Annotated in this window: 54 protein-coding genes and 1 pseudogene (2 of these 55 running past the window's edge); 38 read left to right on the top strand and 17 right to left on the bottom strand. The window is 39.0% G+C overall.

Annotation, left to right across the window (positions count from 1 at the left end; translation table 11 throughout):
- The 3 genes from lepB to AC1Z3K_RS07635 all read left to right on the top strand — a co-directional run.
- A protein-coding gene (gene lepB, locus AC1Z3K_RS07645) for a signal peptidase I (RefSeq protein ID WP_461732377.1) crosses the window boundary here: on the top strand, window positions 1-35 show its 3' portion. 619 nt of this gene lie to the left of the window's left edge; 35 of the gene's 654 nt are visible here — the last part of the coding sequence; the start codon falls outside the window, past its left edge; its stop codon occupies window positions 33-35.
- Window positions 36-123: 88 nt separating this feature from the next.
- Window positions 124-2,814: a YfhO family protein gene (locus AC1Z3K_RS07640; RefSeq protein ID WP_461732376.1), complete on the top strand. Its 2,691-nt coding sequence runs from the start codon at window positions 124-126 to the stop codon at window positions 2,812-2,814.
- Window positions 2,801-3,532: a hypothetical protein gene (locus tag AC1Z3K_RS07635; protein WP_461732375.1), complete on the top strand. Its 732-nt coding sequence runs from the start codon at window positions 2,801-2,803 to the stop codon at window positions 3,530-3,532. The genes AC1Z3K_RS07640 and AC1Z3K_RS07635 overlap by 14 nt, the downstream gene beginning before the upstream one ends.
- Window positions 3,533-3,860: 328 nt before the next feature.
- Here the strand turns inward: AC1Z3K_RS07635 and AC1Z3K_RS07630 are convergent, their stop codons facing one another.
- Window positions 3,861-4,724 carry an RluA family pseudouridine synthase gene (locus AC1Z3K_RS07630; RefSeq protein ID WP_461732374.1) on the bottom strand — a complete coding sequence of 288 codons (864 nt, stop codon included), beginning with the start codon at window positions 4,722-4,724 and terminating at the stop codon, window positions 3,861-3,863.
- A 2,801-nt stretch (window positions 4,725-7,525) separates the two neighbouring features.
- On the opposite strand from AC1Z3K_RS07630, the gene AC1Z3K_RS07625 reads away from it, so the two are divergent.
- Window positions 7,526-8,026 (top strand): hypothetical protein, encoded by a 501-nt coding sequence (locus AC1Z3K_RS07625; RefSeq protein WP_461732373.1) that lies wholly within the window; start codon window positions 7,526-7,528, stop codon window positions 8,024-8,026.
- Between the two features lie 137 nt (window positions 8,027-8,163).
- Window positions 8,164-8,706, top strand: a pseudogene (locus AC1Z3K_RS07620) (peptidoglycan amidohydrolase family protein); the annotation flags it as partial.
- A 206-nt stretch (window positions 8,707-8,912) separates the two neighbouring features.
- On the opposite strand, the gene AC1Z3K_RS07615 reads toward AC1Z3K_RS07620, so the two are convergent.
- From AC1Z3K_RS07615 to AC1Z3K_RS07595, 5 genes are all read right to left on the bottom strand, one after another.
- On the bottom strand, window positions 8,913-9,299 hold the full coding sequence (locus AC1Z3K_RS07615; RefSeq protein WP_426084895.1) for a type II toxin-antitoxin system HicB family antitoxin: 387 nt from the start codon (window positions 9,297-9,299) through the stop codon (window positions 8,913-8,915).
- Window positions 9,300-9,353: 54 nt separating this feature from the next.
- Entirely contained in the window at window positions 9,354-9,542 is a 189-nt protein-coding gene (locus AC1Z3K_RS07610; protein WP_426084896.1) for a type II toxin-antitoxin system HicA family toxin, read from the bottom strand.
- Window positions 9,543-9,861: 319 nt separating this feature from the next.
- Complete coding sequence (locus tag AC1Z3K_RS07605; RefSeq protein ID WP_426084897.1) at window positions 9,862-10,173, bottom strand: hypothetical protein; 312 nt, start codon at window positions 10,171-10,173, stop codon at window positions 9,862-9,864.
- A 35-nt stretch (window positions 10,174-10,208) separates the two neighbouring features.
- The gene (locus tag AC1Z3K_RS07600; RefSeq protein ID WP_461732372.1) at window positions 10,209-10,499 is read right to left on the bottom strand and encodes a hypothetical protein; all 291 of its coding nucleotides are present in this window, start codon (window positions 10,497-10,499) and stop codon (window positions 10,209-10,211) included.
- The gene (locus AC1Z3K_RS07595; RefSeq protein WP_461732371.1) at window positions 10,492-10,842 is read right to left on the bottom strand and encodes a hypothetical protein; all 351 of its coding nucleotides are present in this window, start codon (window positions 10,840-10,842) and stop codon (window positions 10,492-10,494) included. The genes AC1Z3K_RS07600 and AC1Z3K_RS07595 overlap by 8 nt, the downstream gene beginning before the upstream one ends.
- Before the next feature lie 367 nt (window positions 10,843-11,209).
- Between AC1Z3K_RS07595 and AC1Z3K_RS07590 the strand changes: the two genes are divergently transcribed.
- The 10 genes from AC1Z3K_RS07590 (at window position 11,210) to AC1Z3K_RS07545 (ending at window position 23,570) form a co-directional block, all read left to right on the top strand.
- A complete protein-coding gene (locus AC1Z3K_RS07590; protein ID WP_426084900.1) occupies window positions 11,210-13,360 on the top strand; it encodes a PBP1A family penicillin-binding protein in 2,151 nt (716 codons plus the stop codon).
- Between the two features lie 65 nt (window positions 13,361-13,425).
- The gene (locus AC1Z3K_RS07585; RefSeq protein WP_426084901.1) at window positions 13,426-13,767 is read left to right on the top strand and encodes a YlbF/YmcA family competence regulator; all 342 of its coding nucleotides are present in this window, start codon (window positions 13,426-13,428) and stop codon (window positions 13,765-13,767) included.
- A gap of 215 nt (window positions 13,768-13,982) precedes the next feature.
- Complete coding sequence (locus AC1Z3K_RS07580) at window positions 13,983-15,206, top strand: metallophosphoesterase family protein (RefSeq protein ID WP_461732370.1); 1,224 nt, start codon at window positions 13,983-13,985, stop codon at window positions 15,204-15,206.
- Entirely contained in the window at window positions 15,203-17,917 is a 2,715-nt protein-coding gene (locus AC1Z3K_RS07575; RefSeq protein ID WP_461732369.1) for an ATP-binding protein, read from the top strand. The genes AC1Z3K_RS07580 and AC1Z3K_RS07575 overlap by 4 nt, the downstream gene beginning before the upstream one ends.
- The gene (locus tag AC1Z3K_RS07570) at window positions 17,914-18,858 is read left to right on the top strand and encodes a 3'-5' exoribonuclease YhaM family protein (protein ID WP_426084904.1); all 945 of its coding nucleotides are present in this window, start codon (window positions 17,914-17,916) and stop codon (window positions 18,856-18,858) included. The genes AC1Z3K_RS07575 and AC1Z3K_RS07570 overlap by 4 nt, the downstream gene beginning before the upstream one ends.
- Window positions 18,859-18,870: 12 nt before the next feature.
- Window positions 18,871-19,338, top strand: a complete 468-nt coding sequence (locus AC1Z3K_RS07565) for an ASCH domain-containing protein (protein ID WP_426084905.1) — start codon at window positions 18,871-18,873, stop codon at window positions 19,336-19,338.
- Window positions 19,339-19,691: 353 nt separating this feature from the next.
- Entirely contained in the window at window positions 19,692-21,200 is a 1,509-nt protein-coding gene (locus AC1Z3K_RS07560) for an adhesive domain-containing protein (protein WP_461732368.1), read from the top strand.
- A gap of 12 nt (window positions 21,201-21,212) precedes the next feature.
- Window positions 21,213-21,566 (top strand): hypothetical protein, encoded by a 354-nt coding sequence (locus AC1Z3K_RS07555; RefSeq protein ID WP_461732367.1) that lies wholly within the window; start codon window positions 21,213-21,215, stop codon window positions 21,564-21,566.
- 13 nt (window positions 21,567-21,579) lie between these two features.
- Window positions 21,580-22,203 (top strand): WxL domain-containing protein, encoded by a 624-nt coding sequence (locus AC1Z3K_RS07550; protein WP_426084908.1) that lies wholly within the window; start codon window positions 21,580-21,582, stop codon window positions 22,201-22,203.
- A 266-nt stretch (window positions 22,204-22,469) separates the two neighbouring features.
- Complete coding sequence (locus AC1Z3K_RS07545) at window positions 22,470-23,570, top strand: WxLIP family cell surface protein (protein ID WP_461732366.1); 1,101 nt, start codon at window positions 22,470-22,472, stop codon at window positions 23,568-23,570.
- Window positions 23,571-23,624: 54 nt separating this feature from the next.
- Here the strand turns inward: AC1Z3K_RS07545 and AC1Z3K_RS07540 are convergent, their stop codons facing one another.
- The 3 genes from AC1Z3K_RS07540 to AC1Z3K_RS07530 all read right to left on the bottom strand — a co-directional run bounded on the left by AC1Z3K_RS07540 (window position 23,625) and on the right by AC1Z3K_RS07530 (window position 25,943).
- The gene (locus tag AC1Z3K_RS07540) at window positions 23,625-24,647 is read right to left on the bottom strand and encodes a peptidylprolyl isomerase (RefSeq protein ID WP_426084458.1); all 1,023 of its coding nucleotides are present in this window, start codon (window positions 24,645-24,647) and stop codon (window positions 23,625-23,627) included.
- A 508-nt stretch (window positions 24,648-25,155) separates the two neighbouring features.
- Entirely contained in the window at window positions 25,156-25,515 is a 360-nt protein-coding gene (locus AC1Z3K_RS07535) for a YtxH domain-containing protein (RefSeq protein WP_426084459.1), read from the bottom strand.
- Window positions 25,512-25,943, bottom strand: a complete 432-nt coding sequence (locus AC1Z3K_RS07530) for an HIT family protein (RefSeq protein ID WP_426084521.1) — start codon at window positions 25,941-25,943, stop codon at window positions 25,512-25,514. The genes AC1Z3K_RS07535 and AC1Z3K_RS07530 overlap by 4 nt, the downstream gene beginning before the upstream one ends.
- Before the next feature lie 193 nt (window positions 25,944-26,136).
- Here AC1Z3K_RS07530 and pdxR point away from each other — a divergent pair, with 193 nt between their 5' ends.
- From pdxR to AC1Z3K_RS07485, 9 genes are all read left to right on the top strand, one after another.
- On the top strand, window positions 26,137-27,525 hold the full coding sequence (gene pdxR, locus AC1Z3K_RS07525; RefSeq protein WP_461732365.1) for a MocR-like pyridoxine biosynthesis transcription factor PdxR: 1,389 nt from the start codon (window positions 26,137-26,139) through the stop codon (window positions 27,523-27,525).
- 92 nt (window positions 27,526-27,617) lie between these two features.
- The gene (locus AC1Z3K_RS07520) at window positions 27,618-28,037 is read left to right on the top strand and encodes a GNAT family N-acetyltransferase (protein WP_426084461.1); all 420 of its coding nucleotides are present in this window, start codon (window positions 27,618-27,620) and stop codon (window positions 28,035-28,037) included.
- A gap of 166 nt (window positions 28,038-28,203) precedes the next feature.
- On the top strand, window positions 28,204-28,917 hold the full coding sequence (locus AC1Z3K_RS07515) for a B3/B4 domain-containing protein (protein WP_426084522.1): 714 nt from the start codon (window positions 28,204-28,206) through the stop codon (window positions 28,915-28,917).
- Between the two features lie 282 nt (window positions 28,918-29,199).
- Window positions 29,200-29,937 carry an ABC transporter ATP-binding protein gene (locus AC1Z3K_RS07510; RefSeq protein ID WP_426084462.1) on the top strand — a complete coding sequence of 246 codons (738 nt, stop codon included), beginning with the start codon at window positions 29,200-29,202 and terminating at the stop codon, window positions 29,935-29,937.
- A gap of 1 nt (window position 29,938) precedes the next feature.
- Window positions 29,939-31,156, top strand: coding sequence for an ABC transporter permease (locus AC1Z3K_RS07505; protein ID WP_426084463.1), 1,218 nt, complete (start codon window positions 29,939-29,941; stop codon window positions 31,154-31,156).
- 4 nt (window positions 31,157-31,160) lie between these two features.
- The gene (gene dat / locus AC1Z3K_RS07500; RefSeq protein ID WP_426084464.1) at window positions 31,161-32,015 is read left to right on the top strand and encodes a D-amino-acid transaminase; all 855 of its coding nucleotides are present in this window, start codon (window positions 31,161-31,163) and stop codon (window positions 32,013-32,015) included.
- A 174-nt stretch (window positions 32,016-32,189) separates the two neighbouring features.
- Window positions 32,190-32,837, top strand: a complete 648-nt coding sequence (trmB, locus tag AC1Z3K_RS07495; RefSeq protein ID WP_461732364.1) for a tRNA (guanosine(46)-N7)-methyltransferase TrmB — start codon at window positions 32,190-32,192, stop codon at window positions 32,835-32,837.
- A gap of 265 nt (window positions 32,838-33,102) precedes the next feature.
- Entirely contained in the window at window positions 33,103-33,831 is a 729-nt protein-coding gene (locus tag AC1Z3K_RS07490) for a DNA alkylation repair protein (RefSeq protein WP_426084466.1), read from the top strand.
- A gap of 324 nt (window positions 33,832-34,155) precedes the next feature.
- Window positions 34,156-34,749, top strand: coding sequence for a TetR/AcrR family transcriptional regulator (locus tag AC1Z3K_RS07485; protein WP_461732363.1), 594 nt, complete (start codon window positions 34,156-34,158; stop codon window positions 34,747-34,749).
- A 247-nt stretch (window positions 34,750-34,996) separates the two neighbouring features.
- Here AC1Z3K_RS07485 and galE read toward each other — a convergent pair whose 3' ends face one another.
- The 3 genes from galE to AC1Z3K_RS07470 form a co-directional block, all read right to left on the bottom strand.
- On the bottom strand, window positions 34,997-35,986 hold the full coding sequence (gene galE, locus AC1Z3K_RS07480) for a UDP-glucose 4-epimerase GalE (protein ID WP_461732362.1): 990 nt from the start codon (window positions 35,984-35,986) through the stop codon (window positions 34,997-34,999).
- A 150-nt stretch (window positions 35,987-36,136) separates the two neighbouring features.
- Window positions 36,137-36,640 carry an LURP-one-related/scramblase family protein gene (locus tag AC1Z3K_RS07475; RefSeq protein WP_426084469.1) on the bottom strand — a complete coding sequence of 168 codons (504 nt, stop codon included), beginning with the start codon at window positions 36,638-36,640 and terminating at the stop codon, window positions 36,137-36,139.
- An 88-nt stretch (window positions 36,641-36,728) separates the two neighbouring features.
- The gene (locus AC1Z3K_RS07470) at window positions 36,729-37,064 is read right to left on the bottom strand and encodes a peptidase (RefSeq protein ID WP_426084470.1); all 336 of its coding nucleotides are present in this window, start codon (window positions 37,062-37,064) and stop codon (window positions 36,729-36,731) included.
- A 233-nt stretch (window positions 37,065-37,297) separates the two neighbouring features.
- Here AC1Z3K_RS07470 and pepA point away from each other — a divergent pair, with 233 nt between their 5' ends.
- The 3 genes from pepA (at window position 37,298) to ytpR (ending at window position 39,509) form a co-directional block, all read left to right on the top strand.
- Window positions 37,298-38,374: a glutamyl aminopeptidase gene (gene pepA, locus AC1Z3K_RS07465; protein WP_426084471.1), complete on the top strand. Its 1,077-nt coding sequence runs from the start codon at window positions 37,298-37,300 to the stop codon at window positions 38,372-38,374.
- 9 nt (window positions 38,375-38,383) lie between these two features.
- Window positions 38,384-38,695, top strand: a complete 312-nt coding sequence (locus AC1Z3K_RS07460) for a thioredoxin family protein (protein WP_426084472.1) — start codon at window positions 38,384-38,386, stop codon at window positions 38,693-38,695.
- Window positions 38,696-38,894: 199 nt separating this feature from the next.
- Window positions 38,895-39,509, top strand: coding sequence for a YtpR family tRNA-binding protein (ytpR, locus tag AC1Z3K_RS07455; RefSeq protein WP_461732361.1), 615 nt, complete (start codon window positions 38,895-38,897; stop codon window positions 39,507-39,509).
- Between the two features lie 94 nt (window positions 39,510-39,603).
- Here the strand turns inward: ytpR and AC1Z3K_RS07450 are convergent, their stop codons facing one another.
- Window positions 39,604-40,896: a S1C family serine protease gene (locus AC1Z3K_RS07450; RefSeq protein WP_426084474.1), complete on the bottom strand. Its 1,293-nt coding sequence runs from the start codon at window positions 40,894-40,896 to the stop codon at window positions 39,604-39,606.
- A 399-nt stretch (window positions 40,897-41,295) separates the two neighbouring features.
- Here AC1Z3K_RS07450 and rlmH point away from each other — a divergent pair, with 399 nt between their 5' ends.
- The 3 genes from rlmH (at window position 41,296) to AC1Z3K_RS07435 (ending at window position 44,034) form a co-directional block, all read left to right on the top strand.
- On the top strand, window positions 41,296-41,775 hold the full coding sequence (gene rlmH / locus AC1Z3K_RS07445) for a 23S rRNA (pseudouridine(1915)-N(3))-methyltransferase RlmH (protein ID WP_461732360.1): 480 nt from the start codon (window positions 41,296-41,298) through the stop codon (window positions 41,773-41,775).
- 460 nt (window positions 41,776-42,235) lie between these two features.
- Complete coding sequence (locus AC1Z3K_RS07440) at window positions 42,236-43,042, top strand: hypothetical protein (RefSeq protein WP_461732359.1); 807 nt, start codon at window positions 42,236-42,238, stop codon at window positions 43,040-43,042.
- Between the two features lie 527 nt (window positions 43,043-43,569).
- Entirely contained in the window at window positions 43,570-44,034 is a 465-nt protein-coding gene (locus AC1Z3K_RS07435; RefSeq protein ID WP_461732358.1) for a hypothetical protein, read from the top strand.
- A gap of 257 nt (window positions 44,035-44,291) precedes the next feature.
- On the opposite strand, the gene AC1Z3K_RS07430 is transcribed toward AC1Z3K_RS07435, so the two are convergent.
- Window positions 44,292-45,392 carry a hypothetical protein gene (locus AC1Z3K_RS07430; RefSeq protein WP_461732357.1) on the bottom strand — a complete coding sequence of 367 codons (1,101 nt, stop codon included), beginning with the start codon at window positions 45,390-45,392 and terminating at the stop codon, window positions 44,292-44,294.
- A gap of 516 nt (window positions 45,393-45,908) precedes the next feature.
- Here AC1Z3K_RS07430 and AC1Z3K_RS07425 point away from each other — a divergent pair.
- From AC1Z3K_RS07425 to AC1Z3K_RS07395, 7 genes are all read left to right on the top strand, one after another.
- Window positions 45,909-46,736 carry a phosphate acyltransferase gene (locus tag AC1Z3K_RS07425; protein ID WP_461732356.1) on the top strand — a complete coding sequence of 276 codons (828 nt, stop codon included), beginning with the start codon at window positions 45,909-45,911 and terminating at the stop codon, window positions 46,734-46,736.
- A 5-nt stretch (window positions 46,737-46,741) separates the two neighbouring features.
- Complete coding sequence (buk, locus tag AC1Z3K_RS07420; protein WP_461732355.1) at window positions 46,742-47,818, top strand: butyrate kinase; 1,077 nt, start codon at window positions 46,742-46,744, stop codon at window positions 47,816-47,818.
- A gap of 282 nt (window positions 47,819-48,100) precedes the next feature.
- On the top strand, window positions 48,101-48,817 hold the full coding sequence (locus tag AC1Z3K_RS07415) for a DUF5131 family protein (RefSeq protein ID WP_461732354.1): 717 nt from the start codon (window positions 48,101-48,103) through the stop codon (window positions 48,815-48,817).
- A gap of 365 nt (window positions 48,818-49,182) precedes the next feature.
- Window positions 49,183-49,887: a GntR family transcriptional regulator gene (locus AC1Z3K_RS07410; protein ID WP_461732353.1), complete on the top strand. Its 705-nt coding sequence runs from the start codon at window positions 49,183-49,185 to the stop codon at window positions 49,885-49,887.
- Between the two features lie 167 nt (window positions 49,888-50,054).
- A complete protein-coding gene (locus AC1Z3K_RS07405; RefSeq protein ID WP_461732352.1) occupies window positions 50,055-51,398 on the top strand; it encodes a PTS sugar transporter subunit IIC in 1,344 nt (447 codons plus the stop codon).
- Between the two features lie 57 nt (window positions 51,399-51,455).
- Window positions 51,456-52,841: a glycoside hydrolase family 1 protein gene (locus AC1Z3K_RS07400; protein ID WP_461732351.1), complete on the top strand. Its 1,386-nt coding sequence runs from the start codon at window positions 51,456-51,458 to the stop codon at window positions 52,839-52,841.
- A gap of 675 nt (window positions 52,842-53,516) precedes the next feature.
- On the top strand, window positions 53,517-55,037 hold the full coding sequence (locus AC1Z3K_RS07395) for a flavocytochrome c (protein WP_461732350.1): 1,521 nt from the start codon (window positions 53,517-53,519) through the stop codon (window positions 55,035-55,037).
- A 314-nt stretch (window positions 55,038-55,351) separates the two neighbouring features.
- On the opposite strand, the gene AC1Z3K_RS07390 is transcribed toward AC1Z3K_RS07395, so the two are convergent.
- Both AC1Z3K_RS07390 and AC1Z3K_RS07385 read right to left on the bottom strand, forming a co-directional pair.
- Window positions 55,352-55,651: a hypothetical protein gene (locus AC1Z3K_RS07390; protein ID WP_461732349.1), complete on the bottom strand. Its 300-nt coding sequence runs from the start codon at window positions 55,649-55,651 to the stop codon at window positions 55,352-55,354.
- An 80-nt stretch (window positions 55,652-55,731) separates the two neighbouring features.
- Window positions 55,732-56,634: a helix-turn-helix transcriptional regulator gene (locus tag AC1Z3K_RS07385; protein ID WP_461732348.1), complete on the bottom strand. Its 903-nt coding sequence runs from the start codon at window positions 56,632-56,634 to the stop codon at window positions 55,732-55,734.
- Between the two features lie 423 nt (window positions 56,635-57,057).
- Here AC1Z3K_RS07385 and AC1Z3K_RS07380 point away from each other — a divergent pair, with 423 nt between their 5' ends.
- A complete protein-coding gene (locus AC1Z3K_RS07380) occupies window positions 57,058-57,186 on the top strand; it encodes a hypothetical protein (protein ID WP_461732347.1) in 129 nt (42 codons plus the stop codon).
- A gap of 351 nt (window positions 57,187-57,537) precedes the next feature.
- On the opposite strand, the gene AC1Z3K_RS07375 is transcribed toward AC1Z3K_RS07380, so the two are convergent.
- Window positions 57,538-57,671, bottom strand: the end of a protein-coding gene (locus tag AC1Z3K_RS07375) for an ROK family protein (protein ID WP_461732346.1). The gene runs 1,021 nt beyond the window's last position; 134 of the gene's 1,155 nt are visible here — the last part of the coding sequence; its start codon lies beyond the right edge, outside the window; the stop codon is at window positions 57,538-57,540.

Raw genomic sequence — 57,671 nt, 5'->3', positions numbered from 1 at the left:
ATTATCCTTTTACGAAGCTGGGCCGCGTAAACTAAAGAAAAAGAACTAGAACTAAACAAAGAAGAACAGGCTGGAATCAATTGATTTTCAGCCGTTTTTTATCAAAAGAAATTGAGGTGTAGTATGGGAAAAATCAAGCAGCAATTAAAAGTAAATGGAGTGTTCGGCGTAGCGAACTTCGTCTTGCCGGTGCTCATTTTAGCCTTTGTCTATTGGCAGGCAGATATTTATCTTGGAAGTGAACGAAGTGTGTTAACTAGTGACAGCTTCACACAGTATTCCCATTTTTTAGCTGGGTTTCACAATGTTTTAAAAGGGGAAGGCAGCCTATTGTATACATGGTATGGCTCGCTAGGATTAAACTATTGGGCATTTGCGGCCTATTATCTGGGCGGGATTTTTACCCCGCTAGTGTACTTTTTTGACAATGCGTCAATGACCGATACATATTATTTATTAACCCTGTTGAAGTTTGGCTGTATCGGTCTTTCAGCCTGGATTTTTGCAGGCCAAACCTTCAAGGTTCCTCGGTGGGTACAACTGATTCTAAGTCAGTGTTATGTGCTGATGTCCTTTACATTGGTCTATTCAGAAGTCTTGATGTGGCTGGATGCGGTCATGTATCTGCCTTTAGTTATTTTAGGAATTCATCGTTTAATGGATCAAAAGAAACCGACGCTTCTTTTTGTTTCTTATTTTCTGTTGTTTGTATCGAATTTCTACATGGCCTTTATTGTGGGAGTATTTTCATTTCTCTATTATTGGGCGCGCTTTTCTATCAAACCCAGAGAATACAAAGGAAGTATCCTTTCCTATTTTGTAACCTCCTTTTTAGCAGGAGGTGCTTCAATGGTGGTCATTTTACCAACCATTATGGACTTGCAAAACAACGGAGAAGCCTTAAGCCAAGCTGGGACATTAAAAACAGATGCGACTAGCTGGTGGGATTTACTTGTAAAAAATATGGTGGGTGTCTATGATACTACGCAATATCAAGGGATTCCCTTTATTTATGCGGGTCTATTGCCGTTACTTTTTGCTCTTTTCTATTTTGTTTCCAAGAAGTTTTCTTCACGGGAAAAGCTGGCTTATGGCGGGCTGCTGGGGGTCTTGGTTGCCAGCTTCTACATTGAACCGTTGAACTTATTCTGGCATGGAATGCATTCGCCGAATATGCTGCTTTTTAGATTTAGTTTCCTCTTTTCGTTTCTTGTTATTCTTTTAGCTGGCTATGCTTGGGAAAAGGTGGAAAAAGCAGATATAGACAAACTGTCCATGCTGCTCTTTATCTGGATTGGCTTATTAGCAGCCTTTAACTTTTGGCGTCTGATGTTTGGCGGCAGTAGCTATACTTATATCTATAAAGATTCCTTTATCTATACCTTTGGTTTTCTGATTGCCTATTTGGTGCTGCTGACTCTGTTTTATAAGCAGAACCGCTGGCAGAAAGTAGTTGCGGTTGGCTTAGTTGGTCTAACGATGGGTGAGCTATTTCTCAATACCCGGAATATGATTATCGGGTTAGGAGAGGAGTGGGGCTATCCCATGACATCACTATATGAAGAGCCCTATGCACCACTAAAGGAGCTAGTCGACCAGACGAAGGAAGCAAACGACAGCTTTTATCGTATGGAAAATCTGGACAAGCTGTCAGAAAATGAAAGCTTTAATTTTGGATACAGTGGAGTTTCCATGTTTTCCTCCATTCGGAACCGTCATTCCTCCATTTATATGGCCGATTTAGGCTTTCGTTCTTGGGGAACGCAGCTGAGTGTCCGCTATGATAACAATACGATTTTAATGGATGCGCTGACCGGCATTAAGTACAATATTTCAAAAGAGGATCCACTAAAATACGGTTATACTTTACAAGCAACCAGTGGTGAATATGGTCTTTATGAGAATGCGTATGCTATGCCGTTAGGGATTTTAACAAATGATACGATATATGAAGAAGATGCGGTGGCAAATCAGACCTTACTCTTCAATCAATTATCTGGTCAGTCCACCGAATACTTTGATTTTACCAAGCCTGAAATAACGAGTATAAAAAATTCTGAACAAACAACAGGTGAGATTAAAGGCAATGAAACCTTCATTTTTAAACCGAAAAAGAAAAATCAGAGTCAGGTAATTACTTGGCAGGTGAAGGTTCCCGCAAAAACACAAGCTTACTTTAGTCTGTATCCTACTTACCATGATGAGCTAGGCTCGACAGAGGTGAAGTTGGAGGTTGCCGGACAGGACTATACGTCAACGATTAATGTCACTGGACAGTTTTACCGCCTAGGTTATTATGAGGAAGAAACCACAGTGACCTTTAAAACAGAATTCTTCAATCAATTGTATGAAGAGGAAGAAAACTGGTATGTAGAGATGTTAAATCCGAACATTGTCTTTTTAGATACAGAAGTCTTTGGTCAAGCGATGGAGAAGATGCAGGATAAGGGAGTGAACTTGAAAACCGAAGGACGAAAGGTTAGCGGGGAAGTAAATCTTTCAGAAGATCAGGTGCTATTCACTACGATTCCCTATGATAAAGGCTGGAAGGCGTATGTAGATGGGGAGGAAGTCGAAATTCCTTTATTTAAGGAAGCCTTGCTAACGTTGCCGTTGACAGCTGGCAAGCACACGATTGAGTTTGTCTTTATGCCTCAGGGCTTTGTGCTGGGTGTGGTTCTATTTGTAGGCTGTATGCTTCTGTTTCTTGGGTACAGTTTCTGGCTGTATCGGAGGCGCACACGCATAGAAGGTGGTCAAGAGCCGAATGTATTAGAAGGACAAGGAGAGGGTATAAAAGATGAAGAAAATTAGTAGCTGGCTTATCCTAGCGGCACTATTCATAGTAAGCGGCTGTACTCAGGAAAAAGCAAAAGAGGACTTGAATGATGTACCTAAGGATGAAGCAGGTTTTATCTGGCAAGCCAAACGTGAAAAAAACTGGGGGGAGTATACATATAGTATCCCTTCCAGTGAACTGGATCAGGACTTAGCGGAGCGGTTCAGTGTAGAGTTAACGCCTGTCTTCCATGACTTGCAGGCAGTTATCCAACAGGAGTTTCCTAAGGAAAATTTAGCGATGGAGCTAAATGAAGAACAGATTACAGCAAAAGAAAATCAGCTGACGCTAGTAAGCGGAACAGGTTTTTGTGAAGAGGGTACCGAAGAGTTAGCAGCTTCAGGTATCCTGCAGGCAGTTTATAGTTATGACTCTGAAAAGAAATTGGTTCGCCTAATGAGTCAGCAGTTGGAGCTGGTGAACTGGACAGGGAAGGGTCAGTATTATGGCAAATCATTGGAAGGAACTGTTCGTAAAATTGGAGAAATTCTTGAGATTAAGGGACTGGACCAAGTGATGTCGGACTTTGAAAAAAAGCTGGCGGACAAAGAGAAATTAAAAGGACAGTTAATAGAACTGTACAATGATGAGGAAGAAACGAGCACCATTAGTCGTAGTATCCGAGTAACTTTCAGTAAAGAAGAAGGGCTGCCGGAAAAGATTTATGCCGATGTCATTGATCATCGAACATAGATAAAGTTTGGATGTAGAAATTAGACAGATTGAGATGCGCCCCTAAGTTAGACTAAAAGTCTAACTTAGGGTTTTTTAATGGATTATTATGAGGATGGAATAAGAAGATATGTCGTCAAAGCTTAATTACAAGGGAAAAGAAGCTGTGAAGAGCGTAATCTCGACCACCGCTTATTCGAATTTAGGCATACTAAGAGTCTGGAATTTATTGTTATTCCAGACCCTCAAGCTTTACGAGCATATTCCAAATTTTGTACTGTCAACCAAGTGTGGCGAGCTGCTGCTGTTTTATGAGATTAGTTTTTTATATAAATATTCTATGAAAATACTACCATAAGCCCGGCTCGGTCTGAACAACGATTTCTTCTTTTGAAAAAGGGTGAATCAAATGAAGTTCAAAGGCATGAAGCATAAGCCGCTGATTCGCTGCTCCTCCATAAAGCGAATCGCCAATAATGGGATAGCCATTGCCGCTCAGATGAACACGAATTTGGTGGGTTCGTCCGGTTTCTAGTGTACAAAAAACTGAGGTTTTATTAGTTTCTGTATTATAAAAAGCTTTCTCGATGTGAGTGACAGCAAAATCGCCTTTACGATTGTCAATCACTCGTTTGCGCCGGTCGTGACGATGTCGGCCAATCTTATCTCGGATTATCCAGTGCTTTTCAGGAATTTCACCTGCAACGACTGCTTGATAACGCCGGTAGATTTGTTTGTTTTCCAGCATGCGGCTAAGAATTGGAAGAATAAACTGATTTTTAGCGAAAACAATGCAGCCGCTAGTTTCTCTATCTAGGCGATGAACGACGAAAGGAAAGTCCCCCTTGGGAGTAAGATAGGCCGCCAAGTGATTCAATAGGGTATCCGTTTCATCTGGCTCATTAGGATGCGTTTTAAGCCCGGCAGGCTTATTCAAAATAATTAAGTGTTCATCTTCAAACAAGATATCTAAAGAAACTGCTTCACCAATCTGACTCTTTGGTGCAGGATAATCCTCTGCTTCAAAATGTAGGATCAAGGTATCGCCAGCTTGGGGTGAATGCTGAAATGACACAGGCTGCCCACTAATAGACACGCCTTTTCGAGTACGCAGAAAATGACGTACTTTTCTTGGCACCAGCCACTCCTTTTCAAGGAGCTCTAAAATCGTCATAGACTGAAAGTTATCTGGTAAAGTAATTGAAATATCCATAGCAGGTTCTCCTTTATGTAGTTAGTAAAATAAATGAATACTCTGTTTTTTTAGTGTAACAAATCCATAGAGAAGGTCAATACAAAATCAAGGGTTCGAGAGTTTGGGACATAAGTAAATGCCTGAACTCTTCTTTCTCTAAAATCCGAATAAACGGCGTTCCAAAAGTAGCTCTCTCGGAAATAAGCCGAACTATCTCAAAAATATGAAAAACTATTTTCGGATAATCCGTCATATTTCTCGGAGCTAAACACTTTTGTCTCGACCTCCTGAACCCTTTCGGAACATACAAAAAGACCCGTCCATTGGGGGTGGACGGGAAAAGGAGTTAAAAATGAAAAAGTGTTGTGTTAGGGTTGGTAGTTTAAATGTTTTTAACAAATAAACTGTTTTGTTGGTATGTCTATATAGTACAAGTTAAATATGAATTTTTTATGGATGTTTCTTTTCAAAAGTGTAAAAAATTTACTAACGAATGATTAAGAAATCCTTTAAACGGGTTAAGTATTATTAATCAGTCTATCTTTTAGAACAAAAGAAACAGGCTTTTAAGATAAATACAAAAGGCATCAAATTGAATTAATAGAAAGCGGAAATATGTCCTATAAGAAAAAATCATGCTGGATTAAAAGCTAAGGTTGTGACAGAAGTGGTTAGCTTCAAACACCAAGTAGGTACTTTTCATCATCTGTTCTGCTCAAAAGAGCAATTACAGTGATTCTAAGCAATAAAGCGGAAATTCCGAAAATGACAGGAAACACGAAGGTAAACCATTCGATGTTGACTGCTTCCTACCTGGTGTTTCCCAAATTTTTGCGAATTTCCGCCTTATTGTCGAAGAACCTTGAAAAACAGTGGTTTACCACTGATGTTGAGCGGACATCGATGCAGCTCGCTGCTAGTAGTTACTTCTGAAACACCGTTTATCCGAGTTTAAGGGACTGAGCATACTAATGTTGAATAAAGAAAAAAAAGACCCGCTCTTTGGGGGAGAGCGGGAAAGGAGTTAAAAATGAAAAAGTGTTTGTTAGGGTTTGTTTATTGGTATGAGCTAATAATACAAGGCAAATGTGAATTTTTTGTGTAGGAATCTTTTCAAAAGTGTAAAAGATTTACTAACGAAAACATAAGAAATAGCTGTACAGCCAATCTATTCAATGAAAAGTAAAAGAAATAGCGTATCTTTTATTCTGAAATTATAGCAATAATTAGGCTGCTTTCTGAACTGAATTAGAGAGAAGATTAGCTTTTTGTATTTTTTTCTAGTAGTAACAATGAACACTTTCAGCTCTTTTTACCGAGGATAGCGGTTTATACCAAGTTGTTGAATATAATCTAAGGATTTATTTCGATGCTCCATAAAGATTATTTCATCTTCAAGTAGTAAAGCTACAATTTACGGATTCTCACTAAAAAAAGTTTTAAATTTATAAATATATTTATCCTCCAGCCAAAATCTTTTTTTCGAATAGAAGAGAAGTTTTTAGGAAATGGTTAAACACTAAGTAAGAGTTTGCTCTAACTACTTAATAAGATGAACCTAGTCAGAATCGATAAAAAGGCGGATTTCATTTGAGGATAGCAGCAAAAACTATCTCTCACTCATTTTCCACAAATGCCAAACCTTGGAATAGTTTCTACGGTAAGCTCATAGAAGCTTTAAATCAGGAGTAGTTTATTTTAGAAAAAACAGCCTTTAGTTTAATAAACTACAAAAAAAGACCCGCTCTTTGGGGGAGAGCGGGAAAAGGAGTTAAAAATGAAAAAGTGTTTGTTAGGGTTTGTTTATTGGTATGAGTTAATAATACAAGGGAAATATGAATTTTTTATGTAGGAATCTTTCTTTAAATGTAAAAAAAGGTAAAGAAGACATTAAGGCTTGTAAAATAGAAGCTGTTTTCTTTGAATTTCCTCCCATTGAGCATTTGAAATAAAGTTAAAAGTAGTTATATCCGTCTATTTGTATGTGATTTACTTTTGTAGGGAGTGACTTTTAGATGCATCAGAATTTATATCATTACAAGTTAGTTCTACTTAAATAAGCACAGTTAATGAAAGAGTACACAAAATTCCGTAAGGTTTTAAAATTAAGAGAGGGTTAAGATGATTTTTGAAGTGAAAATAAAAAAGGACCCGCCCTTTGGGGGAGGGCGGGAAAAGGAGTTAAAAATGAAAAAGTGTTTGTTAGGGTTGTTTATTGGTATGTGTTAATAATACAAGGAAGTTGTGAAATTTCTATGACGGATTCTTTGATAATTTTAAAATTATTTATGATGGAAGTTTTTTATTTTTAAATGAATGATTAACTAAGAATGGCTGTCGGAATGGTTTGTATTTATTAGATAGGAAGTTTGAGTAAGCAAAATATAGCATAAAAATTGGAAGGAAATAAAATTCTGAAAGGACGGATGCTATGACTTTTTTGTTATAAGAGAGCAGTTGGAGCAAAGAGGTTAAAGTACATATTTAAGCAAAAATTGAAGGAAGCCTACGAAATATGGAAATGGAATTTTATCGTAAGCTGAATTGAGGATTAATACATCATAGCAAAAACTTAATATTTTCTACACAGAAACAGGCTGAATATCCTTACGTTAAAGGCATCCAGCCTATTTCAAATATATAAAAATAAATTTTGACCCAGTATTTGACCCAGTACAACTAAAAATTCACATGACTTATAAATTTTTCCAAAGTCTTTTCTCTTTGATTGTCTGACAGATGGGTATATATATCCATTGTAGTTTTTATATTTGAATGTCCTAACCGTTCAGAAATTTCTTTGAACGGAGAGCGAAGCGATGAAATTCAAAGATTTATGTAAAGTATTAGGTGAATATACAGTAGTCCGCGTTCGAAATTCCGATGGCTGCCTGATGGCTGAAGTTGTAGCCGCTGAATTAAGTAATTTTCCTTTTGGTGAGTACGCTCTTTTCTGGCTGATTGAAGGAAGGGAAAGAACGTTTGATGATACAAGCAAAGTAACTGATTTATCTAAGCAGCAGCGGGAAGAGCTATGGGGAGATATCCGAGAAATGGAATCATTTCATAAACTGTCTACAGGGAATATAGAAATTAGAGAACTTGATGAAGAAGAGAAAAGAGTTTTGACCGAAGCCATAGGGTTATTGGATACAGCGGAGAAAGATGTTTTTATGTCTATCTATGGTGAACAGAACACAGAAGAGTTAACAGCAGAATATCTTGATATGACTAAATCAGCAGTGAAGTATTACAAGAAGCGTATCCAAACTAAGATTGATGAATATAATAATGTCGGGTATCAGCTTAGTTTCTGCTAACTATCCAAAACCCACTAACATATAGAAGGTTAATCATCACAGAGAAGGACACACAAAACAGGAAAGCTTCATGCTGATGTTTAACTGATTATCGCTTGTGGATTGAAATAAACTAAGAATAGGATGACTGTTCCAGTGCCGTTTACTATGCTTTACAGGCTGGTGGATTTCTTCCAGTGGGGACAATGGGAAATACAGATAGTTTGTTTAATCATCTTGAAGCAAATGGGTGGAAAGCTCTTCCTGAAGTAAATGGCTATATTGATGCAAAACGAGGGGATATCTTTATTTGGGGTAACCGAGGTGCTTCAAGTGGTGTTGCGGGACATACTGGTGTCTTTGTAGATTCCGAGAAGATTATTCATTGTAATTTCGGATATAACGGGATAACTGTTAATAACCATGATCAAATCTGGTCATATAATGGTGGACCGGCTAACACAATTTACTGGTATCAAGGAAACACAACTGGAGAAATTGCGGAAGGCTTTAAAGTAGGGCAAAAAGTGAAACTACTTAATCACGCAACACAATACCAAACTTTAGAACGTATTCCGTCTTGGGTTAAGAATAAGACCTATACAGTTCAGCAAGTAAAAAATGTAAATAATCCAAATTCTAAAAAGGCGTATCTGTTGAAGGAAATCAGTAGTTGGGTTCTTGAGCAAGACTTGACATAATTGAAAATAGAAGGAAATATCTATTTTAGTACTTTTCAAAATCTCTAAAATTAGAAAATAGAACAACCCGGTCTCAAATTAATGAGATCGGGTTGTTTTTTTCGTTTTTAAGAATTTCAAAAGTACATCTCGTGACGTTATCGACTTTTGAAATATAAAAAAATATAGGTTACCAAATTTTTTCAAATTCTACTTAGAGTGAGACATTAGACATCAAGTTTTTCTTTTAGTGCTTCAGTAAGAGTTTGTGAGAAGTTGATATTCTCTTTTTGCGCCATTTCTTTCAACCACTCTGGAATAGTTACATTTGTTTTGGCTCCTTTTGAATGATATTTTCTTCTGTGAGCAGCCATGTCTACACCTATTAAAGCAACTTGCTTGTTTGGAAATTGCTCTTGAATTTCTTTTACAGTAGAAGCTTTAGGCGCCTTTTTCTCATCTTCTAATGATAAACCAAGAACTTCTTCCGCCATCTCATATGCTTGCTCAATAGAATCTCCTTGAGTGATTGCGATAGGAACATCAGGGAATTGAACTAAAATGTAATCACCGTCTTGTTCGAATGTGGCTGGATAAACTAACTTTGTTGCCATATTATCAAACCTTTCTTTATAGTTGAGAGTATACCACAGCTTCAAGCGTGCGGGCTATTTTAAGCCCGCTTGCTTGAGAATGCTTTGTTCCAATCCTTTTCCTAAATCCTTATTGTGCATGGGGACTATAGTAGTAAGTTTTGTTTTCGGATTGTACATTTTACGGTGGCTTCCTACTTGCTTTACTGCTTGAAAGCCATTTTGTTCTAGCAGTTTTATCATCTGCTTTGCTGTCATTGGCATACTCTCAACGCCTTATCTATATTTATGTTATACGTATATTATGCGTATAAGTCAATGGGTTTATTAAAGAAATATCAGCATTTTCAATTATTCTTATAGTATAATCATCTGGATTGGAGTGATAAAAGGTGATTAATTAATATGATGAACTATTAGAGCAACTTAAAAATGGTGAGATAAGCGAGTTTGATGTGCAAAACAATGACTTCTTTCTATTTAGAGAAGCATGGTTAAAAAGAGAAGACAGAATAAACTTTGTAGGGGAAGCACATCATGGCGGACATGTTACTTATAGATATGAAAAAGACTAACAATTAAGTTAGTCTTTTTTTAAAAGCTCTTTTATATCCTCGTTTTGCTCCATAATAAACCAGTTTTGTTCAATAAGTATTTTTTGATATTCTAGTTGTTTTTTTTCTGGGTCTCTGCTTACAGTTTGGAAATCATGCATTATTTTTTCAAGTTTTTCTTGATTCAGTTCACTTCCAAGCAAACCGTACTCTTTTAACGCTGATTGTGAACTATTCAATGAAGGTTCCTTCTTTTTAGCCTCTACAGTGTTGACACCAATCAGCAAAATATTAATAAAACAACTTAAAACCAATGCCCCAATAAGTAACTTCTTTTTCATTTTCTTCCTCCTAAATTTTTCTTTTACTTGTTATTCTAACATACTTGAGCAAGAGGTTTCATTACAAACTCACGAATAAACGAATTAGGATTTCTAACCGTGAATTTTTCAATGATTAATTGATTTCTGCTGTTATAGTGTCCGAAGACTGACAACTCAAAAATACCATCATCTAAGAACATAATTAAATTTGCGAGATCACGCCGAGCAACAAAACAATTAATATCTTCATTTTTTGTATGCAAGGTAAAACGAACAAGAATTTTAGGGAAAGCAGAAACTAATCTGATTTTATCTGCAATACCCGTTACAGCTCTTTTATTCATTATTAGAATTCTCCTTTAATTTGATTAGCTCTGTTAATGTAGTATCACGCCTTATTCCCTTTGTTGAAAAATCAGATAACTTATTCACTTTCTTAAAGAAATATTTCGTTACCTTTTCTTCAAGTGTTAACTCGAAAATGTGGAAGTGGTCAGGCTCTTCAATAGGAAAGGCGGCAATATAATCACGCCTACTTCCAGAGTAAAATGTCCAAATGTTATAAACAATATCATCAATAAAAACTGGATTAGCCGATAATTTCCGAAAGGGTTTTACATTCTTTTTATAGAAATACTGATAAGCAGAAGTTACTTCTTTTAAATGAACTGTTTTTACATATCTCATAACTATCACCTTGAAATCATTGCACGAACGTTTGTTTGATTTGTTTGGCATGAGATATTTCACGAAATGAAAATAAAAATTGTTTAATCTCGCAGCGCCAGTTTTTGACCTAGAATTTAATGTAACAGAATGATATAGAATGAAATGGGGAAACTCTATAAAACCTTATATGACAGTGTTTTTTACGCAAAAGAGAACAGATTAATACATCATAGCAAAAACTTAATATTTTCTACATAATTTCAAAAGAAAATCATGGTAAAATAGCTAAAACCCTGCCTCTGTATGTAGTAAAATCATGCGTAGGACGTATAGAACATAGGGGAATATATGTTAGAATATGTGAAAACAAGGAAGAGGAGCACTTATGGATTTCAAAGAAATTATGAAAAAAGCCGGTTCGGGCATCAAGCGTTTCTGGAATTGGCTAAAACCATATTTAGTACGTTTTCATAAATGGAGAAAACGGATTTGGAAAAAATACCAAATTAATAAAATTATTTTGCTTCTAGGCATGGTAGCGGTATTAATAACCAGCATCTATTTATTTACGCTTGCGAAGGCAGCCAATGTTGGCACGCTGGAAGATGGGTTGAAGGCTCAGGCAACAACTATTTACGATGAAAAGAATGAAGAAGCTGGAAAGCTTTTTGGACAGAAGGGGAATTTTGTTGAATTAAGCCAGATTTCTCCTTATATTCAAGATGCAGTAATTTCCACAGAGGATAAAAACTTTTACTCTCACGGCGGTTATGACATTAAAGGGATTTTAAGAGCGTTGGTGGGACGAATCACTATGGGAAGAGTTGTTGGAGGCGGAAGTACAATTACGCAGCAACTGGCTAAAAATGCCTATTTAACGCAGGAACAAACGTTTGACCGAAAGGCAAAGGAGCTGTTTCTGGCAATCGAAATTGAAAAGAAATATTCAAAAGAGCAGATACTGGCTATGTACCTTAACAACTCTTATTTTGGAAATGGTGTCTGGGGAGTCGAGGACGCTGCGAAAAAATATTTTGGCGTTAGTGCAGCAGAAGTTAGTATTGGCGAGGCGGCTACATTAGTTGGTATGCTGAAAGGTCCAGGTATTTATAATCCGATTGACAATCTGGAAAATTCAGTGAACCGACGTGATACAGTTCTCCAGCTGATGGTTGAAAACGGGAAGCTGGATCAGGCAACAGCAGACAGTGAAGCGGCTGTAGACATGGCCAGCATTCTTTATGATGGTTATGCAGGCTCAGAAACAGACTATCGCTATCCTTATTATTTCGATGCGGTGATTGATGAAGCAGTGGACCGTTATAATATCAAAGAAGAAGATTTACTGAATAAGGGTTATAAAATATACACTGCATTGAATACCAGCTATCAGGAAGCGATGAACCAGACCTATCTTAATACAGCGCTGTTTCCTCCAAACGCAGAAGATGGCGAACTGGTGGAAAGCGGCTCGGTCGCATTAGATCCTAAAACAGGAGGGGTTCAGGCAATTATTGGTGGTAGAAAAGAACATGTATATCGCGGGTTTAACTTTGCGACACAGACCAAACGTTCACCTGGTTCTTCTCTAAAACCGATTTCTGTATATACCCCAGCTTTAGAGGCAGGCTATGATCCTAGCAGTATTCTTGTAGATCAGCTGCAGGACTACTATCCAGCTGAAAACTACAGCCGAACATTCAGCGGTGAAGTGCCGATGTATCAAGCGCTGGGAGAAAGCTTGAACGCACCGGCAATTTGGCTGCTGAACCAGATTGGTCTGGATAAAGGCTTTGAGAAGACGAAGAAATTCGGGATTCCTCTCAACGAGTCGGACAAACGTTACCCTCTTGCTCTGGGCAGTATTGAAACAGGTGTTTCACCGTTGGATATGGCTCAGGCATACACAGCTTTTGCCAATGGCGGTCAGCTGTCAGAGGCGCATCTAATTACAAAAATTGTTGATTCTACAGGGGCTGTTCTCGTTGATAAGACAAATACAAAAACCAAACAGATTATTTCAAAGGAAACTGCTGATGAAATGACAAGTATGCTTCTGGGTGTGTTTAGCTCAGGAAGCGGCGTCAATGCAGACCCTTACGGATATGTTATGGCAGGGAAAACCGGAACAACAGAAACCAGCTTTGACAGTACAAAAACAAACGATCAATGGGTTGTCGGCTATACCTCCGACGTCGTAATTGCTACTTGGATGGGCTATGAGCATACGGATGAGACACATTACTTAGAGGGAACAAGTGCAACCTATGCCTCTAGCGTTTTCAATAGTCAGGCCAGTGGGATTCTTCCTTATACAGCACAAACACCGTTTACCATCGCAGATGCTTACACAACAGGTGGACAAGTAGTTGCTGCTGAAGATCAGCAAAGCACGAACCAATGGCAGGATAGTGTGAAGGAAATCGGCGGACAAGTTCAGGAAGGCGCCAAGAATATCGGTGATCAGATTAAAGAAGGCTGGGAAAATGCTAAAGACGGCATCAAAGACTTTTTCGGCGGTCTGATTGGTGAATAAGTTTTTTGAAAAGCAGCAAAAAGGTGTTACAATAAAAGAAACCATTAAGAAAAGAGGACATTTACGTGACAAATATTTATGATACTGCAAATCAGCTTGAACGGGAACTACGCGAACTGAATGAATTTAAAGCACTGGAAGAAGCCTATGGCGCAGTAAAGGCTGATGAAACAGCATTTAATTTATTTAAAGAATTCCAAGGGTTCCAACAGGAATTACAGGAAAAGCAAATGCGTGGAGAAGAATTTTCAGAAGAAGACGCAGAAAAAGCTCAAAAAATGGCAACTGAGGTTCAAACAACAGAGCTGATTAATAAAATGATGGAAAAAGAGCAAGCCTTTAGTACAATCGTTAATGACTTGAATCGCATTATTATGACGCCGATTCGCGACTTGTATAATAACTAAAAACGGCAGCAGTCAGATACAGAATAACTGTTCCATTTAGAAAGAGCAGCGGAATACCTGAAAAGGATATTTCCGCTGTTCTTTTGCTTATATAAAAAGCATGAGGGAGATTGGGAAAAATAAAAAGCGAACGAATTTTCGTATGTTTTTACTGACCTATTTTCTATAAAATGATATGATAAAAGAAATGTCTGAGAAAGGAAGATCTTGGTACGATGAAACTATTACATACAGCAGATTTGCATATGGATCGTTCATTTGAAGGCTTAAACGTTCTTCCAGCTCAATTAGCTGAGCAGCTCCGCTCCGCTAATAAAAAAGTACTGAATAGACTTGTTGATGTCGCGATAAAAAAACAGGTGGATGCAGTAATCTTTGCTGGAGACACGTTTCATCAAAGTAAAACCTCTATTCAGACCCAAACTTATTTAATGGAGGCTCTTCAGCGGCTAAACAGAGAGAATATTCATGTGGTTATCAGCTTTGGAAATCACGACTACTATGACTCAGACCGATACTGGTTTGATTTTCCCGAAAATGTTTATTTATTTGAAAAAGAAGAGGTGGAGACACATTATTTTGTAACAAATAACAATGAGCGGATAGCTGTATCCGGGTTTAGCTATAGGGGGCAGCATCTTGAACAAAGCAAACTGGGAGAGTTTCCACAGAAGGCTTCTGATGCGGATATCCATATTGGGATTTATCATGGCGAACCGGCAGCGGAAGCAGAGTCAAACTATGCACCTTTTTCTTTAAGCGAGATGAAACTGTTAGGTTACGATTATTGGGCGCTGGGGCATATCCATCAGCCGCAGATTCTTAGCGCAGAACCGTTGATTGTTTACCCCGGTACTCCTCAGGGACATACGAAGAAGGAAAGAGACCTTCAAGGAGCGGCAATTGTAACTATCCAGGGCAGTAACGGGACTGTTCATTTTGAACCGGTGGCAGAAGTCAGTTGGGAACGAACCTCTTATGTATTAACGGAATGTAAAACAAAGAAGGCGGCGCTGGCATTTCTGGAAGAAGAGCTTTTGAAGGAAGCCTCTGGGAGGAGCCGGCTGTGTTTGAAGGAGATTCAGCTTGAAGACATGAACCATCTGGGACAGGAGTTTTCTATTTCTTGTGAAAATGGCGAGCTTCTAGGGTACCTACAGACTAAGCTGCCGAAAGAACGACTCTTTGTTTTTAATGTATCAGCGAAGAACTATCCGAGATACCATAAGCTGTTGGTCAAGGCAGATCCGATGCTGCTGGAGCAATTGGAGAATAATTATTTACAGCCGGAGATATTTTCTGAAGAAATGAAGGAGCTTCTAGCGAATCCGACTGTCTCAAATTTGATGCTGAATGATGCTGAATGGCGAAAAAGGTGTATAGAGCTGGCGGACCAGCGTATTCATGAACAATTTGAGCTAGAGGAGGGCAGCTTATGAAAATCCTCGCTATAGATATCGCAGGCTTTGGTAAATGGCAAAATAAGAAAATTGACTTTTCAGAAAAAAATCAATTGATTTACGGTAAAAATGAAGCTGGGAAATCCACAATCTATCAGTTTATCCAAGCTATTTTGTTTGGATTTCCCACTAAGGGTAAGAAAAGAAAAAGCTATGTACCTAAAAACGGCGGCAGCTATGGCGGCCGTTTATGGCTGGAGCATGCTGTATATGGCAAAGTTCAAATTGAACGCTTCAGAGAACTGAATAAAGGCCAGGCGAAAGTATATGTAGAAGAACAAGTTGGCGATGAACGGCTGCTTGCAAAAATTCTTCATCCGTTGACAAAGGAATTATTTCAGTCTGTATTTACCTTTCAGCAGGAGCAGCTGACGCAGTTGGAACGGCTGGAAGAAGAGAATTTGCAGACGGCTTTACTAGCATTGGGAATTTCGGGCAGTGATCAGCTGCTTAAAACCCGGGAGGAATATTTTAAAGCTGCTCAGGATATCTACAAGCTGAAAGGAAGTAGACCCCAGCTGAATGAACGTTTAAAAGCATATCAGGAGCTGTCTGAGAAAATTAGAGCCAAAGAGAACGAGGAAGAACAGTTTACTGCAGTTCTTACTGATTTAGCAGCGAGAAAGGAACAAATTGAAAATAAACGCCTGACAATTGGAAAACAAAAAGAAGCGCTGGCTCTTGCTGAAAAGCAGCTACTGAACTATCCGCTATTTGAAGAATGGCTACAGCTGCAGCAAAAGTCTGGAGATACCAGCATGTTTATTGACGAAAATGAACAGCAGCAGCTGTTGTCGCTTTATCAAGAGCATAAATTCCTTCAAGAAGAGCTGGAACGGCTTAACCGGAATGGTTGGGAATCTGTGGGTGATGAACGATCTGAAGAGTATCTTTTCTATCTAAATGAAGAAGAAAATATCAGATATTTCTTAAGTCAGCGTTATATAATGAATAAGCTGTTAGCTGAAATTGACTGGATGAAGCAGTCTGTGCAGCAAAATAGACAAGAAATGATAGGGTTGGAAAACAAATGGGGATGGTCTGAAACCCAGCCGCCGCGTTTATTTTTTGAAGATCATCAATTGCTGGAGCTGAGAGAGCAGATTATCGAGCGTAAAGTACAGCTGCAGACAGCTCAAGAGAATCATCGTTCCTTAGAAGAAAGTATTGTTAGACAAGAAAAAAATCTAGAGACCTTTGAAGCGGCGAATCAAGAGCTGTTTCAGCGGAAACAGCCCAAGCGACAGCGTTCAACATCTGCTTTATTGCTGCTATCTGTAGTTATTGGAATCGCAGGAGTTCTTGGCGGATTGCTTCTAACAGGACCCCTTAGCTGGGGCAGCTGGCTGCTGGTACTCGTTTGTCTGTGTTTTTTCGGTTGGCAGCTGCTGCGGCCTAAAAACGATCCAAATGACCGAATGAAACAGCAATGGCAGCAAAAGCTGACAGATTTAGATCAGCTGACAGAACGTTTTCATCAAGTGAGTGAATCAATTGATAGACTTCAAGAAGATGAACTGCAGCTTGAGTCATATATTTCACAACAGACAAAAGAAAATCATCTAGGCAGAATGAACCGGCTGGAATATTGGATGAATCATAAAGAGGAGATTAAACGCTATCTTTTACTGCTTCAGACGAATCAGGAGCTACGGCGGCAGCTAGCAGATAATCAAGAGGAATCTGATCAATGGTTGAAGCAGACAGAGCGCTATGTCAACTGGCTGCCGATTGTTGGGAAAGATTTAGGTACGCGAGTTGCTATCCTTAGTGATTTCTCCGACGAAATGGAACAGCTGAGACTGAGACAGGGAAACCAGGAAGATATTTATCGAAAACAAGCGCTTAAGGAAATTAAAAGTAAGCAGCAGGATGTTCTTGAGACGGCAAGACCCTTGCTTTATCAATACCAGATTCTGGGGATAGAAGACGTACCGGAAAAGCTGCGTTATTATCAGCAGAATGAAACTGTTGAAAGCAGAAAAGCTGAACTACAGAGAATTCTGGCTGGTTTGTATCCGGAGCAGGTTGCTAAAGAGCAGTTGCTGACGAAAAAATATCAACTGACAGCTGAGCTTTCTCAATTAGAGGATGACATTTTTAAGCTGCAGAAGGATGAACAGCGGCTGGAATACAAGAAGAAGCAAATGGCTGAAGACGGTAGTCTAGATAATTTTTATCAAGAGCAGGCAGTGATAAGGGCAGAGATAGAGGATTTGGCTGCTGAGTGGAGCAGCTATCGGCTGGCAGGACAGCTGCTGATTGATTTATTGACCGAGCTTTCTGAGCAGCAGCTCCCTGCGTTGTTGAAAAAAACAGCACATTATTTTTCTATTTTGACAGATCATGCATATACAGTTGTTCGCCTTGAAGAGGAGGAGCTTCAGGTTAGGAACAGTTCAGGACAGGACTTTGCAGTTTATGATCTTTCAACAGGAACAAAGGACCAGCTGATAATGTCTGTACGTTTTGCTTTTCTTTCTCTTCAAGGAGAAACGAATCCCTGCCCAGTCTTGATTGATGACGGCTGGCTTCATTACGACAGTCAAAGAAAAACGCAATTAGCAAAATTATTTCAGCATTTTGGTGAAGTACAGCAAATCATTTGTTTTTCTTCTGACCAAGAAATGGTAAGCTATTACCATGAGAATAAACAACCTGTTATCCAATTGGAGGTAGAAAAAAGATGAAAAAAATTCGCGAATTAGTACTAGATGAAGTATTTGAACTATTTCTATTGATAAAAAATGCCGATGTTCGTGTCGCAAAGAATGGGAAGAAGTTTATTGCTTTTACTTTTCAAGATACATCAGGAACGATTGATGGGAAATACTGGGATGCTTCTGAAGAGGAGATTCAGCGATTCGAGGCTGGAAAAGTTGTTCTGCTGAATGGGAAGCGGGAAGTCTATCAAGGGAACCCTCAAGTGAAAATCATTCACTTGCGTCTGGCTCGAGCGGATGAACCGGATCAGCCCGCATTATACATGGAACGGGCTCCTATTAAGCGGGAAGATATGGTGGAAGAAATCAATCAAACTGTTTTTGAAATCACCAATGCCCATTGGCAGCGAATCGTCAGACACTTGTTGACGAAATACCAGAAAGAATTTTTTGATTTTCCTGCGGCTAAAAGAAATCATCATGCTTTTGCCCATGGCCTAGCTTACCATACACTGACGATGCTGCGTTTAGGGAAATCAATCTGTCGAGAGTATGAGGAAATCAATGCTCCGCTGCTTTATGCGGGAATTATTCTTCATGATTTAGGGAAAGTTAAAGAGCTTTCTGGAGCAATGAGCACAGAATATACACTGGTCGGCAACCTGGTTGGTCATCTGGTGCTGGTGGATGAGGAAATTACCAAGGCCTGTGAAGCGCTGAAGATAGATGAAAACGAAGAAGATGTCATTATCCTGCGCCATATGGTACTGGCTCATCATGGACTGCTGGAATATGGGTCGCCAGTGAGACCGAGAATTATGGAGGCTGAGATTCTTCATCAAATTGACAACATGGATGCCTCTATTCAGATGATGCTGACGTCTATTAGACAAACTGATCCAGGAGAATATACGGATCGTATATTTGGAATGGATAACCGTAGTTTTTATGTACCTAAAAATAAGTGAACGGAGAAGAACATGAATCATTCTGCTGAAATACTTTGGCAAGATTTTTCTGAAAAGCAAGCCGTAGATATTAATTCTTATCATACTGCTTGGGCTTTTGGCAGCAGTAAAGAAATGGCTGATAAGCTACTGCAGCTTGTCCTTTCTGGAGAAAAGAGAGGAACCGCAGCTATTAAGCGGTCCTATGAATTAGAGAACGAAAAAGTACCGGAAGCAGGAGACTATAGTATCCTGCTAGATGGAAACGGAGAAGCACAAGCGATTATTCAAGCGAAGCTGATTGATATTCTTCCCTACAATCAAGTAACTGAGCTGCATGCGTATCTAGAGGGCGAGGGTGACAGAAATTTGGTTTATTGGCGTGAAGGCCATCGAGCTTTTTTTGAAGCAGAGCTTCAGGAAGCGAATGAAAAATTTTCAGAAGATCAGTTAGTAGTTTATGAGTTATTTGAAGTTGTTTATCGAAATGATGTTCAATAGTATGGAAATTTATTCATGTTAATATTTTTATGCAAAAAGAATGGTATTGGAAATAATCTGAAAGAGTACTGACGTACTTTTTCAGATTTTTTTATGGTCAAAATTTCTGTTTTTTTAATAGTTTGATTTTTTGTATATTTACACAAGAAATATTTACTAAATATTCATTTGTGAAAAAAAGAGTAATTACTGTAACTGAAAAAGTATATGTTATATTAAGAAACTCTTTTTTGTTTTTAATTTAATTAAATTATTTTTTTGTAAGCATTATATTCGCATTAAAAAAAATCTCAAAATATAATCATCTCAGAAATACCAGTGCTAAGAAAACAAATTGAAAGGAAGAGATGAATGTGCGTGTTGAGGGAGGGAAAAGCAGAAAGAAATTGAAGCGTTTTCTTAGTGGCAAACTCTTTTTTATTGGCTGTCTCATTGTTAACTTGTCTGTTGCAGGGTCATTAGCAGGAATCTTTGGTTATCTTTTTCACAGTGAGGAAGCATCCGCGGCTGTATTAGATATCGAGATATTGTCAAACATGCAGACAACAAATAACAGTCAGACTACACCGACTTCCAGGTGGTTGCCTACAATTAGCAATCAGCCGGTGAATTTTACCATTTCGGGGGAAGGTTTGGCGAATGCATCGGTTAATCTAACTGGTAATAAGTATGGTGTACTGGTTATTCCGTCTCAGTTATCCGGTAAGGTTAAACCAAACGGAAATGCTCAAGTAGATACAAATGTTACGGTAGATTTAGACAAGGTTGCTCTTTTGAAACCAACATTTGATGCATTGTCTCGTTTGATATCACTAATCAATGATATCAAGGGTGGTGCACTAAGCTTAGTTGGCGTTGACTTTGATTTAACCGCAGTCAACAAACAGTTGGATCTGTTGAATAGTCTGGAAAATTTTGGACATACGACATATTCAGCTACAACAGTTGGCAACGACAGATTGATCTATTTAAATATGGATGAAGGGTTGGGCACAATTCTTGCAAAAGATCTTAGTCAAATCCTAGTCAATCTGAATACTGCTGTTCAAAATTTAAAAGTTACAGTAACAAATCCGCTGTTGGGTACAGCTACTGCTTTAACAATCAATACAGTTTTAAATCTAGTTAAGCCGGCTTTAAATACTGCCATCACAGCACTCTTACCGGCACTAGGGCTTGGCGGAGCTGCAGTTCAGCAGCTGGCGGATGCATCAGTTTTAGGGCAAACGACCATTAATTTGCCTACGTTTGTTTCAGGTCCGGGGAGTATAACTGGTAATTTGGATGCTAAATTTGTCGGAACGGTCATCAAATCAACGTTGCTTAATATCGATTTGCTAAGTACGGCTAATGCAGTTTCCTATATTTATTTTGCTGGCGAAACCTTTCTGCTGGAAAACACTTTGCTGCCGAGTTCACTAAATTTCGGGGCGCACCCTATTCAGACCAAACTGGACGAAACCTTCACTGCTACTCAGGGCGGGGTATCCACTGGACCGAATACAACAGGAACGGTCAGGATAATGGATACACGAAGTACTGCCAAAAACTGGCAGGTTAAGGTTTCTCAAATTCAGGAATGGATGAATAGTAGCTCCTCCATAAATAGCTCGGTGCTGAAGATTTATGGAGGAGCGTTAACGACAGATTATTCTGCCGGTAATGTCCGAAGCATTAGTGGTTCAATGATTGAACTGCAAAACGGAACGCAGCAGGAAGTGTTGGCTGTATCAGGAACGACAGCCAGCGGAACGACAAATCTTGATTTATCAAAATTTGATTTATTTGTTCCTAAAAATACCAAAAAGCAATCCGGTGCCTATCAGACAAAACTTGTCTGGACGATAACGGAGAGTCCGTAAGGAGGGAGAGTAGTGAGAATGTCGAAACAAATGAAGTGTTTCTTAATGATTTTTGGAAGCATGGTGCTGGCTTTTCTTTATTCCTCCCCAACGGCTCAGGCAACTGTTACGAATGGAAATATTCATTACTATGAGGGGAGTAGTACAGAAAGCTCCGAAGCGTCTAGTTCTTCTGAAAGCGAGAGCAGCTCAACAAAGGAAAGCAGTTCTGTTGTACAACAGAACACGCCGACTCAAGCTGCTCCAACGATTAAAGGGGGAACAGAAGGAAGTTTTTTAAAGACGAATGATACAGTTAACTATCTTTTTGTGATCGTAGGAGTCATCTTTGTTTTAATCGCTGTATATCATTTAAAGAAAACATAAGGGGGAGACAAAAATGAAACATCACACAAAAATTTTATTATCTGCGATTTTACTCGGAGCGGGCTTAGGCTTCGGAAGTACAGGCTTTGCCGAAGATAAAACGACAGACGCTGTAGTAGACTACACAACTGGGGGAATCACCTTTGACCCGCAGACTGGAGATCCTAAAGCATCATTGCCAGCTGACTTGAATTTTGGTTCTCATGAAATTCAATCTAAAGCGGACGAAACCTGGGTGGCTACCAGTGATGGTGTACAAGCATCACCTGTAACTACAGGTAGCATTGCTGTCAGTGATAACCGCGGGGGAACAGATACTGGCTGGACAGTGAAATTGCTGCAGGCAGATCAGTTCAGCGCAGGAAGCAACGAGCTATCAGGGGCAGCATTATCTATCCAAGCTGGTGCCGTAACCAATAATGTTGGCTCTGCACCGACTGGAGCAAGCATTGCCAATACTACATTGGACCTTGAACTGGGGACTACTGCTGATGTATTGACAGCCCAAGCAAATGAAGGGGCCGGAGAAACTTCACTAGCGCTGAATAAATTTGAACTGTTCGTACCAAAAAATACGAATAAAAAACAAGCAAATTATCAAACCACGCTTAACTGGACATTCTCAGCTACACCATAGAATATAAATAAATCGAACTAGGTTATAAAAGAAGTATGTTGTCTCGAGAGATAAGGCGACGATAACTGAAAATATGAAAAGTTATTTTCAGTATTCTCCACCTTATTTCTCAAGACAGCTTCTATGTTTATGGTACTTACTTTGCTCCGAACCTAGAAGCATGGCAGAGCTTTGGAACACCGCTTATTCGATTTTAGAGGATAGGGCATGCCAATGTCACATCTCAGTTTAACAACTGGCAGTATTTAGCTTGGAGGGAGAAAGCAATGAAGAATAAATACCAGAAAATTGCATCAGCCGGACTTATTTCATTCATATTATTTTTAGGATTAGGTATTTTTTCACTACCAGTTCAGGCGGAGTCTTTGGACAGCTTTGATGCATTACCTCATTTTACAGAGAGTCAGACAAACAAAGAATTGTCCTATTTCGATGTCAAGCTGGAGCCAGAGCAAAAGGAGCCGTTAGTGGTCACGCTGGTCAATAAAAGTGACAAACCGCTTACGCTCAAAGCTTCCTTCAACCGAGCAGTTACAAATAGTGCCGGGGTAATCGAATATTCAGGAATCAATAAAGATACTTCCACATCTGCACCTTACGACATTGAAAAGCTAGTCAAGCTAAGTACAGAGGAAATCACACTGGAGCCCCAGCAAACAAAAGATATCACCTTAGATATCACTATGCCAAAGGAAAAATTTGCTGGTGTTTTGGCAGGTGGAATTTATTTAGAAGCTCTTTCAGATGAAAAAGTCGAAGGTAATGTTAAAAATGTCTTTTCAAGAGAAATAGCAGTACTGATTCGCTCTGACGGAACAGAAACAGAGCCGGATTTGTCGATTGAAACGGCTAAAGCCGATCAGGTCAATTACCGAAATGTTATCGAAGTCGGCATTGAAAACAAAGCAGCTGTTTATATTAAAAATGTTGCGATTGAATACAGTGTTTTACTAGATGGAAAAGAAGTTCTGCAAGGGAAAAAAGAAAAACTGAGCATCGCTCCCAATACCTTGTTTCCATTCCGTATTCCTTTTTCAGGAGAAGAATTTGGAGCCGGAGAATACACAGTAAACATCAGTGTAGCCACGGATAAAAAGCAGTGGAAGGGCAGTCCGACGTTTACAATCGATGGGAAAGAGGCAGCTGATTTTAATGATAAGGATGTAACGGTAAAAAAATCAGGTTTTGATATCCCGTGGTCAACCGTTTCCTTGGCAGCTGTTTTACTGATTCTGGCTGTTGTAACTGCCTTAGTAATCAACAAAAATAAAAAGCTGAAAAAGGAATTAGCCAGAAAACGCCGCAAGAAAAAGAGACCGGTGCAGTCTAAAAAACAGAGCTTGGAAAATAAAGATAGAAAAAAATAGAATAAATAAAAAATGCTAAAGCAGCCTAAGCAGCTTTAGCATTTTTTTATGTCATTATTTAGAAGAGTCCTCTGTTGAGCTTTCTTCTGTTTCAGAAGAATCAGTTGAAGCAGATTCTTTTTTACTTGAAGAGCTTTCAGTCTTATCGTCAGCAGATGTGCTGTCAGTTGAGCTTTCTTCTGTTTGGATATATTGAGCTAAGACGTCTTTGAAGGCGTCATCTTTAATTTTCACGTTAGCAGCTTTCAGTTCATCACTGATTACTTTAGCAGTAAATGTCTGATCAGAAGCTTTTGCTGTTTCAGCAATTTCTTTCAGCTGTTTCTCATAAGGCTTCATATCGTTGCCTTTAGCAGAAGTTTTTGTCATTTTTACTAAATAGTAAGTTGTTTGATAGCCAGTACTGTCAGTTGCTGGGATTGGCTCGCTGACTTCACCGTTTTTCAGAGTGAAGGCTTCAGTTTGAACAGCAACTGGAACAGTTGTTGATGTTGAATCAAATTTAACTTTTCCGCCATCTTCTTTTGTTGTTGTATCAGTAGATTTTTCTTTAGCAATCTTTGTGAAGTCGCCGCCGTCATCTAATTGTTTTTTGATTTCTTTTGCTTCATCTTCAGTAGCAACTTGAATAATTTGTGCTTCTACTTCAGGGTGGAAGCTTTCCCAAGCTGTTTTCACATCTTCATCTGTGATATCGATGTTTGCTTCAATCCCTTTTTGGTAAGCAAGACTTTGTTTGATACGTGCTTTATAAGATTCTACAGTAAAGCCGTTTTGTTTCAAGTAATCTTCAAGATTGGTTCCTTGAGATTCAGCAGACTCTTTTGCTTCGTTGTATTTTTCATCAACATCCTTGCTTTTAACCTTATCGCCGTATTTATCTTCAAAGACTTTAAAGATAATCATTTCAGCAACTGTTTGTTGACTTGTACTGTCACTCTTGATACGGTCATAGAAATCTTCTACAGTGATTGTAGAGCCTTTCATTGTTGCGATTTTTTCAGAACTGTTTGAACAAGCAGCTAATGCAAAGACAGAAAACATACCTGCAGCAGCTAGAATTAGTTTTTTCTTCATTAATTTAGCACTCCTAATAGTTGATTTGTATTTTTTATTATGTAGAAAAGAATTTCTCACGTTTACTACTATACCACAATCTTTCCTATAAAAGAAATAGTGATTTGATACTTTCGAACAATTTTCAAATTTTGGACACAATTTAAGAAAGATGTGAATTGTTATGAAATTTTTGATTTTTTAGTAATATTTATCATCCTTTTAATCGATTATAAATATCCAAAAGAAGAGAAATACGTTGTTGGAAGATATTCGTTTTTAGAAGTTTTTTTGCGGTAGATTGAATGTGTAGAAGGAGAATTTATTTGAAGTTCTTAGAATGTCCGGCACTGATTTTTTGAATAAGGGAGGAGCTATTTGAAGTGCTGCTATTCAGAGTATAAAGTAAGAACGAAATAAGAGAGCTTAGTTTTGAGAACTAGGCTGCGTTTGCGGCTATCTGTTAGTTTTTCAGAATTAAAGAGCGAAACAAAACCGTTTGGCCGTTTAGTTTCGCTCTTCTCCAGAACTATTTCACGTTTTGTTTTAGTTCGGTTTCCGGCATTTCAGGAAGCTCGCTTTGAATTTTCTCCAGCTGCTCCTGCAACTGTTCAATCCGTGGTTCTGCCTGAAATTTGAAATTTTCGATGTCCCTGTTTAATCCCTCTACAAAGGGAGGAATAACTGTTTCGGTTGTTACCTGAAAGTCAGTCAAGGCTGATTTGAATCCTTCCAGTTTATGATTGAAATCCTCTGTTAAGTATTTCCAATCATCCAGTTCATCAATAATTTTTTCCTGCGTTTCTTTTCCGCTTCTTGGGGCAAGCAATAGGCCGCCGATTCCTCCGACTACAGAGCCGAAAATTAGTCCTTTTAGAAAACCCTTCATCCGTTAGTCACCTGCTTTGCAATTTGTGCTGCTGTATTCTGCATCTCTTCAGCAGTGTATTTCTCTTGGTTATTTTCAAAATGCATAGAGAAGCCGTCCTGTTTGCTGTATCTTGGGATTAGATGGATATGGGAATGGAAGACAGACTGATAGGCCAGCTCTTTATTATTGTTAATGATATTCAAGCCTTCCATTTCGGGAAAAGCCTGTTCAAGCGCTTTAGCAATTTTGGGGATGCGGGCAAAAATATCAGAAGCTAAAGCAGCATCGTAGTCAAAGATATCTGTTACGTGGGTTTTAGGAACGACTAGGGTATGTCCTTTCGTTGCCTGGCTGATATCTAAAAAGGCATATACTACATCATCTTCGTATATTTTATAGCTGGGAATTTCCTGATTAATAATTTTACAAAAAATACAATTTTCCATCATAAGCCTTCTTTCCTGATTGTTTTTCTTCTCCTACTTTACCATAGATAGAATAGAATGTGTAAAGTTTGTTTCAGGAAAGGAGCAGGCAAAAGCTGGTCTTTGTTGGTTTTTCTGCTAAACTGTTCTTGTCTCCTCGTACAGAGAATGAACCAATAGGAAACATAGAATATAGGAAAGCAGGTAGCCCAAAATGTATCATTTAGATCGGATGATTTCAAAACCGATGTATCAGCAATTATATGAACAGATAAAAAAGGAATATCAGGTGGAAGCAAAACAAGTAAAGCTGCCTTCTATTCGTGAACTGGCAAAGGAGTTGAATATTTCTAAAACAACTGTTGAGCAGGCCTATAATCAGCTGGTTGCAGAAGGACTGCTGCTAAATATTCCTCAATCAGGTTTCTATTTTTTACCTGCAGAGCCGGATTCAAAATGGGAACAGGAAATAGACAATGAAGTACTGGAACGAAGGCAGCAAGTGGATTTCGATTTTCGATATGGGACAACATTTTTTTATACCGCTTCGTGGAATAGCTGGAAACGTTGCGTTAAAAAAGCAATGGAACAGGAATTTCTGGATGAGCGATCAGCTTATCAGGATGTGCAGGGAAACGACAGACTACGGTCTGAGCTGGTTAAAATGCTGGGACGAACGAGAGGTGTCCGCTGCCGCAAAGAGCAGATAGTTATTACAAGCGGCAGCTTGGATTCACTAGATATTGTTTTAAATCTGCTAAAAAGGAAAAGTCGGCATTTTCAAGCAGCTATTGAAGATCCTGGCTACTATGCAGCTGGACATATTTTTACCAGAAATGGCTTTCCTCTGCAGAATATCCCTGTTGAATCTGAAGGAGTATCGATAAGCGAACTAGCCCTTTCGGCAGCTGATTTAGTTTATGTTACGCCTTCCCATCAGTTTCCTATGGGCTATCGAATGTCTGTAGCCAGACGGCAGCAGCTTTTACAGCTGATTCGTGAGCGTCAAGGCTACATTATTGAAGATGATTACGATAGTGAGTTTCGCTACACAGCACAGCCGCTGCCCTCTCTCCAGTCTTTGGACCGACAGGATTGTGTTATTTATCTGGGGAGTTTTTCAAAAACGATTAGCCCCACTCTGCGTCTCGGGTATATGGTGCTTCCCAGACATCTAGTAGGAGAATACCGGACTTTGTATCAGTTTGATCATGAACGAGCGGCGTACATGATTCAAGAAGGTATGGCGGAGTTTCTTTCTTCCGGCAGCTATTATCGGCATATTAGTAAGGCAGTTGGAACGAACAAAGCAAAGTATCATCTATTGGAAGATCAGCTGAACTTGCTAAAGGCAGAGGGCAGGATTGATTGGATACCATCGGATGGCGGATTACATGTTGTCATGGAAGTACTGAATTTGCAGGAAACAGATGTGTTTTTACAGCAGCTGCAGCAGCACAGCTTACGTCTTTATCCTTTGTCGAAATACTCTTTTTCAGTATGTAGAGATCAGTTTTTCCTTTTAGGATACGGTGGTCTTTCTTTAGAAGAACTGACCCATGGATTAAAGCTCTTAAAGCAAGTTGTTCAAAATTTGTCGTAACTGTCCTCTATAAAAGAAAAAAATTGTCTATTTTTTAAAAGTCACTCTATTGATAAGCTAGTTGGTACAACAAAGGAAGTGGAGTGAAGACAATGGTTAAATATAAAATCAATGAACCAATAACAGTAGAACAGTTTAAGGAAATTATTCAGCAGACAGGGCTAAAGAGAAGACTAGATGATCGCAAAAAATTGATAAACATGTTGAAAAATGTTGATTTTCTGATGACTGCCTGGGAGGATGAAAAGCTGGTTGGTTTTGCCCGAGGCTTTTGTGATTTTGGCTCTATCGTTTATGTGGCAGAGTTAGGAGTTCATAAAGATTACTGGAAGCAGGGGATTGGCCGGAAATTAATGGAGGCAATAGTTGCTTATGTAGGAACAGATATTCATATTGTTCTGCTGGCATCAAAGCTGGCAGAGAATTATTATAGCAAACTGGGCTTTGATAAAGATCCCCGAGGGTATGTCAAGCTGCCCGAGCCCCTTCATCCAGATGACTGGCAAGTATAATGAAAAAATAAGTACCAACAATTAACAGAGAGTATTTTTAAATCAGTAAAAACAACTGTAGCGAATTTTATCGCTATAAAGAGAAAAGATAAAGATAGCTGGCTTTTACAAAGTTTTGCATTGCTTATCATGAGGGTATACAATGAATGGAAGGAGGGATTTTATGATGAAAAAAGTGAGTGTAGAAGATGCATTTTGGGAAATTTTTCCAGAAGCTCAAATCAATATTTTAGTTGTGAAAAACATTGATAATCATGTGTACGAAAAAAATACGCCCTATTTTACTAAGTTGTTAAAGCAGGCCGCAAAGGAAGCGGAGCAGTTTTTAGGGGATGAGAACTTTAGCAGTAACCAAGTCGTTGCCCAATGGCGCGACGGGTTTAGTCAATTTAAAACGAAAAAGGGTGCGCGCTCATCGATTGAGGCTCTGTTAAAAAGAGTGAGTCAGCAGAGAGAATTTCAGCCCATCAATCCGCTTGTGGACATCTATAACAGCATCTCTTTAAAATATGGAGTTCCCAGCGGTGGTGAAGATATAGATAAAATAGAAGGCAGCCTGTATTTAGGCAAAGCGAAGGGCGGCGAAAGCTTTCTGCCTCTTGGTGCTGAGAAAGATGCGCCTGCTTTACCAGAAGAGATTATTTATTATGATGATGAAGGAGCTATCTGCCGCTGTCTGAACTGGCGTGAAGCGCAGAGAACCATGTTAACAGAAGAAACCAAAGCTGCGGTTCTGGTGATTGAATCCATCAATGAGGAACAGAGCAAACGTGCCGATAAGGCAGTGATTGAACTGAAAGAATTGGTAGACGCTTATTTTAATTCTGAAAGTACGATATATAAGCTATCGCAAGCGTCGGCAGAAGCCATATTGGAATAAAGCAGCCTACTATAATATAGTAGCTTTAGTTAGTGTAAGCAGTATTTTTCTAATAATACTAGAGGAGAATGACCGATTCAGCCCCTTCTGTTTCATTTACTGCAAAGAGCCCTCGTTGCTCGGTTTTCATTTTTTGATTCTTTCTATGCAGCTGCTTCAACAACAAGTGATTAAAGTGAGTTCGCAGCAAAAGCCTGATAGAGTATTCTATTGCTCTCTTGGGTTTTGTTGTTTTATGGAAGATGTTATAATGAAAGCATTAAAAAATTTGGAGGCAATGAAATGAGCTTGAAAATTGAGCATTTAACTGGCGGTTACGGTCACGTTCCCGTCCTAAAAGATATAAATTTCGAAGTTAAAGCGGGTGAAATGGTTGGACTAATTGGACTGAATGGTGCTGGGAAAAGTACGACAATCAAAAATATCATCGGTCTGCTGACTCCGCAGAAAGGGAAAATTTCCATCGACGACCAAACGCTTAGTCAAAGTCCGGAAAGCTACCGAAAGAAAATCGGCTATATTCCCGAAACGCCTTCGTTATATGAAGAGCTGACATTGAAGGAACACATTGAAATTACTGCGATGGCTTACGATATACCTGTAGAAGAGGCTTTCAGACGTGCAGAAGTACTATTGAAGACGTTCCGACTGGAAAATAAACTGGAATGGTTTCCAGCTCATTTTTCCAAAGGCATGAAGCAGAAGGTTATGGTTCTCTGTGCCTTTCTGATTGAGCCAAGCTTGTATATCATTGATGAGCCGTTTTTAGGTCTGGATCCGCTGGCGATTCATGCACTGTTGGAGCTGATGGATACAATGCGCAATCAAGGATCGGCTATTCTGATGTCTACGCATATTCTGGCGACTGCTGAAAAATATTGCGACCGTTTTGTTGTGCTTCACGAGGGAGAAGTGCGGGCAATCGGCTCAATGGATGAACTGAGAGCAGAATTTAATTTACCGGACTCTTCTTTAGATGACATCTATCTTGCATTAACTAAGGAAGAAAAGGTGGGGTAACATGGCAGATTTATATCGGATGCGATTATCCCGTCATTTGAAAAAAATGATGAAGTATATGCAATACGTTTTTAACGATCACTTTGTTTTAGTCTGTATTTTTCTGCTTGGCGGTTTAGGCTTCTATTATTCAGAAATTTTGAAAAATTTACCGGAGGAATTCAGCTGGGGCAAACCACTGATTTTACTAATGTGGCTAGCTGTGTTGTGGATTGGTCAACTGGCAACCTTGACTCAGGAAGCAGATAAGGTGTTTATCCTGCCGAAGGAAGCTGAAATGAAAGGCTATCTGCAACGGGCGCTGCGGCATTCCTTTATTCTTCCTGCTGCATGTTGTCTATTGCTGGGTGGAATAACGATGCCTTTTGTAGTTGTGGCGACGGGTCAGCCCTTCAGTTCTTTTATTTTTTATCTGATTATGCTGCTGCTTTTGAAGCTTAGTCATCTGAAATGGCAGGAATATGATTTGTATCAAGTGGGTACCAATGAAAGCCGCCTTTGGCTGTTAATCTGGCTAGGCGCCAGTGCGGGAGCGATTGTGGCCAGCTTATATATCCAGCCGCTTATCGGATTAGGCGCTGCAGCCGGAATATTTGGGCTCTTTTCAGTGCTGCTTGCTCAGAAGCTGCAGGGTGTATCTCTGGATTGGGAAAAAATGATTCGAAAAGAAAACAACCGGCTTCACCGGATTTACCGATTTATTCATCTGTTTACAGATGTACCGGAAATTACCGGGAGCATCAAGCGTAGGAAGCTGCTTGATCCTCTATTGAAACAAATTAAGCAGACCACTAAAAATACCTATCTCTATTTATATACCCGCAGCTTCGTAAGAGGTTCGGAATATAGCGGGTTATTTCTCAGACTGCTGGGCGTGGGCGGGATTATCCTGTACTTCTCCAATGAATTCTTGATGTCCTTGGGAATTGCAGCGATTTTTATCTATTTAATGGGTTTTCAGCTAATCCCCATCTATTCACAGTTTGACTATATGGTCATGACCCATCTTTATCCGGTTTCTATAAAGCAGAAGAAACAGGCAGTTAGCTTTTTACTAACAGTCATTTTATCAGTAGCAGCCGTTGTTTTTAGTATTCTTGTTTTAGTGGTTCTGCCGAATAAGCAAGAGGCACTAATTGTAGTGGGCGTCTTAATAGCTGAAATAGTTATTTTTACAAAACTCTATGCACCACAGCGTTTGAAGAAAATGGAGGGATAACTGTATGAAGGTTTTATGGAAGGATCAGATTGTCGAACGGGAAGAGGTTCAAATTGATATGGAGGACCGCGGCTATCAGTATGGCGATGGTCTGTATGAAGTTATTCGTGTGTACAATGGCCAGCTCTACATGCTGACTGAACATTTGGACCGTCTTTGGGCCGGGGCAGAAAAAATCAAGCTAGTTTTGCCTTTTTCAAGAGACGAACTAACCGATCGTCTAAAGAAACTGACAGAAGTTGAAAAAATACAAGAGGGAAAACTGTATCTGCAGGTTACCCGCGGCATTGATTCGCCCCGCAACCATGCTCTACCTGATCCTAAAAAAGTACAGGGTGTGTTGACTGCTAATATCATTCCATTTGCACGCCCGATTGAAAAACAAAGTAAGGGCATTAGCTGTGGTATCGTTCAGGACACCCGCTGGCTGCATTGTGACATTAAATCACTCAGTCTGTTGGGCAATGTTCTGGCGCTGGATGAAGCACGGAGCAGAGGCTTCGATGACGCGGTACAAATCCGTGACGGCAAGGTTACAGAAGCTTCAGCTGCTAATTTCTGGATGATTAAGGATGGGACTGTCTACACACATCCGGATGGGGCATTGATTTTGCCTGGCATTACGAAAATGAAGCTGTTAAACGTGGCGCAAGAGCTGAAAATTCCTGTAAAGGAAGAAGCTTTTAACGAAACAGAGCTATTGGCAGCGGACGAATGCTTTATCTCCGGATCGCTTATTGAAGTGGTTCCAGTGGTAAAAATTGAAGATCAGCTTATCGGCAGCGGCAAGCCGGGAGAAATCACGAAGCAGCTTCATAAGAAATATCTGGAAGCTGTCGAACAAGGAACAAATCGCTAGAAAATAACCTTGAAAAGCAGGACTGTCTACGGCGGCTGTCTTCAGATAGTTCCTATTTTTCCCGGGTTGACATTCTTATAAAAAGCAAGTATAAATGAATAGAACTGTGAGGCTGGGTGAAATACCTCAGTCTCTTTTAATGAGAAAAAGATAAAATAAGCGAGGAAAAAACGAATGCGTGTAAGAAAAAGACCAGGGGCAGCGGAACTGCTGGCTGCTCATCCAGAATATGTAGTTGCGGGACCAGAACAATGGCAAGGGAAATGGCAGAAACGCTTTGGAAATAATCACCCCATTCATATAGAAATAGGCACAGGCAAAGGTCAGTTTGTCGTGGGAATGGCAAAAGCCCATCCGGAAATTAATTATATAGGGATTGAAATGCAGGTTAGCGTGCTTTCTATTGCGTTGGAAAAGGCATTAGAGGAGGAACTTCCCAATCTACAGCTGCTTCATGTAAACGGTGAGGAGCTGACGCAGTATTTTGCTGAAAATGAAGTAGATCAGATTTACCTGAATTTTTCTGATCCATGGCCGAAATCCCGTCATGAAAAGCGCCGTTTAACATCTAAAAGCTTTCTCACGGTGGATGAAACAATCTTGAAGCCGAATGGAGAAATTCATTTCAAAACAGATAACCGCGGATTGTTTGAGTATTCTTTGAGCAGCTTCTCTAAATACGGTATGGTGCTTGAACAGGTTTGGCTGGATTTACATGACAGCTCCTATGAAGGAAATATCATGACAGAATATGAAGAAAAATTTTCTGCTAAAGGACAGCCGATTTATCGGGTTGAGGCCCGTTTTCAAAGTGAAAAGTAACCGTTGCTACGGGTTTGTCAGGTGCGTAGAACAGATGGATTAAAATGAAATACTTAACAGAAGTGAAGTAGCAAAATGCTAAAGAGCTTCTGTTTTTTGCGTGGAAATGGGGAAAATAGTCTAGCCAATAAAAGCAGCTGGCAGGAATCGATTAAGTTATCAGGAGTTTATTGTAATAGCTATAGCTTTATAGACGTACATACAGGGTGTATGTTATTATGAATGTAATAAGTACAGACATAAATAAGTGGAGGTGAAAAGAAAGATGAAGCACAAAGACCATTATAATGATCAGTATATTTTAGATTTTTCATCAAAGCTATCTTCTGTTATTCAAGATTTTGATGGGACTGCCTTTTCTAACGAGCTGCTTGGACAGTTGGAGGACAAAACGCTGTTTGAACGGTTTGATGCCATTGTGGATGGGATGGAAAGACATTTAGGAAACGACTATACAAAAAATATTTCAGCGTTCTATGGTATGCTGGGACCTGAGCTAACTAAGTCAGAGGGCATGTTTACTTTTGGCTGGTGGTTATGGCCGGTGGGCAGGTATGTTGAGCGCAACGGCAATCAGGATTGGCAGGTCTCTTTAGCTTTTTTGAAGGAATTAACCAAACGGTTTACCGGCGAGTATGCGATTCGTCCTCTATTGCAGGAGCACCCGGCAGAGGTGCTGGAGGAGCTGATTATCTGGACGAAAGAAGACAATGTTCATGTGCGGAGACTGGCAAGCGAGGGCGTTAGAATTCGTCTGCCGTGGTCGCCCAAGCTGTATACTGCACTGGAGGAATTTAACCAGTATGTTGTGCTGCTTACCAATCTAAAGGATGATGACGAAAAGTTTGTACAAAAGAGTGTAGGTAATAATTTAAATGATTTATACCGGGAAGCACCCGAAAAAGCCGAATACATTATCGAAGAGTGGAAGAAGACACCGGGCAGTAAAGCTCAGGACTGGATTATTAAGCATGGGATGAGAAATCAAAAATAAATAAGCGGTTTGACTGAGGTTGTGACAAAAGTGTTCAACTCCGAGAACCAAGTAGGTACTGTTTAACATCAGCTCGTCCCTCACTGTGTTTCACAGCAATAAGAAGAATCGAAAATTGTCAAGAAACACTACGAGGGAACCGAGTGACTGTTGATTGATACCTACCTGGAGCTTCTCATATTTTTGAGATTATTCGGCTTATTTCCGAGAAAAGCTGCTTTTGGAATGCCGTTTATTCGGTTTTAGGGATGTCAAAAGTCTGGGATTTTGTTTATGTCCCAGACTCAGTAAAGTAATAACGAGCTAGTTGAGAGGGCTGAATAGATGAAAAAAGAAGAAGCAAAGCAGAAAACAATTGCCAGTCTGCTGAAGATTGCGCGAAAGCATTTTACAGATCAGGGATATTATGATGCATCTCTTGAAGAGATTGCTGAAGAAGGCAATGTAACTAGAGGCGCAGTCTATCATCATTTTAAGAATAAAAAGGGGCTTTTTCTGGCAGTTTTGGATAAGGTTCAGGCAGATGTGGCTCGCCAAATCGAAGAAGAAGCCATGAACAGGACTGATCTCTGGGAACAGTTGATTTTGGGAAGTGTGGGCTTTGTTAAAGGAGCGAACACAAAGGAAAGCCGTCGCATTTTACTGACGGATGCACCAGTCGTAGTTGGCTGGGAGGCTTGGAGAAAGGCAGATCAGGAAAACTCGATGGGCGTTCTGCAAAAGCATCTTGATGAGCTTAAGGAAGAAGGATACCTGAAGGAAAATACAGAGACAAAACTAATGACATATGCAATTTCAGGTGCATTAAATGAGCTGGCTTTAAACTATTCAACGAATAAGGCCGAAGCGTACGATCAAAAGGTTTATGAGACAATCAGTCAAATGGTTGGCGGGTTTCGAAAAACAAGTAGTAAATAGACCTATGCCGGAATACTTAGCTGCTTAACTTGCTGAATAAAAAACACCGCAGTCACTGACAGCGTTTCAGCACAAATTAGACCAAGGAATCAAGCAACGTTGGTTCGCCCAGTTTTCAGGGATGATGACAAGAGGTGCAAGCTTCTGTCATCATCCCTATTTATTTCTGCCGATAGAATGTTAGCCAGCTAAAGCGTTCAAACGCAACAGCCATTCTCTTGAGAACATTTTTCCTATTTATCCTCAGTCAGTCCTCGTAGCCATTTGGATGATTTTTATGCCAATTCCAGGCCGTGCAGATGATAGTGTCCAAATCTGTATATTTGGGCTGCCAGCCTAACAAATCTTGAATTTTTTTACTGGAGGCAACAAGTGAATGGGCGTCCCCTGATCGCCGCTCTCCATAAGTAATCGGAATAGTTGTTCCCGTATATTCCTCCACTTTACGAATAATTTCCAAGGTGGAAAATCCAGTAGCACTGCCAACATTGAATAGAGTACTTTCATTACCCTCAAGTAAGTACTGCATAGCGGCTAAGTGTGCATTAGACAAATCTGTAACATGGATATAATCTCGTACTGTCGTTCCATCTTTTGTCGGATAGTCTGAACCAAGAATAGTAATTCCTTCCCGCGTTCCTAGTGGTACTTCAAGAACTACTGGAATTAGATGTGTTTCCGGGCGATGGTCTTCTCCGATTTCACTTGCTAAATCAGCGCCGGCTACGTTAAAGTAACGTAAAATCACGTAGTTTAAATCATAAGCTGAATGGCACCATTGAAGAATGGTTTCCATCATATGTTTGCTTTCACCGTATGGATTTTTAGGTCTAACCTCAGTTTCTTCAGTGATTGGTCCTTCAGAAACGTCCCCATAAACAGCGGCAGTAGAAGAAAAAATCAAATTCTTTACAGAGAACTGATTCATTGTCTCTAGAAGAGCGAGCAGACCGCCGACGTTATTATCAAAATATACTAACGGTTTTTCTATAGATTCACTGATAGAAGCACTAGCAGCTGTATGGAAAACCATATCAAAGGACGTGTCGGAAAAAATCATTTTAAGCAGTGCTTTGTCACGTACATCTCCCTTGATAAAAGCAGCAGCCTTATGAACAGCGGGTTGATGTCCAGTCTGCAGATTGTCCAGAACAACTATTTTATGATCAGCTTCTACAAGCTGTTTAACAATATGAGAGCCTACATAACCAGCTCCTCCTACAACTAAAATATTCATCGTATCCTCCTGACTAAAAATCATCTGTACTGGGTGGTAAGTCAAACTCTGATTTTTAGTATACACACTCTAATGAAAAAATGTGTCTGAGGAGCTTTGCTGCTTCCTTAGAAAAAACTACAAGTAGCGGAGAGGTAGCGGTTTCTACGCTTAATTTGAGGTATTGTTAGAGCTGGATGCTGCACTTTCCTGCTGTTTAACGAAGTCAATGGCGATGACTAAGGAAATAATTGTGTGTTCTAATTCGTCATCGAAAATATCTATTTCAAAGGAGTCCCCCCAGCTGAACCATTTTTCAGAAACACTGCCGATGCGGCTGCCGTTTTTTAAAATCTCAAAATTTTTATTCCACCAGTCACCTTGGATTTCCAAATCTTTTGCGGAGATATGGTAGCGGGATTTAAAGAGTGTAAACTCTTTTTCAATAACTAGAGCCTCTTCTCCGTCGATTTCTACAAAGAATTTTGGCAGCAGGCTAAAGACCTTCTTAGTAATCGTACCCACAGTCTGTCCGTTCATATCCAAAATAGTGAAGGTTTTGGGAACAGAAAGAAAGCTCCCCTCTACGATATACTGATCCTGCTCACGGCTGTCTTTTACGGTGTAATGTCCGCCTAAACTAAACACTTTCTGTTTAATATAAAGCTTTTTCATCAAGTACGCCTCCTTGGAATTGCTGCTTTTTTAGATAAAACAAAAAGATGAAGTGTGCAGCAGCATACAACTCCATCTTTTTTTGTTTTTATAAACGAGTAACCTCGATTACTGTACCAGTTTGTGCATCCGCAACAAAAGCATACTGAACAAGTGTGCCGTCTTCTACACGGGAAACACCGCCGTTGTATGTTTTGGAATGAATCGCAAACTTTCTCAGTGGTTTTTTCTCAAACTCAATCCAGGAGCCTTCAATTGGTCCCTCTTTCAAAAAAGCATCCTTTACATTTTCCAGTACAAGATCTGCATCAAGCGTGCGTTGCTTTTGATACCATAAGGTAGACAGGACACCGCTGATGACCCCTAAACCAGCTCCTAAAGCCAGTCCGCTCTTGAAATAGCTTATTTCGTTTTCTTCACCCATCAGGAACCCCCTCCATCTATTCCCAAATATTGATAAATCAATGTTATCATAATACTATGATAACACAGTCTACCGAAAATAAAAAAACGAAAAAATGTTCATTGAAATATTTTTGCGTTATAATGGAAACGGTTCTTGAAACTGAGAGAATAAGTCGTTTTTGGCGGCTTAAAATGGCTGAAAGTCGACAGTTCAAGTTAATTAAATGAACAAGATAAGGCAGGGATTAGAAAATGGAAGAAAAAACATTCCAACGAATCAAAGAACTGACAGAATTACAGGGAACCAGCGGAGCAGAGGACGATATCCGAGCGTATATGAAGCAGCACATTACACCGCTAGTGGATGAGGTTCAATATGACGGACTAGGCGGCATATTTGGTATTAAGCGTGGGAAAGAAGCTGACGGACCGCGGGTAATGGTTGCTGCACACATGGACGAAGTCGGATTTATGCTGACTCAAATCAAGGATAACGGCTTGTTCCGAGTAGTTCCTTTAGGCGGCTGGAATCCCTATGTGGTTTCTGCACAGCGCTTTACGCTGAAAACAGCGAAGGGAGATTATCCATGTATTTCTTCTTCTATTCCCCCTCACTTGCTGAGAGGTACTAATGGTCAAAAACAGCTGGAAGTAACAGATGTTTTGTTTGATGCCGGCTTTGAATCAAAAGAAGAAGCAGAAAGCTACGGTGTTCGCCCAGGAGATACGATTGTTCCTCAAACTGAAACAATAAAAACAGCGAATGGCAAGAATATTATCGCCAAATCATGGGATAACCGCTACGGCTGTACCTTAGTTCTTGAAGCGCTGGAAGCTTTGCAGAACGAAACACTGGGGCATACGCTGATTGCCGGCGCTAATGTTCAGGAAGAAGTCGGTTTACGCGGAGCAAAACCATCTGTGCATAAATTTAAACCAGACTTGTTCTTTGCAGTAGACTGTTCAGCTGCAGATGATATCAATACTAAGAAGGACACCTATGGTCATTTAGGTGAAGGAACGCTACTGCGTATTTTTGATCCGGGAATGATTACACTACCGCGTATGCGTGAATTTTTATTGGACACAGCTGAAACCAATAAAATTCCTTATCAGTATTTTGTTTCAAAAGGCGGCACGGATGCTGGTGCTGCCCATACTACAAATGCTGGTGTACCAAGCTCTGTGATTGGTGTCTGTGGACGCTACATTCATACCCATCAAACAATGTTCAGTATCAAAGACTTTGAAGCAGCGAGAGAAATGCTGATTCAAGTGTTGAAAGGGCTGGATAAATCTACTGTTAACACGATTATTTACGGAAAGTAGAGGAAATCAATGATTATACCAACGAGTTTAGAGGAATTAGCTGAATACGTAGAGAATGGCAAGAATGTTTTCTTTTTCACGGCTGACTGGTGTGGCGACTGCCGCTTTATCAAGCCTGTTCTGCCGGAAATTGAAAATGAATTTCCGGAATATCAGTTTATTCAGGTAGATCGGGATGAATTTATCGATGTTGCGGCGAAATGGAATATTTTTGGGATACCAAGCTTTGTTGTTTTAGATGAAGGCAAAGAATTAGGTCGTCTGGTAAATAAAGATCGCAAAACAAAAAAAGAAATTACTGATTTTCTTCGGAGCTTGTGAGAAACAGAGAGGGTGGGAGCGGATGATTCTCACCCTTTTATTGTATTGAAAAAAAGTAATAACAGGGATTCCCACCCTTTTTTGCCTAGCAGCTGTCGGTTAGGTTTATTAGCAAATCGAGATGTTGCCTAAAAATTGCGTGCACCCAAATGCTTTTTTTGATAAGATTAGACAGGAAAACAGTCAAGGAGGAGAATAAATGATTTTTTCATATAATAAAGAACATGTAGGCGACACCTTACTGGTGATTGTCGCAGATGATCTGGGGCAGGAAAACAGTGTAGAGCGCAAGGGAAATGTTGCAAAAGTAACTGCGGGTTCTAATCAAGTGGTTGCTTGGAACATTTTTAATGTTTCTTCGATTATTTCTATTGAGGGCAGTGGACAGGTAGAATTAACAGAAGAACAACTAAATCGCTTGAACGAAGAATTAAAAGCAAATGGATTTTCTGAAGAGCTGATACTGGATGAAACACCTAAAATTGTTGTTGGATTTGTTAAATCCTGTAAAAAACACCCGGACTCGGACCATTTATCTGTTACTCAAACAGAAGTGGATAATGGCGAAGTTTTGCAGATTGTCTGCGGCGCGCCGAACATCAAAGCCGGACAAAAGGTTGTTGTAGCGAAGCCGGGAGCAATGATGCCGGATGGTATGATGATTTGGCCAGGAAAGCTGCGGGGAGTAGAGAGTTTGGGTATGATTTGTTCTGCTAGAGAACTGAATGTACCCAATGCTCCAGAAAAGAAGGGAATTATGGAACTGCCGTTTGATGCAGTAGTTGGGACTCCTTTTTCAGCTGAGGATTATTGAGAAGAATAATAATTGCTGACCTATTTTTCTCAGTGTACATTAAATAAAAAAAGCCGCCTCCGTCGCTGGTCGACGAAGGCGGCTTTTTCCTGTTTTATTCTTGTGATTGTAATGCTGTTTGATCAATAGTTAGTTCGATTTTTACGGTCTGTTCTTTAGAACCGCGGTAGAAGGTAACTTCCATCGTATCACCAACTTTTTTCTTATAAAGAGCACTTTGAACATCCGTTGAAGACTCTACGTCTTCGCCGTCAATTTTAGTGATTACGTCATATTTTTCAAGACCAGCTTTGTCTGCTGGAGTTGCTGATTGTACAGAACGAACGACTACACCAGTCGTTAATTCCTCAGGAGTCTTCAGAATCTGCTCTCTTTGCTGAGTAGAAATGTTAGTCATATCAACCATCGATACACCCAATGCCGGACGAGTAACTTTGCCTTCTTTTTCCAGCTGGTTAATAATGTTGACTACATCATTACTTGGAATCGCAAAGCCCATACCTTCAACGCTGACAGAGTCGTTGGATTGGACAATCTTCACAGAGTTAATCCCGATAATCTGACCTTCGATATTGACTAGCGGACCACCGGAATTTCCTGGGTTGATAGCTGCATCTGTTTGAATCGCATTGATACTAATTGTTTCACCATCATCATTAGTATTTGTGATATTTCTGTTTAAAGAAGAAACAATCCCTTGTGTCACAGAGTTTGCATAGTCAGAGCCCAAAGGAGAACCAATCGCAATTGCAGGCTCGCCGATTTTCAGACTGTCGGAATTACCGAATTCTGCAACCGCATCAATATTGTCAGAAGTAATCTTAATCACTGCAAGGTCAGTATAAGAATCTGTTCCCACAAGCTCGCCCTTTACTTTAGTACCATCATGCAGAACGATTTCCAAACCTTCAGCACCGCTGACTACGTGGTTGTTGGTAACAATATAAGCTGTTTTTCCGTCTTTCTTATAGATAACCCCGCTGCCTTCACTGGCCGCCTCTAAATCCGCCCCATCAGCAGCATCAGAATTGCTGTCGCTGCCGCCGCGGTTGCCTTCATCAAACAAACCGCCGTAGAGTCCAGATTGTTGATTGCTGACACTCTGCATGTTGATAACTGAAACAACTGCGTTCTGAACCTTATCCACAGCTTTTGTGATGTCGCTGTTGACATTCACATTTACGTTGCTGACTTTTGTATCCCCGTCATTACTTTCAGGCGTCAGCTGCTCAGATGAGCTAGGTGTGTTGTTATTGGACATATCGGTTACTGCATATAGACCGCCGAAGGCCAACGCACCACCGAGCAGACCGCTTGCAAGTCCAATACCAAATTTTTTAAATAAACCATTTTTATTTGAATTAGGTGTAACATCTCTTCTATCCATTATAAACATCCTCCGATTTATTATTCATTTATCTAATTAATAGTATAGCTTTCCTAGACAACATTAGTCTACAGGATAGCTTTGAACTTTTTATGAAAAACTTTGGTAAAAATTCATTTAAGTGAGAAAAAAATAACCCTAATTATGAAAAAATAAAGAAGAAAGATGTGGAAAACATCTAAAAAAAGTTATCCACAGAATTGTGGGTAATGTGTATAAATCAGCAGGGGAATACATGTTTGTATTGAAAAAGTTGTAAAAATAGTGCTGAAACGATGTCTAACCTGTGGATAAGTCTGTGTATATGTGCATAACTTTGTGGAAATTCTGTGGAATACAAATCTCCTTCATGATAAAATTAGTGGAAAACATGAGAAAAAGAAGAAAAGATGTGAAGAAATGCGTATAAAAATCATTACTGTGGGAAAGCTAAAAGAAAAATATCTGGTTCAGGGAATTAATGAATACCTGAAACGCCTGCAGAGCTATAGTAAAGTAGAAGTCATTGAAGTACCCGACGAAAAGGCGCCGGAAAAGCTTAGCGAAGCCGAAATGCTTCAAGTGAAGGATAAAGAAGGCGAGCGCATTCTTGCTAAGCTCTCAGACAGCGACTACCTGTTTGCCCTAGCCATAGACGGCAAACAGCCCAGCAGCGAAGACTTTGCCAAAGACATCGAGCAGCTGGGCATCTCCGGCAAGTCACAGCTGGCCTTCGTCATCGGCGGCTCACTAGGACTTAGCGACAAGGTATTAAATAGAAGCAATCAAAAAATCTCTTTCGGCAAAATGACTTATCCACACCAGCTAATGCGGCTGATTCTGGTGGAGCAGATTTATCGGGCCTTTCGGATACAAAAGGGGGAACCGTATCATAAATGAAATATGTATCAATTCTTATTCCATAAGGGTCTAAGCTATGTTCATAATTTAGATATCATGAAAAGGGGCAATTATGGTTCTATTTCTTCAGTAACATGGGTATATGGTTTCGTTGTGATCTCGGCATCGGTATGCCCACACGTTCCATAATGGCTTTGATAGGTATCCTCTTTTCTGCCAACATTGAAATATGGGTGTGCCATAGAATGGGAGACCATTTTCCTTATGTTTGTTTCCTTTGGTTTACTGTTCTGGAGAGAAACTGGAATTTACTATGTATTGCTTTTATGCTACACTAAAAAGTAATTATTCTTACCATAAAGATTGTTTTTTATGAACAAAGATTCAAGGCGGAAGGAGTGTGTTTTTAGATGGTAAATATTGCATCAAACATTCCTGCTGAAAACGGAAGTGGGCTGGGAACAAACAATTCTCCTCTTGAAAATTGGGGGGGAGGTCTATGAAGGAACTTTTCAAATTAATAGAAGAAATATCGTTCCCAATCGCTTTAGATAGAAATACAATGCACAAAGTGTATTTCACTATCAACAAACCAGAAACTGAATTACTCCCAAAATCACTAAAAATCTCATTGTTTGGTGCCGTTTCACTTATAATAGGTCTATTTTCTAAAACCAATGGAATTGCATTCCCGATAATATCTGCCCTGCTTGTATTTTTTATATGGATATTTTATTTTAAAAGCCTCCCTTTCTTTAGAAATGCAGCTTATGCAATTGCAACATACCTATTTACTCAAAATGCTGTTGTATTTTATTTTTCGGCTTTAAAAATAACAAGTAATCCAACGATGAATATCATAATATCATCAGTTTATATATTAACAAGCTTCTTATTATCATTTTATATCATAAAGGTGAAGTTAATAGAGGCTATTAAAGAAAAGTATTTGCCCGAAAATGAGCTTCTTCTCAAGATGAAATCTACAAAGCATATAAAGAGATTGATGTCCGTTTTATTTGCTTTTCTTCTCATTGTTATTGGACTTATGCAATTCTATAGGATAAACAAATCGTGGTTGAGTGACCTTGATTCCGATTTTTTATCTGGACTAAATGGTTCTCTATTTGGAAATATACTATCTATATTTTCTGTTATTATTGGTGTAGCTATTCTTATGTTAGTTACTATACTGCCTACTTTAATTATTAATTCAGAGTCTATTATAGATGGTTTATTGTTAAAAAAATTCTCAGAAGAATTTAGACAGGAATATGAGTTTACAAAAAATGAGTGGTATGGATAAAAAAATAAGTAAAGTTGAACATCACTGTTCTAATTTTTTTGTACAGTCAAACGTAGTTTGTTTAAGCGTGTCATTAATTCAATTTTGTATTTTGTTTAAAAGGTATAAGGAAAATAAGACACCAAGTTCTTTTATTGTGGAATGAAAAAGCTGTGTCTATATGGTGAGTGATTATTTTGAAAATGAGCTTTAAAAATAGAGAGCTACGACTGGTATGAGGGAATATCAGTCGTTTTTTTCTAAAATTCATTTGGTATAATAGAATTCCAAGATTACTATTAAAAGACGTTCTAAATATCATAAGTAGGGATATTTTTTGTAAGAGTGATTTGCTGGTTTTTTGTTATCTGAAAAATCAAAAAAATACGGGATAGGAAATACATATAAAAACTGATTTTTGCTGTCGTTTGATATTAATAGAAAAGACTTTCCTGCTCATTAATTATCAGCAAGAAATCTTTTATAGTGAGATGTATTTTTTTAGTTAGAAGATTTTGTTCTAGAGTTGCTGGTAAGGAGATGATTAAATGAAGAAAATAGTCAAAGTGTTTAAGTATTTGCTTCTGGTGACCATTTTACTAGTGATAACCAGCCCAGTTTTGGGAATTCCATTGATAAATAATATTGTTGTGTGGAGAATGGAAAGTGAATTGGAAAATATTCCGGTGCCAAAGGGGACGAAACAAATTCAACATAAGAGTATTGTAGGTAAGCTGAATGGAAACGGAAATGGGGTGGACTATTTAGCCACTTTAGTTGTGGAAAGCAAGCAAAGTTTAGAAGAATTACAAACATATTATAAATCGTATAATCAAGAAATAGATATCATGAGCCAAAAGAATGATAGGTTTAAAAGTAACCTCTTGGAGCGCGGTGAAATAGTATATCAAAAATTAAAAGACAAAGCTGAATTTTCAAATTATTATACAATCTATTTTTATCGTTCAGCTAAGTTGGGTTCAATTCTTGAAAATGATATTCGAGGACATTAATCAATGTTGTGCAATCAAGAAAAAATTGGTATTGATTCAAATTTAGGCTAAGCAAATAGAGTATGAGAGATAATAATGTGACTCACATGTGGTACAAATAATCAATTTTTAACTGTATTTGGATTGAAGAAGTGCGGTTTTTAAGTAATAAAATGAAAAAAATATAGTCTGTTTCTTCGCAAGTGTATGTATCCTAACCTATTGCTCTCAACAAAAAAATCCTAGCTGGAAAATTTTCCAGTTAGGATTTTTGTTACTTATCTTTGATCGTCAACTTTGATTTGGATTTTGTTGATATCACCAGTGCCGCCATCGGCAAAGCGCATAGAATATTTATTTTTATAGTCAGTCTGATAAATTAGGAAGCCGGTTGCTTCTACTACTTTTTCCGGTTCACCATATGCCTCTTTTATGGTATCAGCTGTAACAGAATTGTCTTTATCATCTATTTTTATTCCGCCGGGAAGGGTAATTCCATTATCTAATCTTGCAATTAGAAATACCTCGATTGATAATTCTGAAATATCACAATCCTCTAATTTTTTATCTTCATCAGAAAAATTTTCTATGGTAACTCTTATATTGGCACTACCTTTGTCCATCTGGAAATAAGTTTCGGAATCTCCCGCTTTAATAATATCAGTTGTTTCAACATCGTTACTGTCGTTGGCAGACCAGCCAAATGTTTCAAACTCTTTATACGTAAGCGGAAGTTGAATAACTTCCCCATCCAATTCTATTTGGAACGAGTCCCAACTATCGCTCAATGGACCAAAATCAGGTTTCTCAGTCTTGCTATTGTCGGAATCTTCATCTTCATCCGACGATTCATCGCTAGCGTCGTCATCAGAACCAATATCTTTTGCCTTTTCTAAATCTTCTTCACTTACTTTATAATTGTCTTTTGCATACTGAACGACGAAGTCTATAAAGTCTCCTTTGGATAAATCCAACTCTTCAAGTGTTTCTGTATAGGCATCAAGCGTATCTTCCTCATCAGCTGAATGTTTTCCTTGAAAATAGACTACCTCACTGTCGATATCTTTATCTTTCTCATTATATCGGATGCTCATTATGCTGTCGGGAATTAAGTCGTCACCCTTTTTTTCTAGCTTTACATAGGATTCAAAGGTGATTCCTGTATCTGGGTTATCTATAACGAGAGCATAAACCATATTGTCAAAGGAGCGGTAACTCCTATCTGAGAACAGGTATCCTTTGTCTTTAAAATTTTGAACGGTACCATTTTCTTTCGCTTTTGTGTCCTCTTTCTTTTCGTTGTTACTACCACAAGCAATTAGAATGAATGATAATAAAACTAAAACCCCACCTAAAACAACTTTGTTAAAATTTTTCATAATTTACTCCTTTTTCAATTTTTTTAATAACATAATTCTAAAAGAATTTTACCCCTTTATAAACAAAGAATAGCATACTTAAAATCGTAATTCAAACGCATCAAAGGTTAGATGAGTGTGGAAAGAGAAACGTGTAACGCTCATATGATTTCCTCCCTCTCTTTCTTACATAGTGATAAAATAGATATATAAACGATTGAATAATGATTAATAAAGAGTGGAAAGCTATTATTACTAAAACTATGAAAGGGACTGAAGAAGGAATGGGGATTATTTTTGAAAATAGGGAGTTGGTTGGATGAGTCGAATTGAAAAAGCCTGCTTTTTCATTGTGAGCTGTTGTGAGAATATTGTAACAGAGTCTACGTTTGTCGCTGCCTGTTTGCTTAGCAAATTGGTGACAGGATATATTCGGTAGATGATTGTAGGGGCATAACTAAAAGAGGATATAAATATCCATGTGCGTAAGCGCTTTCTTTGTGGTATGGTAGAGAAAAGTGCAGAGGTGAGTTGAAGATGACGAATGTTGCAGTACCGGGCGGCTCTCAGACAGAAATACTGGAACTGGTAAAAGCTGCTAAAAGGAAGTATGGTTCAGCCGTAAATTTTTATATTTTTGATGAAGCTGAAAATATTGACCAGGATAATTTGTGGACGTACATTTCCTGTGAAAAAGGAACAATGATTCAAAAAGCAGTCCAGAGTTTAACGGACGGGCAGACGCAGATTCTTTTAAAAGGAATCGTTCAAACCCATGACATGCTCAAAGAGGTGTTGAAAAAGGAGCATGCATTAAAAAGCCAGTCTTTGCTTTCCCACGTTTCAATCATTGATATTCCCAAATTAGGCCGTCCTCTATTACTAACTGATGCTGGGATGAATATCGCACCCACTAAAGATCAGCAGATTCAAATTATTGAAAATGCCGTTTCAGTTGCTGAGAAAATGGGGCTTGCAAAGCCGAAGGTTGCCTTGCTCAGCTCTGCAGAAACCTACAATCCTAAAATGCCTTCCTCCATTTTGGCTCAGGAAGTCACTGATTATTTCCGTAATCAAGAGGAGTTTATTGTTTATGGTCCTTTGTCCTTAGACTTGGCTTTATCCAAAGAAGCGGTCGCTCATAAAAAATTTACTGGTCCAATCGAAGGAGATGCTGATATTTTAGTTGTTCCTTCGATTGATGTAGGCAATATTTTTTATAAATCGTTACTTCTATTTGGAAATGCCACAACGGGGGGACTTATTGCTGGAGCCAAAATACCTATTGTTTTAACGTCAAGAAGTGATTCTGTAGAAAATAAGCTTTACTCATTAGAATTTGCACTAGAGCAATTAAAGGAGTGAAAAATATGCTGGAGGTAGTGTTAGTTATTAATCCCGGGTCCACTTCAACAAAAGCGGCTCTTTTTGCTGATGGACAGGTGCTTGCGGAACAAAAAATCGATCATTCTAGTACAGAGCTATCTGAATTCCCCGGAGTTATCCTTCAAAAGGATTTTAGGAGACAGGCAATTCAAACCTTTATCAGCACAAAAGTGGAGCAGCCCTTTATTATGAAGGCGGTTGTCGGACGAGGAGGGCTGCTGAAGCCGATTCCCGGCGGAACCTATGTAGTTAATCAGGATATGCTGAATGATTTGGAAACAGAAAAATATAATACGCATGCCTCCAATTTGGGGGCTATTTTAGCAGCTGATTTTGCCAAACAATATGGTGTCGCTGCATACATTGTTGATCCTGTGGTCACTGATGAGCTGCAGCCGGTTGCTCGGATTTCTGGACTTAACGGCATTGAGCGGCGATCAGTGGGACACATTCTAAACCAAAAAGCGGTGGCTCGGACAGTGCTGGCAAAGCACGGTAAAAAATATGAAGAAAGTCAGGTCGTTGTTGCTCATCTAGGCGGAGGAGTGAGTATTGGAGCTCATAAACTGGGGCGTATCATTGATCTATCCAATGGACTTGATGGAGAAGGACCATATACACCAGAACGAACCGGCAGTTTGCCTTTGGTCAGTTTTGCGGAAAAGGTAGTACAGGAAAAATTAACATTACCAGAAATTAAACGGATGCTTGCTGGAATTGGCGGCTTAAAATCCTATTTAAATGAAATCGATATTCGGGCAATTGAACAGCGGATAGCCGCTGGGGAGGAAAATGTTAAAATTTATTTAGATGGTATGTGCTATCAGATAAATAAAGAGATTGCTGCGATGGCCGCTGTACTGAATGGACAGGTGGATTTAATCATTCTCACTGGTGGAATTAGTTATTCTACTTATATTGTTGAAGCAATCAAACAGGGGATTGGCTGGATAGCACCAGTTGAGGTGTTGGCTGGAGAAATGGAAATGGACGCATTGTACCAAGGAGTGGTACGTGTACTAAGCGGTACTGAACAAGCAAAAGAGTATAAGAGTGTATAGACCAAGTTCTCAAAAAGAATACAAGTAAACTGTAAAGAGGCGTGACTGTAGTATGCCATAGCTCTTTTGACTTGAATAACTGATACTCCAGTCCGTCAATGACTCTGTCTGTGATTGGTCTTTTACTGGTTTGATGGGAAACTATTCTCTTTCAAGGAGCAGTTCATTCAGTCAAAGAACCTGTCTCTGTTTTTATTTTACAGAACTTGGGTCAAGAAAATTATGATATTATTAATAGAATAGAGCTATGTTAAAGATTGAACAAGGGAAGGAGCAACTATCATGGCATTTTGGAATCCGTGGAGCGGCTGCAAGCGAGTCAGCGAAGGCTGCCGCTATTGTTTTATTCATGAAGGAGCTAAGAAAAGACAGCGTAAAGCCGATAAAATAGTAAAGGCACAGAGCTTCGATGCGCCGATAAAAAAAAGTAAGGGGGCTTACGTCATCGACTCCGGTTCAACCATTTATACATGTTTTAAAAGTGATTTCCTGCTTGAAGAGGCTGATGAATGGCGGGCTGAATGCTGGGCTATGATCCGGGAGCGTTCCGATTGCCGGTTTATTTTCCTGACTAAAAGAATCGAACGGCTGCAGGAGTGTCTGCCTAGTGACTGGGGTTCCGGATATGAAAATGTGACTATCGGTGTCTCTGTTGAAAATCAGCAGATTGCTGATAAACGTCTTCCGATATTACAGTCGCTGCCCATTCGCCATAAAAATATTATTTGTCAGCCGCTGCTGGGACCAATTAATCTTTCTGAGTATTTAACAGGAATTGAACTGGTTATGGCTGGAGGAGAATATCACAAAGAGGGACGTCTCATGGACTATCAATGGGTCCTTGACATCCGTCAGCAATGTATCGAGCAGAATGTATCGTTTGAGTTCCGCCAATGCAGTACACATTTTATTAAAGATGGCATCACTTACCGGCTGAATTATCGCCAGCTGTTTTCCCAGGCGAAAAAGGCAGCAATCAATTGGTCTTCCAAATACTAATAATTCCCCTTTCAATCTTCAAATAGTAACTGCATTCTATGACGAGAATACCTGTTTTAGTAAAGTTGCTTTTTAGGTATGAACATTGGAGAAGTGATTATTGGTTTTTCTACAATTCATTTAATTTTATGTAATCTGCTGATGGTTGTTATGAGATTCTACAAATATTAGCCTTTTACAACAAGGATAATCCTATCGTAAATCAGGCTTTTTTCATCAAAGCAGTTTAAAATTAGGGAATTGATAACTGAAATGGCAAAATAGAAGTTTTTCTCTTCCAAATCTTTTGTAGTTGTATAGCTTGTTTACAAATTAAAGATATTCTATTACTATATAAGTATATACAAATTTCAAGGAGGACAAGAATGCCTAAATACAAAGAAATTGCGATTGCCTTAAAGAAAAAAATTGTTGAGGGTGATTTCAAGGAAAGCGAACTGTTGCCTGATCAAGAAACATTGGCTAAATCCTATAATACAAGTCGAGTAACCGTCAGAAAAGCAATACAATTGCTAATCGATGAAGGTCTATTGTATACGAGACGGGGATCAGGGACGTATGTCAGAAATAATATCAAAAAGAACAATAAGAATGTCACGCAAATCAATAGCGTATTTGGTACATCTGTCCAAGAGGGTGTGGCGGTTACCAGTAAAATCATCCGTTTTGATGTTCGCTTTCCGACTCCGTATGAGTCTGAGGAACTGAAGATAAAAACGACCGACCCGGTCTATGATATTAAGCGTGTGAGATATGTAAATAACGAGGCAAGAAGTATAGAAACATCAATTATGCCGCTAAAGTACATCAAAGATTTGGATGAGAAGATTTTGATGGGCTCTATATATAATTATATACGGGATGAGCTAGGTTATATAATTAGTGCTGCGCAGCGTGTGATTATTGCTTCTAAGGCAAATGAATTGGATAGTAAAGAGTTTAATATCGAAGTAGGGGACCCAATTCTGGAGACGAATCAGGTGGTCTTCTTTGATGATGGGACCCCGTTTGATTTATCTGAAACAAGATACCCCTACACTTCAGGAAAAATAGTTGCTGATATAAACTAGCTAGGTATGTTAAAGAAAGGACTTTACTTGTAAATGTCGAGTAGAGTCTTTTTTTATTCCGGTAAATTAGTATATACTTATTTTAATTATGTATTTACAAAAATATTTGTAAGTGTTATCATGTGTTAAAGGTTAGCGCGCAGCTATAAATAATTTGGGAGGTACAAATGGTGGATGAGAATAAAAATCAAAAAAGAGAAGTTTTGATGGGGAAATTTGTTCAGACAGCTCAAAAAATTGGAAATCAGATTTATTTAAGAACGTTACGTGATTCGTTTGCGACTATCATGCCTTTATTCATTTTAGCTGGTATTGCCATTCTGATTAACTCGGTAGTATTAGATTCTACTGGGTGGTTCAAGGATATTATTAGTGCGGATACAATGTCGACTTGGCAAAATTGGGGAAATATTATTACCAACGCAACGTTAAATATCACAGGTATCATCCTTGTGATTGCAATTGGATATTTTCTGGCAAAAAATAGGGATTATGACAACCCAATAGGGGTAGTCATCGCTGTTGTTCCGGCATTTCTGACGTTGCTTCCGCTGATGATTGAGACGACGCCAATCGATGCAGAAGCAGCTGTAACAATCACTGGTGTTATCAGCTATGGAAACATCGGCTCAAAAGGGGTTTTTGCCGCAATCATTACAGGTCTGTTAGCAACTGAAATGTATATTCGTCTCACTCGATCTAAAAGATTGAAAATCAATTTAGGCGACAGCGTACCACCAGCAGTTGGGAAGTCCTTTAACACAATGATTCCTTTGATTATTGTCGTTTCACTATTTGCCTTAGCTTCATTTCTAATTCAGCTAACTGGAAATGATTTTATGTCAATCATTGAGCGCTTCATTCAAGAACCTTTACGTGGTGTTGGAACATCGTTGTTTGGCTATTTATTCTTAGTTTGTCTGGGAAACTTGCTGTTTTCTTTTGGTATTCATCAATCTGTAATCACAGGACCGATTCTGGATCCGCTATTGATGGTAAATATGAATGAAAATATGGATGCAGCGGCAGCAGGGCAGGATGCTCCTCATATTATCAACTCAGCGTTTCATCAAGTATATGGTGCTTTGATGGGCGGAACGGGTTCAACGATTGCGTTAATTCTGGCAATCTTGATTTTTAGCCGCTATCGAGCGTATAGAGATTTGTCCAAGCTGGCTTTAGGACCTAATCTTTTTAATATTAATGAGCCTGTCATCTTTGGTTTGCCTATTGTATTTAATTTACCGATGATTATTCCTTTCGTTTTATCTCCTATTATCGGTACAGGTATTGGATATTTTGCAACAGCGGTAGGGCTGGTAAATCCATGCGTTGTCACAATTCCTTGGACGACACCGCCATTTTTAAGCGGCTTTTTAGCAACAGCGGGAGATTGGCGAGCTGTTATTGTTCAAGCAATCATTATCGTTGCACTGGTATTTTTCTATCTGCCATTTTTGAAGGTCAGTGAACGGGTTGCTCGTGCAAGTGCTGAGCTGACAGTTTCTTAGTCTGTTAAAAAGTTGAAAGAACGATTGATAAAGAAGAATGATGATTGGAATGAGATGATGAAAAAGAAAACATTTTTTTGGGGAGATTCCTCATCAAGTATGCAAACCGAAGGTGCTTGGAATGAAGATGGAAAAGGCCATTCCGTTTATGATATTCGTGAAGCAACGGAAACTACATCAGATTGGAAAGACGGCATCGACCGATATAACCGATACGAGGAAGATCTCGATTTGATGCAGGAGATGGGGATGAACTTTTATCGATTCCAAACATCTTGGTCGCGGGTTAATCCTACAGGTGATGGAGCATTTAATGAAGCAGGACTCTTGTTTTATGACCGCTATATCGATGCGATGTTGGAACGAAATATTGAGCCGATGCTATGCCTTTATCACTTTGACATGCCTCTTCACTTAGCACAAAATTACGAGGGGTTCATGAGTAAACATGTTGTAGAGGCCTTTGTAGAATATGGAAAAAAAGTAGTAGACCGCTACAAAAATAAGGTGAAATACTGGGTTACCTTTAATGAGCAAAACTTGTATTCAACCCCGTTGGCACTACTATATGGCGGTACGTTAACTACAGAAGATACAACAGAAAATATCCATCAAATTGCACATAATATCATGGTGGCACATGCAAAGATTGCTAACTACATCCATGAAACGACAGATGGTGAAATTGGCGGGATGCTGGCCTATTCGAATATGTATCCTGCGTCAAATGATCCTAAGGATATACGCATAGCAAGAGAATGGGACGAGTTTATCAATCAAAACCTTTTAAATGCTTTTTGTGGACGCGGGTATTCCAAACAAGTTCGAACGTTTGAAAAACAGCAGTTAGATTTAGATATATCAGAAGAAGAACTTGCAGAAATCGAAAAAGTAACGAGTGACTTTTTAGCATTTAGCTACTATTGTACTGGTTCCATCAGTCATAAAAACATTCCGTCAGATGCAGCACCAAATTATTATTTATCTTTTGGCGAGGTTGAGAACCCTTTTGTCTCAAATAATCAGTGGAATCTTGGGATAGATCCTCTTGGTTTTAGGGATATAATCAATAAGATGTACCAAAAATACAATATACCGATTTTTCCTGTAGAAAACGGAATAGGCGTAAAGGAAGAATGGGATGGGAAGACAGCAATTCAGGATGATTACCGAATTTACTACCATGAGCAGCATATCAAAGCGATGAAGGATGCAATGATCATTGATGGATGTGATGTACTAGGATATCTTGGGTGGGGACTAATTGATTTGCCGAGCTCTAAGGGCGATATGGAAAAGAGATATGGGATGGTTTATGTCAACAGAGGAAATCATGAGTTGCGTGATATGAAGCGAGTACCTAAAAAAAGCTTCTATTGGTTCAAAGATTTTCTGAAAAAAGAACACGGTATGCTAGGTTGTCAGAAGATTGAGGAGAGATAGAGTGTAAAGCTTGCTATCAAGGGAAGGTATGAATCGAAAGTCAATGGAATATAATTGAAAGAAAAGCTGCTTTCTTATTTGCCTAGGTACAATGTAAAACGTGGAACTTATTCCAAGCTTTATTTATAACTATCTATCAAAGCTAAGTCGGTCAATGGGTATTCTATAATTAACTGTCAGCTCACTACCATCATCTTGAAATTTCGCAGTGTGTCAGCGTATCATACATGTCGCTGAATAAGGACGAAGTATTCAGCTTTAGAAGCATAAAAAACAGTATTGTTTATTGACTAGAGCGTGTCGGAACAAGTTAATGGCGAATAGTTTCAAACCTGCTGGGAAGTTGTCGGCAGAACTACTCGCTTATACGTCACATAAGCCGTGTTTGCTTTTTGTTGTCCACAATCGTTCCTGAAAGTTTCAGCTGCCAAGCTACTTTTTAGTCATGCTCTAATATATCGAGAATAGGGCAATAATCAGATTTTTCTTCTGATTATTGTCCAAAATCTGTTATTGCGGGAAGAAATGATATCAGCTATACTTGATTATGGTAGAAAAAACTTTTTTGCTCAAAATGTCAGGAAGAACATTGGGTAATTATTTATTGAGTTTTCTTGCTCATTTAATCACATTTAAGTTGCTTCTATTGTATTTTAATTATTGGGGGAATAATAAGTGAAGAAAAGTGTGCTAAAAAAAGGATTCATCGGACTAACAACGTTGTTTTTACTAGGGGCTTGCGGCGCTGACTCTGCTGGAAAAGGTGCCACAGAGAAAAGTAAAGAAAGCTCCAGCTCTGCTGAAGTAGCATCAGGGGCTTCTGCAACAGAATATACAGATCCTTCTGAGCTAAAAGACAGCTATGATATTATTATCGTTGGTGGTGGTGGTGCCGGAATGGCAGCTGCTTTATCAGCCAAAGAGGAAGGTATGAATCCGGTGATTTTAGAAAAGCTTCCAGTTGCCGGCGGGAATACGATGAAATCTTCAGGAGGAATGAACGCCTCTGAGACGAAATTTCAGGAAGCACAAGGAATTGAAGATAGTAATGATTTATTTTTTGAAGATACTCTAAAGGGCGGAAAAGAGACGAACGATAAAGAATTACTGCGCTATTTAGTGGATAATTCTTCACCTGCGATTGATTGGCTGGATTCAATGGATATTACACTGGATAATATCAGTTATAGTGGTGGAGCAAGTGTGAAAAGAATTCATCGTCCGAATGATGGGTCTGCAGTTGGCGCTTATCTGGTAGATGGGCTTGTAAGAAATATCTACGAAAAAGACATTCCTTTGTTTGTTAATACAGAAGTTACCAAAATTATTAAAGATAAGGAGCAGGTAACAGGGGTAGAGGTAAAAATAGATGGAGAAACCAAGACTATTTCTGGAGATGCGGTTGTTATTACGACTGGTGGATTTGGTTCCAATAAGGAAATGATTGAGGAATATCGTCCTGAGCTGAAAGATTATGTAAGCACAACATCGGAAGGTAGTACGGGTGACGGTATACGCATGGTCGAAGAAGCCGGCGGCGCAGTGGTTGACATGAAACAGATTCAAGTGCATCCGACAGTTGTACAGGATTCTGGTATGTTGATTAGTGAAACTGTCCGTGGTGAAGGCGGAATCTTGGTTAATCAACAAGGTGAACGTTTCTATAATGAGTTGGAAACTCGCGACAATGTATCTAAAGCTATTACAGCTCTTCCGGAAAGCTATGCTTACCTTATTTTTGATGGTGCATTAGCTGAACGTGCTAAACAAGTAGATTTCTACAAAGATCAAGGTGTTGTCATTGAAGGTGAGACAATCGAAGATTTGGCTAAAGAAATCGATATGACTCCTGAGACATTAAAAGAAACAGTTGATACATGGAACAAAGCAGTAAAAGACCAATCAGACGAAGCCTTCAAACGTACAACCGCAATGGATTATGACTTAACAACTGGCCCATACTATGCGATTAAAATTGCACCAGGTATCCATCATACAATGGGTGGTGTCAAAATCAATACTAAAACAGAGGTTTTAGATAAAGATGGTTCTGCAGTTACAGGCTTATATGCGGCTGGAGAGGTTACTGGCGGAATACATGGACAAAACCGTATTGGTGGAAACGCAGTTGCTGACATTATTGTTTTTGGTAGACAAGCTGGAACACAATCGGCTCAATTTGCAGCTAAGAAATAAATTGTATTTTAGACCTTGGTTTTCCAAAAAAGCAATGAAGCTGGAAAAAGGCGTTTTTATGTCAAATTCTGGTGCTAGGATAAAAGCTAAATAACGTCGTAAAGCTTGGAATAAAAATCAGAGGTATCCTGATTTTGTTCCAAGCTTTTCTGGTAGTATGAGAGGATGTCGTCAATTATCAGGACAACGGGCTGGATAATTGACAAAAACAATATCAACTCCACTCTTACCTCATAAACAGGAACGACCGGATTTTAGTTTGATTGGGAATCATGAGAACCAACCAATTTAATGAAGAAACCTTCTGAAATAAATCAGTGACTTTCCTCAACAGAAAATAGCTGCAGCTTACAGCTTTTCATATTTATGAAAGAATAAAATTCGCGGGCAGCAGGGTTGTTTCCACCAGCAGTTTCGCCATTTTTTGCATCTTCCGCAGTTTCCCATTCAACCAAATCAACCCAAGTATCCCCATCTCGAAGTACTTTCCAGGAAATAAATCCTTTTTGCTTCGACAACACTTCGTCGTTGCAGCTTTTTGAAGCAAGTAGAAAATCTTCTATTGATACATTTTCTTTAAGCGTGTACGTGATAAACCAAATAGCCTTAGACATGGTAAAATTCCTCATTTCTAAATTTTATTTTGTTTTGCTATTTGAGTATATCAAGGGAAATGTGACAGCAGTGTGTCACATTATAAATATTTTTGTGAAATCATTTTTGCTTCATTTTTTATGGTGGCACGAATATGCTCTGGCTCTAATACCTCCGCATAACGGCCAAAAGATAAAATAAACCCATACAGCCAGTTATCCTCTGGCCAGAAGACTGTTACAATGAAGCTGCCATCCGACTGTTTTTCAATCATGCTCTCATGAAAATCATCAAATACTCGGAAGGCTCTTTCTGGTTCTATCCGAAGCTTGATTCTGACCAGATTCGGTTCTTTCTGGTTGAGAGAACCAGATTTAGTTGATAGTAGCAGGGAATCCCGCGCAGTAAAGCTTTGGTCAGTGACAACCAGATTTTTGATTCGGCCTATTTTGAATAACCGTATGTCCTGCTTCGTTAGAGAGAAGCCCTTTAGATACCAGGCTTTAGATTTGAACCAAACTTGTATAGGCTCTACACGGCGAAAGGTTTTCTTTCCTTCTTGATTGTAGTAATCAAATTCAACAATTCGTCGTTGAACGATTGCTGTTTTAAAGTCATTGAAAAAATCATTTTCATGGCTCCAGCCTGAAAAATCCACTTCCATCCAGTTTGTTATGGTTTTGTTGAATAGTGTAGATAATTTTTGCAGTACTTGGTTAGTATCTTCTGTTTTAATACTTGATAAACCGTATAATGCAGATAAAATCTCTGTTTGCTCGCCTTCGTTCAATAATGATTTGTTCAGCACAAAGTTAGGCAAAAGGCTGATACCGCCCCCCTTTCCCCTTTTCGTATAGACAGGAATTCCTGCTGTGCTCAAAGCGTCTATGTCACGGCAAATAGTTCGTCTTGAAACACCAAAGTATTCAGTCAATTCTCTTGCTGAGACACTTTTCCTATCCAAAAGGATATAAACTATTTCGAATAGCCTGTTGATCTGCATACTTATCACCTGAAATCATTTTTTTATTCGTTAAATATACTATATCATAAGAGATTGTGACGAAGCTCCTCCATGGGAAGTGAAATTGCAGGAACAGAAGGGTTTTGTCTTGAGACTTGACAGTAGGTACGCTTATCATCGAACTAAGCCATTGTTTTAGCTGAGCTTCTTCAATCGTGGGAAATCTTCAAAATAAATGCAAAAAGGCAACATGAAAGGGAAAGAGTCTGGGACATAAACTGAGGTGCCCTACAAATGTTAGACAAGAAAATCTAATGATTATGGGGTATTTTTATGTCAAAATAGTCAAGTGAATTCAAATTGGAAGTCGTAACAGAATACCAAAAAGAAAAACTATCTTATGAAGAATTAACTTAAAAATATGGGATTCCTTCACCAACACCCATTAAAGGATGGACAAGATTGGTTGAAGTTCAAGGAAAAGCCGCCTTGATGAAACGTAAACGCCAACATTTTTCTGATAAACAAAAGCTGACTGTAGTAGACTATACAGAGTTGATGCGGAATATGCTAAACTTGGAGAAACAATAGCAAATGCAGGGGATGATTTTTCCTCCTCATCTGCGATGGCTATTTATACAAACATGTTGACGAAATCAACGAAACTAACGGAGCTTTATTTGCAGTTAGGCCAATAATAAGACTCTATTTAGAGCGAACCATTACTGGAGGCTATTCTTTTGTGTCTGGGCGCTTAACTAAAAGCTTGTTGTCTTCAAAAAAATCCTAGCAGGAAATTTTCCTGTTAGGATTTTTTGTTATTTATCTTTGCTTATCCCCTGTCGCCATTTGACTAATCAGATTTTGAAGAAAAGCCAACTGTTGAAAAGCGTGCTTCAATTATTTCTGTACATCTAAATTAAAATTAATGAGTTGAAAAAACTAACCAATGAGTTTCACTCGTTCTACGTCTAAAAAATGCTGCAAGTTTAGTACAAGCCCGCCCAAAAGAGTTGCTTTGTCATTTAAAGAGGAATTTCTGACAATGACTTTATTTGAAAAACGGTTTTTCAAGC

Source organism: Enterococcus sp. LJL128 (assembly GCF_056924295.1).
Note: the sequence above shows the minus strand (reverse complement) of the source record. Positions and strands in the feature narration are given on the sequence as shown.

Coding starts and splice junctions, on each gene's coding strand:
- AC1Z3K_RS07520 (WP_426084461.1), top strand. CDS start 27,618: ATGGTTAAATATAAAATCAATGAACCAATAACAGTAGAACAGTTTAAG.
- AC1Z3K_RS07430 (WP_461732357.1), bottom strand. CDS start 45,392: ATGAAAAATTTTAACAAAGTTGTTTTAGGTGGGGTTTTAGTTTTATTA.
- AC1Z3K_RS07530 (WP_426084521.1), bottom strand. CDS start 25,943: ATGGAAAATTGTATTTTTTGTAAAATTATTAATCAGGAAATTCCCAGC.
- AC1Z3K_RS07630 (WP_461732374.1), bottom strand. CDS start 4,724: ATGGATATTTCAATTACTTTACCAGATAACTTTCAGTCTATGACGATT.
- AC1Z3K_RS07565 (WP_426084905.1), top strand. CDS start 18,871: ATGAATCATTCTGCTGAAATACTTTGGCAAGATTTTTCTGAAAAGCAA.
- AC1Z3K_RS07610 (WP_426084896.1), bottom strand. CDS start 9,542: ATGCCAATGACAGCAAAGCAGATGATAAAACTGCTAGAACAAAATGGC.
- AC1Z3K_RS07590 (WP_426084900.1), top strand. CDS start 11,210: ATGGATTTCAAAGAAATTATGAAAAAAGCCGGTTCGGGCATCAAGCGT.
- galE (WP_461732362.1), bottom strand. CDS start 35,986: ATGAATATTTTAGTTGTAGGAGGAGCTGGTTATGTAGGCTCTCATATT.
- AC1Z3K_RS07390 (WP_461732349.1), bottom strand. CDS start 55,651: ATGTCTAAGGCTATTTGGTTTATCACGTACACGCTTAAAGAAAATGTA.
- AC1Z3K_RS07470 (WP_426084470.1), bottom strand. CDS start 37,064: ATGGGTGAAGAAAACGAAATAAGCTATTTCAAGAGCGGACTGGCTTTA.
- AC1Z3K_RS07615 (WP_426084895.1), bottom strand. CDS start 9,299: ATGGCAACAAAGTTAGTTTATCCAGCCACATTCGAACAAGACGGTGAT.
- AC1Z3K_RS07540 (WP_426084458.1), bottom strand. CDS start 24,647: ATGAAGAAAAAACTAATTCTAGCTGCTGCAGGTATGTTTTCTGTCTTT.
- AC1Z3K_RS07640 (WP_461732376.1), top strand. CDS start 124: ATGGGAAAAATCAAGCAGCAATTAAAAGTAAATGGAGTGTTCGGCGTA.
- AC1Z3K_RS07490 (WP_426084466.1), top strand. CDS start 33,103: ATGAAGCACAAAGACCATTATAATGATCAGTATATTTTAGATTTTTCA.
- AC1Z3K_RS07625 (WP_461732373.1), top strand. CDS start 7,526: ATGAAATTCAAAGATTTATGTAAAGTATTAGGTGAATATACAGTAGTC.
- pdxR (WP_461732365.1), top strand. CDS start 26,137: ATGTATCATTTAGATCGGATGATTTCAAAACCGATGTATCAGCAATTA.
- dat (WP_426084464.1), top strand. CDS start 31,161: ATGAAGGTTTTATGGAAGGATCAGATTGTCGAACGGGAAGAGGTTCAA.
- AC1Z3K_RS07405 (WP_461732352.1), top strand. CDS start 50,055: ATGGTGGATGAGAATAAAAATCAAAAAAGAGAAGTTTTGATGGGGAAA.
- AC1Z3K_RS07475 (WP_426084469.1), bottom strand. CDS start 36,640: ATGAAAAAGCTTTATATTAAACAGAAAGTGTTTAGTTTAGGCGGACAT.
- rlmH (WP_461732360.1), top strand. CDS start 41,296: ATGCGTATAAAAATCATTACTGTGGGAAAGCTAAAAGAAAAATATCTG.
- AC1Z3K_RS07515 (WP_426084522.1), top strand. CDS start 28,204: ATGAAAAAAGTGAGTGTAGAAGATGCATTTTGGGAAATTTTTCCAGAA.
- AC1Z3K_RS07635 (WP_461732375.1), top strand. CDS start 2,801: ATGAAGAAAATTAGTAGCTGGCTTATCCTAGCGGCACTATTCATAGTA.
- trmB (WP_461732364.1), top strand. CDS start 32,190: ATGCGTGTAAGAAAAAGACCAGGGGCAGCGGAACTGCTGGCTGCTCAT.
- AC1Z3K_RS07600 (WP_461732372.1), bottom strand. CDS start 10,499: ATGAATAAAAGAGCTGTAACGGGTATTGCAGATAAAATCAGATTAGTT.
- AC1Z3K_RS07435 (WP_461732358.1), top strand. CDS start 43,570: ATGAAGAAAATAGTCAAAGTGTTTAAGTATTTGCTTCTGGTGACCATT.
- AC1Z3K_RS07535 (WP_426084459.1), bottom strand. CDS start 25,515: ATGAAGGGTTTTCTAAAAGGACTAATTTTCGGCTCTGTAGTCGGAGGA.
- AC1Z3K_RS07545 (WP_461732366.1), top strand. CDS start 22,470: ATGAAGAATAAATACCAGAAAATTGCATCAGCCGGACTTATTTCATTC.
- AC1Z3K_RS07605 (WP_426084897.1), bottom strand. CDS start 10,173: ATGAAAAAGAAGTTACTTATTGGGGCATTGGTTTTAAGTTGTTTTATT.
- AC1Z3K_RS07580 (WP_461732370.1), top strand. CDS start 13,983: ATGAAACTATTACATACAGCAGATTTGCATATGGATCGTTCATTTGAA.
- AC1Z3K_RS07425 (WP_461732356.1), top strand. CDS start 45,909: ATGACGAATGTTGCAGTACCGGGCGGCTCTCAGACAGAAATACTGGAA.
- AC1Z3K_RS07485 (WP_461732363.1), top strand. CDS start 34,156: ATGAAAAAAGAAGAAGCAAAGCAGAAAACAATTGCCAGTCTGCTGAAG.
- AC1Z3K_RS07440 (WP_461732359.1), top strand. CDS start 42,236: ATGAAGGAACTTTTCAAATTAATAGAAGAAATATCGTTCCCAATCGCT.
- AC1Z3K_RS07510 (WP_426084462.1), top strand. CDS start 29,200: ATGAGCTTGAAAATTGAGCATTTAACTGGCGGTTACGGTCACGTTCCC.
- AC1Z3K_RS07460 (WP_426084472.1), top strand. CDS start 38,384: ATGATTATACCAACGAGTTTAGAGGAATTAGCTGAATACGTAGAGAAT.
- AC1Z3K_RS07550 (WP_426084908.1), top strand. CDS start 21,580: ATGAAACATCACACAAAAATTTTATTATCTGCGATTTTACTCGGAGCG.
- AC1Z3K_RS07450 (WP_426084474.1), bottom strand. CDS start 40,896: ATGGATAGAAGAGATGTTACACCTAATTCAAATAAAAATGGTTTATTT.
- AC1Z3K_RS07505 (WP_426084463.1), top strand. CDS start 29,939: ATGGCAGATTTATATCGGATGCGATTATCCCGTCATTTGAAAAAAATG.
- AC1Z3K_RS07385 (WP_461732348.1), bottom strand. CDS start 56,634: ATGCAGATCAACAGGCTATTCGAAATAGTTTATATCCTTTTGGATAGG.
- AC1Z3K_RS07410 (WP_461732353.1), top strand. CDS start 49,183: ATGCCTAAATACAAAGAAATTGCGATTGCCTTAAAGAAAAAAATTGTT.
- AC1Z3K_RS07570 (WP_426084904.1), top strand. CDS start 17,914: ATGAAAAAAATTCGCGAATTAGTACTAGATGAAGTATTTGAACTATTT.
- AC1Z3K_RS07400 (WP_461732351.1), top strand. CDS start 51,456: ATGAAAAAGAAAACATTTTTTTGGGGAGATTCCTCATCAAGTATGCAA.
- AC1Z3K_RS07575 (WP_461732369.1), top strand. CDS start 15,203: ATGAAAATCCTCGCTATAGATATCGCAGGCTTTGGTAAATGGCAAAAT.
- AC1Z3K_RS07415 (WP_461732354.1), top strand. CDS start 48,101: ATGGCATTTTGGAATCCGTGGAGCGGCTGCAAGCGAGTCAGCGAAGGC.
- ytpR (WP_461732361.1), top strand. CDS start 38,895: ATGATTTTTTCATATAATAAAGAACATGTAGGCGACACCTTACTGGTG.
- buk (WP_461732355.1), top strand. CDS start 46,742: ATGCTGGAGGTAGTGTTAGTTATTAATCCCGGGTCCACTTCAACAAAA.
- pepA (WP_426084471.1), top strand. CDS start 37,298: ATGGAAGAAAAAACATTCCAACGAATCAAAGAACTGACAGAATTACAG.
- AC1Z3K_RS07595 (WP_461732371.1), bottom strand. CDS start 10,842: ATGAGATATGTAAAAACAGTTCATTTAAAAGAAGTAACTTCTGCTTAT.